Origin of the sequence: Streptomyces sp. CC224B (genome assembly GCF_030010595.1) — a bacterium.
Taxonomy (GTDB): Bacteria; Actinomycetota; Actinomycetes; order Streptomycetales; family Streptomycetaceae; genus Streptomyces; species Streptomyces longispororuber.
Map to the genome: position 1 here is coordinate 1 of NZ_JASCXL010000019.1, position 57,671 is coordinate 57,671.

Genomic DNA, 57,671 nt, shown 5'->3' on the forward strand with positions numbered 1-57,671 from the left:
GCTCGGTGACGGAGGGCGCTTCCGTGGTCGTGGGCGGGCCGGGCGGGGGCGTGCGCGCTGGCCGCCGGGCTCGGCGTGGTCGCCGTGGCGGAGTACGCCCGGATGGCCGGGCTGGCGCGCGGGGAGCGGGCGGTGCTGTGGCTGGCGGCGCTCGCGCTCCCCGTGGCGGCCTGGCGCGCCCCGGCCGCGCTGGACCTGCGCGCGCTCGCGGCCCTCCTGGTCATGTCGGCCCTGCCCGCCCTCCTGACGGGTGACGCCGCGCGTGGCTTCACCCGCACGTGCCGGACCCTCTTCGGCGTGCTGTGGATCCCGGCCTCCCTCACCGGCCTGGTCCTGCTGGACGGCACGGCGGTGGCGGTGGGCGTGGCGGTGGCCTTCGGGGACGTGGGCGCGTGGTGCGGCGGCACGGCCCTGGGCCGCCGCGGCGCCCTGGCCCGCCCCCTCTCCCCCTTGTCCCCGCGCAAGACGTGGGCCGGAGTCCTGGGAGCGGCGGCGGCAACGGCCCTGGCCCTGGCGGCCGTCGGCGCCTTCACCCCCCTCCTGTGGGCGGCGGTCCTCACCGGCTGCGTCCTGGGCGACCTCCTGGAATCGCTGGTCAAGCGCGAAACCGGGGTGAAGGACGCGGGCACCTGGCTCCCCGGCTTCGGCGGCTTGCTGGACCGCGTCGACTCCCTGCTGCTGGCCCTCCTCCTGACGATGGCGGTGACGACATGAAGCCCGTCCGGCACCCGCAGCCCGCCCGACGAGGCCCCAGGGACGGCAGCGCCACATCCCAGCCCGTCCGGCGTTTGAGGACGAGGCCGAAGGCCGATGGAGCGGGGTCCAGGGGCGGCAGCCCCTGGTTCGGGAAGGGGCGGGCCTGGGGCGCCCCCGCGAGGGCAGCACAGTGGGACGCCTTCGCGCGAGCGGCCCTGTGGCGCACCGCCCTCACCCTCACAGGAGGCCTCACCCGCCAAGGCGCCCTGCCAGAAAAAGGCTGTGTCGTCGTGGCCAACCACACCTCCCACGCCGACACCGCCGCCCTGCTCGCCGCCCTGGACCCCCGCCGCTCCCCCACCATCGCCGCGGCGGCCGACTACTGGTTCGCCTCCCCCTTCCGGCGCCGGATCTGCTCGCGCCTGGCCGCGGGTTTCCCCGTACGCCGGACCGGCGGCGGCACCGAGGACCTCCTGGCCAAGGCGGACGCCCTGCGCCGGGGCCACGCGGTGGTGCTGTTCCCGGAGGGCACCCGGTCCCGGGCGGGCGGCCCGGGCGAGGTGGGCGCGTTCCACGCGGGCGCCCTGGTCCTGGCCAGGCACGCCGACGTGCCCGTCGTCCCCGTGGGCATCGCGGGCACCGGCCGCCTCCTGCCGAAGCACGGCCGCCTCCGCCCGTCCCTGGTACGCGTGCGGATCGGCGCCCCGCTGCCGCCGACGGTGACGGCCGAGGAGGCCCGCGCGGCCGTGGCGGAGCTCCACCGCCGCACCGCAGCGGAACCCCTCCCCGACTCCCGCGTCCGCAAGCGCGTGGCGGCGGCGGCCGGCTCCCGGTGGGGCGTGCCGCTGGTGTTCGCGTGGGCGTGCGCGGAGGCGCTGAGCTGGCCCCTGCTGCCGGAGCTGCTCCTCGCGGCGGTCTGCGTGGCGCTGCCGCGCGCGGCACTGAAGCTGTCCTGCGCGGCCCTGGCGGGGAGCCTGGCGGGGGGCGTGCTCGCGCTGCACCTGGCGGCGTCCGGCGTCCAGTTGCCGCATCCGCTCACCACCGACCGGATGCGTGCGGAAGTACGCCAGGAGCTGGCGGCACAGGGCGCGGCGGCGGTCCGCCACCAGCCGTGGAACGGCATCCCGTTCAAGGTGTACGCGGCCGAGGCGGGCCGTGCGGGGGTCGGGGCCGGCGACTGGCTGGCCGAGTCGGCGGCCTCGCGCGGCTCCCGCACCCTCACCGTGGGCCTGGGCTGCGGCGCCTTCGGCTTCCTCGCGCACCGGCTCCGCCGCCGCTACGGGGCGTACCTGGCCCTGCTCGGCACGGGCTGCGCGGCGGGCCTCGGTGCCATCGTGGCCAACTGGAGCTGAGGCGGGCCGGGTTCGGCGCCGGGGGCGCGGGCGCGCGGGAGCGAGAACATTGGTCCGCACCATGGCGCGCCCCGCTCCCCCGCCCCAGAATCGGAGCATGCCTGATACCGAACAGCACAAGCCGGAGACCGGACACCCCGCCGAGCGCTGGACCCCCGTCCACGGGCAGCCGTACCGCTCGGTGCCGTACCGCCCCGCGCGGATGCCCGCCGACGAATCCCTGGCGCGGGCGGCCGAGTTGGCACAGCGGATGCGGCAGCGGCGTACCGTGCGGCAGTTCTCGCCGGACCCGGTGCCGCCGCAGGTCGTACGGGACGCCATCGCGTGCGCGGCGACGGCGCCGTCGGGCGCGCACCAGCAGCCGTGGACGTTCGTCCTGGTCCAGGACCCCGAGGTGCGGCGGCGGATACGGGAGGCGGCGGAGCACGAGGAGCGGATCTCGTACGACGGGCGGCTCGGCGAGGAGTGGCTGGCGGCGCTGCGCCCGCTCGGCACGGACGAGGTCAAGCCGCACCTGACGGACGCGCCCGCGCTGATCGTGGTGTTCCAGCAGCGGTACTGGCTGGGTGAGGACGGCACCAAGCACAAGCACTACTACGTCGACGAGTCGGTCGGCATCGCCGTCGGCATGCTGCTCTCGGCGCTGCACCTGTCGGGGCTCGCCGCGCTCGTGCACACGCCGAGCCCGATGCGGTTCCTGTCGGAGGTGCTGGGGCGGCCGGAGAACGAGAAGGCGTTCGCGGTGATCCCCGTCGGCTACCCGGCGCCGGACTGCGAGGTTCCCGACCTGGTGCGCAAGTCCCTGGATCAGGTGCTCGTGGAGGTCTGAAGCTCCCGGTCGCCGAGGGCCGGGTAGTCGGTGTAGCCCTCGGGCCCGTGCGTGTACAGGTGCGCCGCGTCGAGGGCGTTCGGCGGCGCGCCCACGGCGAAGCGGTGCGGCAGGTCGGGCGTGGTCAGGAAGGCCCTGCCGTACGAGACGAGGTCGGCGCGGCCGCCCGCGAGGACGGCCTCGCCCGCCTCCCGCGTGGTCGGGTCGCCGTTCTCGCCGACGTTGGCGATGAGCGTGCCGTGCCAGCGGGGGCGCAGGTCCTCCAGGGCCGGGTAGACGTCGTTGTCCGTGAGGTGGAGGTAGGCGAGCCCGAGGCCGTCGAGCTCGTCGAGCAGCGCGCGGTAGACCGGGCCCGGGTCGGCCTCCACCATGCCGAACTGCGGGTTGCCCGGGGACAGCCGCAGCCCGAGCCGCCCGGCGCCGACGGCGTCGGCGACCGCGCGCACGACCTCCACCGCGAACCGGATGCGGTTCTCCACCGACCCGCGGCCGTACGCGTCGTCGCGGAGGTTGGTGTTGTCCGCGAGGAACTGGTGGATCAAGTAGCTGTTGGCGCCGTGCAGTTCGACGCCGTCGAAACCGGCGGCGAGGGCGTTGAGGGCGGCGGCGACGTGGTCGTCCACGGCGGTGCGGATGTCGTCGAGGGTCATCACGCGCGGCGTGACCGGCTCGGCCTTGCCGCCGTCCCGTAGGTGCACCAGCTCGGGCGAGACCACGGCGGACGGGGCCGCGGGGGCGTCGCCGTCGATGCGGGACAGCGGGTGGCCGTGGCGCCCGCCGTGCATGAGCTGGGCGAAGATCCGCCCGCCCGCGGCGTGTACGGCCTCGGTGACGCGCCGCCAGCCCGCGACGTGCGCGGCCGTCTCCAGGCCGGGGATGCGCCAGCCGCTCTGGCCCCGGCTGCTGGGCCAGATGCCCTCGGTGACGATGAGCCCGGCGCTCGCGCGCTGGGCGTAGTAGTCGGCGACGATCGGCAGCGGGGTGCCGTCCTCGTGGCCGCGGAAGCGGGTCATGGGGGCCATGACCATGCGGTTGGGGAGGTGGCCGAAGGGGGCGGAGTACGGGGTGAGGAGCCTGTTCTCGGTCGTCATGCGGGAACCGTAGAAGCTGACACAGGTGTCAGTTTCAAGTCCTCTCCCGCCCACCCGCCCCTCCCTTGCCGCTGCGCGGCTCGTCCTCAAACGCCGGACGGGCTGGATTTCCCGCCCAGGTAACCATTGAAAAGCCATTGACCGGTTAGAGGTGCGCGTGGTCGACTGGCGCCACGCCAACCACCAAAAGACCTATGAAGGGTTAGAAGCATGCGCACCCAGGTCCACCACCGCACCGCCACCGTCCGCGGGCACGAGGTCTTCTACCGCGAGGCGGGGCCCGCCGACGCGCCCGTGCTGCTCCTGCTGCACGGCTTCCCGTCCAGCTCGCACATGTTCCGCGACCTCCTCCCGCGCCTCGCGCACCGGTACCGCGTCATCGCGCCCGACCACCTCGGCTTCGGCCGCTCGGCGGCGCCCTCCGCCGACGCGTTCCCGTACACCTTCGCCGAACTGGCCGACGTGACGTACGAGTTCACCGAACGGCTCGGCCTGACCCGGTTCGCGCTCTACGTCCACGACTACGGCGCCCCGATCGGGCTGCGCCTCGCGCTCGACCACCCGGAGCGGGTCACCGCGATCGTCACGCAGAACGGCAACGCGTACGAGGAGGGGTTCGGCAAGGAGGCCTGGGCGCCGGTGTTCGCGTACATCGAGAACCCGAGCGAGGAGACGGCCGGGCCGGTGCGTGCGATCCGCTCCCTGGAGGGCGTCACCTGGCAGTACACGCACGGCGTGCCCGAGCGGCTGCGCAGCCTGCTCAGCCCCGACGCCTGGCACCACGACGCGGAGCGGATGGCCCGCCCGGGCCAGGACCCGGTCCAGCTCGGCCTCATCGGGGACTACGGCAGCAACATCGCGCTGTACCCGCGGTTCCAGGCCTACTTCCGCGAGAGCCAGGTGCCCCTGCTCGCGGTCTGGGGCGCCCACGACGAGATCTTCGTCCCGGCCGGAGCCCTGGCCTTCCACCGCGACCTGCCGGAGGCGGAGGTGCACCTCCTGCCCACGGGCCACTTCGCCCTGGAGACGCACGCCGCGCAGATCGCCGGCCTCATGGACGACTTCCTCGCCCGGGCCCTGTGAACAGCACACCGCCCCCGGCCGGGGTGGGGCCCGGGCCGGGGGCGGAGCTGTGAGGGGCTACGACGTCAGCCCATGTGCGGGTACGTGTAGTCGGTCGGCGGGACCAGGGTCTCCTTGATGGCGCGGGTCAGGGTCCAGCGCATCAGGTTCTGGGGGGCGCCGGCCTTGTCGTTGGTGCCGGAGGCGCGGCCGCCGCCGAAGGGCTGCTGGCCGACGACGGCGCCGGTCGACTTGTCGTTGATGTAGAAGTTGCCCGCGGCGTAGCGGAGCTTCTCCATCGTGTACGCGGCGGCGGCGCGGTCGTTGGCGATGACCGAGCCGGTGAGCGCGTAGGCCGACACCGACTCCATCTGGGCCAGCATCTCGTCGTACTTCTCGTCCTCGTACACGTGCACCGCGAGGAACGGGCCGAAGTACTCGGTCGTGAAGACCTCGTTGGCCGGGTCCGTGCACTCCACGACGGTCGGGCGCACGAAGTAGCCGACCGAGTCGTCGTAGGTGCCGCCCGCGACGATCGTGCAGGTCTCGTCCGCCTTGGCGCGGTCGATGGCGGCCTTGTTCTTGGCGAAGGCGCGCTCGTCGATGACGGCGCCGATGAAGTTCGACAGGTCGGTGACGTCGCCCATCGTGATGCCGTCGACCTCGGCCGCGAACTCCTCCTTGAAGCCCGAGTTCCAGATCGAGGCGGGGATGTAGGCGCGGGAGGTCGCCGAGCACTTCTGGCCCTGGTACTCGAAGGCACCGCGGGTCAGGGCGGTCTTCAGGATGGCGCGGTCGGCGCTCGGGTGGGCGACGACGAAGTCCTTGCCGCCGGTCTCGCCGACCAGGCGCGGGTACGAGCGGTACTTCTCGATGTTGTTGCCGACGGTCTTCCACAGGTACTGGAAGGTCTTCGTCGAGCCCGTGAAGTGGATGCCCGCGAGGTCCGGGTGCTCGAGGGCGACCTCGGAGACCGCGATGCCGTCGCCGGTGACGAGGTTGATGACGCCCTTGGGCAGACCGGCCTCCTCCAGAAGCTGCATGAGCAGCACGGCGGCGTGCGTCTGCGTCGGGGACGGCTTCCACACCACGACGTTGCCCATCAGCGCCGGGGCCGTCGGCAGGTTGCCGGCGATCGCGGTGAAGTTGAACGGCGTGATCGCGTAGACGAAGCCCTCCAGCGGGCGGTGGTCCAGGCGGTTCCACACGCCGGTGGAGTTCGCCGGCGGCTGCTCGGCGAGCAGGTCGCGGGCGTACTTCACGTTGAAGCGCCAGAAGTCGACGAGCTCGCAGGGCGTGTCGATCTCGGCCTGCTGGGCGGTCTTCGACTGGCCCAGCATCGTGGAGGCGGCCAGCGTCTCGCGCCACGTCGTGGACAGCAGCTCGGCGGCGCGCAGGATGATCGCGGCGCGGTCGTCGAAGGACATCGCGCGCCAGGCCGGGGCGGCGGCGAGCGCGGCGTCGATGGCGTCCTGCGCGTCCTGCTGCGTGGCGGCGCGGCCGGTGCCGATGACGGCCTTGTGGTTGTGCGGCTGGACGACCTCGAAGGGCTCGCCGCCGCCGAGGCGCTTCTCGCCGCCGATGGTCATCGGCAGCTCGATCGGGTTCTCGGACAGCACCTTGAGCTTGGCCTCGAGCCGGGCGCGCTCCGGGGAGCCCGGGGCGTAGCCGTGTACCGGCTCGTTGACCGGGGCGGGGACCTGGGTCACAGCGTCCATGAGTTCCTTGGCTCCTTCTGTGCGGGGGGCTCTGTGCGGGAGGGGCGGGCGGCTCAGCCCTTGGTGAGGATGGAACGGCCGAAGAACAGCAGGTTCGCCGGCTTCTCCGCGAGACGGCGCATGAAGTAGCCGTACCAGTCGGTGCCGTAGGCGGTGTACACGCGCATCCGGTGGCCCTCGGCGGCGAGCCGGAGGTGCTCCTCGCTGCGGATGCCGTACAGCATCTGGAACTCGTACTCGTCCAGCTTGCGGCCGGCGCGCCGCGCGAGCTCCTGGGTGATGGCGATCAGCCGCGGGTCGTGGGACCCGATCATCGGGTAGCCCTTGCCGTCCATCAGGATCTTCAGGATGCGGACGTACGCCTTGTCGATCTCCGCCTTGTCCTGGTACGCGACGGAGGCGGGCTCCTTGTAGGCGCCCTTCACCAGGCGCACCCGGCTGCCGGCGGCGGCCAGGCGGCGGGCGTCGTCCTCGGTCCGGAAGAGGTAGGACTGGATGACGCAGCCCGTCTGCGGGAAGTCCTTCCGCAGCTCGTCGTGGATGGCGAACATCGAGTCGAGGGTGGTGTGGTCCTCGGCGTCCAGGGTGACCGTGGTGCCGATGGCGGCGGCGGCCTCGACGACCGGCCGGACGTTGGCCAGGGCGAGCTCGTGGCCGTTCTCCAGCGCCTGGCCGAACATCGACAGCTTCACGGACATCTCGGCCTTCTCGCCGTGGCCGAGGTCCTTGAGGCGGTCGATGAGCTCCAGGTAGGCGTCGCGCGCGGCGTAGGACTGCTCGACGGCGGTGATGTCCTCACCGACGACGTCCAGGGTGACCTCCAGGCCCTTGCCGACGGAGTCCTCGACGATCGGGACGACCTGGTCGACGGTCTCACCGGCGATGAACCGGTCGACGACCTGCTTGGTGCCCGGCGCCGCCGACACGAAACGGCGCATCTTGTCACTGCGCGACGCGGCAAGGATCACGGGTCCCAGCACGGGGCACCTCCACGGGAGTACGAACGACGGCCGCGCCGGCGTCAATTTTGCGACAAAACCGGTACGGCACGGAGAACCACCGTGAAACCTAAGGATCCCTCCGATCCTGAGCCATCGACACCTGTCACGCATCCGTGGGCTGGATCTCAGACAGATGTCTGAGACCGGCCCCCGTCTGCGCGAGAATGGCTCTCCGGACCCTGGACGGGACCGGGACGCGGCGCGAGCAGAGCGGAAGTGGAGCAGGAGTGAAGGGCGACTACCAGGAACTGGTCGACGAGATCTCGGCCCTGCTCGGCGCGCCCGCGACCCTGGAGAACCGCGACTTCGAGCTGATCGCCTTCGGCGCGCACGACGGCGGCGACGGCGACGCCCCGGAGCTCGACCCGGTCCGGACCCGCTCGATCCTCACCCGCCGCTCCACGGCGGCGGTCCGCGCCTGGTTCGAGAGCTACGGCATCACCCGCGCCACGAGCCCCGTCCGCATCCCGGCCACCCCCGAGGCGGGCGTGCACCGCGGCCGCATCTGCCTGCCGGTACGTCACCGGGGGTACGCCCTCGGCTACGTCTGGCTGCTCGACGTCGAGCCCGGCCCCACGGACGCGCAGCTCGCCGCCGCCATGGAGGTCGCCGCGCGCATCGGGGCGCTGCTCGCCGACGAGGCGAAGGCGGGAGCCGACCTGACCCGGGAGTTCCGCGCCGTCCTGACGGCGGAGCGCGGCTGGCAGCGGGACATGGCCGTGGCGGCGCTGCGCGCGCAGCTCGGGGCGCGCGGCGAGGGCCTGCACGCGGTGGTGTGCGTGGCGCCCTGGCCGGCGGCGGGCCCGGAGGACGCGCCCGCGCTGCGCACCGTGCCGGGGGCGACGGCCCTGTGCACGGTGCCCTGGGTCACCGCGGGCGCCGTGGCGCAGTCGCTCGCGGTGCTGGCGCGGCTGCGCTCGGCGGACGCCGTGACGCCCGCGCTCACCACGGCCTCGCGCCTGGTGGAGACGGCGGGCCGAGGTGCCGCGGCCGGCGTCGCCGAGGCCCGCTCGGGCCTGGAGGACCTGGGGGCGGCCTGGGGCGAGGCGTCGGCGGCGGCGCGCGCGGCCCTCGCCGAGCCCCGCCTCGGACCGCTCGCCCGCTTCTCGGACATCGGGCCCTACCGCCTGCTCACGGCGCTGCCCCCGGAGACCGCCCAGGACGCGGTGGCGCGCGCCCTGCTGGCCCCGGCCCACCGTGAACTCGCCCGCACCGCGGAGGTCTTCCTGGACCGGGCGGGCCAGGCGGGCCGCGCCGCGGCGGAGTTGGGCATCCACCGCCAGACCCTCTACTACCGCCTGTCGCGCGTGGAGCAGCTCACCAAGCTGGACCTGGACGAGGGCGAGGACCGGCTGCTGCTGCACATGGTCCTGAAGGCGTCACGGCTGCGCTAGCCGCGCAACAGCCGAGGGCAAGAAGGGCACCCTGTGCTCCGACGGCAAGCCGTTCCCCCTGAAACACCTCCGCCCGCCCCGGTCAGGGGCGGGCGTTTGAGGACAAGGCCGCAAGGCCGAGGGTTCCAAGCCCGTCCGGCGCTTGAGGACAAGGCCGAAGGCCGAGGGTTTCAAGCCCGTCCGGCGCTTGAAGACGAGGCCGCAAGGCCGAGCACCCCGCCCAAGGCCAAGCGGCCACCAGCTAGCTCGACAGGTTCACCGACCGCGCCGACGTGGCCCCGATCTCCTCCGCCAGCTCCGCGAGCACCCCGGCCGGCACGGTGTCGTCCACCGTGAGGACGGCCAGGGCCTCGCCGCCGACGTCGGCCCGGGCCACCTGCATCCCGGCGATGTTGATCCCGGCCTCGCCGAGGACGCGCCCGACGGTGCCCACGACGCCCGGCCGGTCCGCGTACCGCAGCACGACCATGTGGTCGGCGAGCGCGAGGTCGACGTCGTAGTCCCCGACCGCCACGATCTTCTGGTGGTGCTTGGGTCCGGCGAGCGTGCCGGACACGGCGATCTCCTCGCCGTCGCCGAGCGTGCCCCGCACGGTGACCACGTTGCGGTGGTCCGGCGACTCGGAGGACGTGGTGAGGCGCACCTCGACACCCCGCTCCTGCGCGAACAGCGGGGCGTTGACGTACGAGACCGTCTCGTCCACCACGTCCTCGAACACGCCCTTCAGGGCGGACAGTTCGAGCACCTTCACGTCGTGCTGGGTGATCTCGCCGTACACCTCGACGTCGAGCCGCACCGCGACCTCGCCCGCGAGGGCGGTGAAGATCCGGCCGAGCTTCTCGGCGAGCGGCAGGCCCGGGCGGACGTCCTCGGCGATGACGCCGCCCTGGACGTTCACCGCGTCCGGGACCAGCTCGCCGGCGAGGGCGAGGCGGACGGACTTGGCGACCGAGATGCCCGCCTTCTCCTGCGCCTCGTCGGTGGAGGCGCCGAGGTGCGGGGTGCACACGACCTGGTCGAGCTCGAAGAGCGGCGAGTCGGTGCACGGCTCCTTGGCGTACACGTCGAGGCCCGCGCCCGCGACGCGGCCCTCCTTGAGCGCCGAGTACAGCGCCTCCTCGTCGACGATGCCGCCGCGCGCGGCGTTGACGATGCGCACGGACGGCTTGACCTTGTGCAGGGCCTCGTCGCCGATGAGCCCCACGGTCTCGGGCGTCTTCGGCAGGTGCACGGTGATGAAGTCGGAGACCTCGAGGAGCTCGTCCAGGGAGAGCACCTTGACGCCCATCTGCGCGGCGCGCGCGGGCTGCACGTAGGGGTCGTAGGCGACGACCTTCATCCCGAACGCGGACATCCGCTGGGCGACGAGCGCGCCGATGCGGCCGAGGCCGACGACGCCGAGGGTCTTCTCGGCCAGCTCGACGCCGGTGTACTTGGAGCGCTTCCACTCGCCGTTCTTCAGCGCGGTGTTGGCCTGCGGGATGTTGCGCGCGGAGCACAGGATCAGGCCGCAGGCGAGCTCGGCGGCCGTGACGATGTTGGAGGTGGGGGCGTTCACCACCATGACGCCGGCCTTGGTGGCGGCGGAGACGTCGACGTTGTCCAGGCCGACGCCTGCGCGGGCGACGACCTTCAGCTTGCGGGCGGCGGCGATGGCCTCGGCGTCGACCTTGGTCGCCGAGCGGACCAGGACGGCGTCGACGCCGGCGATGGCGGGCAGCAGCTCGGCGCGGTCCGCGCCGTTGCAGTGCCGGATCTCGAAGTCCGGGCCCAGGGCGTCGACGGTCGCGGGCGACAGCTCTTCAGCGATGAGTACGACCGGTTTGCCGTTGGCAGCAGTGCTCACGTGAGTCCTCACAAGTCCAATGCGGACGGCCGTCCCGACGGCCGCAGGCGGTGGAGGGTGCTAGCCGCGTGGAAGACGCACGACGCTGTGGGCCTGACGCGAATGTGATGTGCAGTGTAGTAGCGCGACCAGGCGCCTTTTCCCCCGGAGCGGGAGGATCACCCGCACGGGGAAGGCGGCCGTACGTTCCCGTCCCTCCGGCGTACGCGGAGCGGGGTCCGGGGCGGAGCCCCGCGGCGCGAGCCCCGGCCGGGCGGGGGCGGTGGCGGCGCCGGGCACCCCCGCGCGCCGCCACCGCCCGGTGTCTCACGCCTCGTCGTCGTTGACCCAGCTCATGAGCTTGCGCAGCTCCTTGCCGGTGGTCTCCAGGAGGTGGTCCTGGTCCTGCTGCTTGTACTCGTTGTACTTCTTCAGGCCGCCGTGGTACTCGTCCATCCACTGCTGGGCGAACGTGCCGTCCTGGATCTCGGCGAGGACCTTCTTCATCTCGGCCTTGGTGGCGTCGGTGATGATGCGCGGGCCGGTGACGTAGTCGCCCCACTCGGCGGTCTCGGAGACCGACCAGCGCATCTTCTCCAGGCCGCCCTCGTACATCAGGTCGACGATGAGCTTCAGCTCGTGCAGGCACTCGAAGTAGGCGATCTCCGGCTGGTAGCCGGCCTCGACGAGGGTCTCGAAGCCCGCCTTCACCAGCGCGGCGGTGCCGCCGCAGAGCACGGCCTGCTCGCCGAACAGGTCGGTCTCGGTCTCCTCGGTGAAGGTCGTCTTGATGACGCCCGCGCGGGTGCCGCCGATGCCCTTGGCGTACGACAGGGCGAGCTCGAAGGCCTTGCCGGTGGCGTCCTGCTCGACGGCCGCGATGCACGGCACGCCGCGGCCCTCCTCGTACTGGCGGCGGACCAGGTGGCCCGGGCCCTTGGGGGCGACCATGCAGACGTCGACGCCGGCCGGGGGCTTGATGAAGCCGAAGCGGATGTTGAGGCCGTGGCCGAAGAACAGCGCGTCGCCGTCCTTGAGGTTGTCCTTGACCGACTCCTCGTAGACCTGCGCCTGGATGGGGTCCGGGACCAGGATCATGATGACGTCGGCCTCGGCGGCGGCCTCCGCCGGGGTGACCACGCGCAGGCCCTGCTCCTCGGCCTTGGCCTTCGACTTCGAGCCCTCGTGCAGGCCGACCCGGACGTCCACGCCGGAGTCGCGCAGCGAAAGGGCGTGGGCGTGACCCTGGCTGCCGTAACCGATGACCGCGACCTTGCGGCCCTGGATGATGGACAGGTCGGCGTCGGCGTCGTAGAACAGCTCGGCCACTGGGAAACTCCTCTGTGTGCTGGTGTTGCGTCCCACCGTACGGCGGGCACGGTCGAGTAAGGGTCGGGTTCCGGTATGCGGAACGTCAGGCGGTGCGGTCCAGGGAGCGCAGGCTGCGGTCCGTGATGGAGCGGGAGCCGCGGCCGATCGCGATCGTGCCGGACTGCACGAGCTCCTTGATGCCGAAGGGCTCGAGCATCTTGAGCATGGCCTCCAGCTTGTCGCTCGACCCGGTGGCCTCGATGGTCACGGCCTCGGGCGAGACGTCCACGGTCTTGGCGCGGAAGAGCTGGACGATCTCGACGATCTGGGAGCGGGTCTCGTTGTCGGCGCGCACCTTCACGAGGACGAGCTCGCGCTGGACGGCGGCGCCCGGCTCCAGTTCGACGATCTTCAGGACGTTCACCAGCTTGTTGAGCTGCTTCGTGACCTGTTCGAGCGGGAGTTCCTCGACGTTCACGACGATGGTGATGCGTGAGATGTCGGGGTGCTCGGTGACGCCGACGGCGAGCGAGTCGATGTTGAAGCCGCGGCGGGAGAAGAGCGCGGCGATCCTGGCCAGGATGCCGGGGGTGTTCTCGACGAGGACCGAGAGCGTGTGCTTCGACATGGGGGTCATGGCGGTCAAACCTCTTCCTGGTGCTCTCGGTGCTGTCAGTCGTCCGCGCTGTCGCCGAAGTCCGGGCGCACGTCCCGGGCGGCCAGGATCTCGTCGTTGGAGGTGCCCGCGGCGACCATGGGCCAGACCTGGGCGTCCTCGTGGACGATGAAGTCGATCACGACGGGGCGGTCGTTGACCGCGTTGGCCTCTTCGATGACCTTGTCGAGGTCGGCGGGGTCCTCGCAGCGGATGGCGTGGCAGCCCATCGCCTCGGACAGCTTGACGAAGTCCGGCACGCGGGTGCCGGCGCTCGGCTGCTTGCCGTCGGCGTCGGGGCCGGAGTGCAGGACGGTGTTGGAGTAGCGCTGGTTGTAGAACAGCGCCTGCCACTGGCGGACCATCCCCAGGGCGCCGTTGTTGATGATGGCGACCTTGACCGGGATGTTGTTCAGGGCGCAGGTGGTCAGCTCCTGATTGGTCATCTGGAAGCAGCCGTCGCCGTCGATGGCCCACACGGTCCGGTCGGGCATGCCGGCCTTGGCGCCCATCGCGGCCGGGACCGCGTAGCCCATCGTCCCGGCCCCGCCGGAGTTGAGCCAGGTCGCGGGGTGGTCGTACTGGATGAAGTGCGCGGCCCACATCTGGTGCTGGCCGACGCCCGCCGCGAAGATCGTGCCCTCCGGGGCGAGCCGGCCGATGCGCTCGATGACCTGCTGCGGCGAGAGCTGGCCGTTGTCGGGGTGGTCGTAGCCGAGCGGGTACGTCTCGCGCCAGCGGTTGAGGTCGGCCCACCAGGCCGCGTAGTTCGTCCGGGCGGCCTCGCCGGTGCGGTCCGCGGTGTGCTCGGCCTGGATGGCCTGGACGAGGTCGGCGATGACCTCGCGGGCGTCGCCGACGATGGGCACGTCCGCGGCGCGGTTCTTGCCGATCTCGGCCGGGTCGATGTCGGCGTGCACGACCTTCGCGTACGGCGCGAAGCTGTCCAGCTTGCCGGTGACCCGGTCGTCGAAGCGGGCGCCGAGGGCGACGATCAGGTCGGCCTTCTGCAGCGCGGTGACGGCGGTGACGCTGCCGTGCATGCCCGGCATGCCCACGTGCAGCGGGTGGCTGTCGGGGAACGCGCCGAGCGCCATCAGGGTGGTGGTGACGGGCGCGCCGGTCAGCTCGGCGAGGACCTTCAGCTCGGCGGTGGCGCGGGCCTTGATGACACCGCCGCCGACGTACAGGACGGGGCGCTTGGCGGCGGTGATGAGCTTCGCGGCCTCGCGGATCTGCTTGGCGTGCGGCTTGGTCACCGGCCGGTAGCCGGGCAGCTCCTGCTGCGGCGGCCAGGAGAACGTGGTGCGGGCCTGGAGGGCGTCCTTGGCGATGTCGACCAGGACGGGGCCGGGGCGCCCCGTGGCAGCGATGTGGAAGGCCTCGGCGATGGTGCGCGGGATGTCCTCGGCCTTGGTGACCAGGAAGTTGTGCTTGGTGATCGGCATCGTGATGCCGACGATGTCCGCCTCCTGGAAGGCGTCGGTGCCGATGGCCTTGGAGGAGACCTGGCCCGTGATGGCGACCAGCGGCACCGAGTCCATGTGGGCGTCCGCGATGGGCGTGACGAGGTTGGTGGCGCCGGGCCCCGAGGTGGCCATGCAGACGCCGACCTTGCCGGTGGCCTGGGCGTACCCGGTGGCCGCGTGGCCCGCGCCCTGCTCGTGGCGGACCAGGATGTGGCGGACGCGCGTGGAGTCCATCATCGGGTCGTACGCCGGCAGGATGGCGCCGCCGGGGATGCCGAACACCGTGTCCGCCCCGACTTCCTCGAGCGAGCGGATCAGGGACTGCGCGCCCGTGACGTGCTCGACGGGCGCGGACTGCTGCTGTCCAGAGGTTCGGGGCCGCGGCTGCGGCTGGCCGGCCCCGGTGGCCTGCTCGGTCATCGGCATTCTCTTCTCGAAGCTGAGGGTTGTCGCTGAGGTCTGGCGGAGAACTCTGGGGTGACGCTGCGGGGTCGTGCGGGTGTGGCGTGGGTGCTTTGCCTGGGTTTGGAGGGCACTGGTGCAACAAAAAACCCCTCGTGCCGTGAGGCAAGCGAGGGGAGCGCGCCGGGTGCGGTCGCTGGGTGTGTCTCCGGTGGCCCGGATCGCTTCCCAGCTTCAGCCGACGCGCTTTCCAAGTACGAGAATTCGGGTGCGCATGGCCAAGACCCTCCCTCCGGCGCGCTCCACCTGTCAAGTAGGTGGGACGGGCGTCTCATTATGTGAGCGGCCCAGCGGAACGGTCCCGGCCGCGTACGCCGCGCCCATGCCGCCGAACGCGTCCGGCGCCGCGCCGAAGGCGTCCGGGTCCGCCGGGCCGCCCACGCACACCGGCTCCACCGGGCCGCGCGGGACGGGGTACTCCCCCAGCGCGAGGGCCCGGCGCAGGCGGTACTCGTCCAGCGGGCCGGAGAACGCCATGCCCTGCCCGTGCGTGCAGCCCATGGCGCGCAGCGCCACCACCTGCTCGGGGTGGTCGACGCCGTCGGCGACGGAGTCCACACCGAGGTCGGTGGCGATCCTCAGGAGACCAGACGTGATTTTGTGGAGGCGAGCGGACTCCACCACTCCTTCGACGAGCCCCCGGTCCAGCTTGAGGATGTCGAGCGGCAGCCGGCGCAGCGCGGTGATGCCCGCGCCGCCGCCGAAGCCGTCGAGCGCCACGCGCACCCCGAGCCGCCGCAGCGACGTCAGGCGCCGCTCCAGCTCGTCGAACCCGACCCGGGCGTCGGTGTCCGCCAGCTCGATGACGAGCGCGCCGGAGGGCAGGCCGTGCCGGGTGAGCAGCGCCTCCAGGGAGCCGAGCGGCAGCGAGCGGTCCACCAGGCGGCGCGCGCCGACCCGCACGGTGACGGGCACCGCGTGCCCGGCGCGGCCGCGCTCGGCGGCCTGCTCGACGGCCTCCTGGAGCAGCCAGCGGCCCAGCTCGGCGGCCTTGTCGCCGCCCTCGGCGGCGCGCAGGAACTCGGCGGGCGTGAACAGCACGCCGTGGGCCGAGCGCCAGCGCGCCTGGGCGGCGACCGAGGTGATCCGGCCGCTGCCGAGGGCCACCACGGGCTGGTGCAGCAGCGTGAACTCGCCCTCGTGCAGGGCGCTGCGCAGCCGGGTGGCCAGCTCGGCCTTGCGGGCGACGTCGGCCTGCATCTGGGGCGCGTACAGCTCGACGCGGTCCTTGCCGCCGGCCTTCGCGCGGTACATCGCGAGGTCGGCGTTGCGCAGCAGCTCGCCGGCGCCGACGCCCGGCTCGGCGAAGGCGACGCCGATGGACGCGGCGACCCGGACATCGTTGCCGTCGATGTCGTACGGCTGGGAGAGTCTCAGCCGCAGGCGGTCGGCGAGCTCCAGGATGTGCTTCTCGCGGGCCTTCTGGTCGCGGGTGCCGTCGCCGACGATGAGGGCCGCGAACTCGTCGCCGCCGAGGCGCGCCGCGGTGTCCGAGGCGCGGACGGCCTCCTGGAGCCGCTGGGCGGCCTGGACGAGGAGCTCGTCGCCGGCCTGGTGGCCGATGGTGTCGTTGACGGCCTTGAAGCCGTCGAGGTCGATGAAGAGCACGGCCGTGCCCCGGTCGGTGACTCTTCGACCGCCGAGCGCTTGCGCGACCCGGCGGGTGAAGAGTGCCCTGTTGGGCAGGTCGGTGAGGGGGTCGTGCTCGGCGTTGTGCTGCAACTGCGCCTGCAGGCGCACCCGTTCGGTGACGTCGCGGCTGTTGAAGATCAGTCCGCCGTGGTGGCGGTTGACGGTGGACTCGACGTTGAGCCACTCGCCGCTGCCGGACTTGAAGCGGCACTCGATGCGTGTGGTGGGCTCGTCCACGGGGTTGGCGGCGAGGAAGCGGCGCACCTCGTGGACCACGCGGCCGAGGTCCTCCGGGTGCATGAGCGAGGCGAGTTCGGAGCCGACGAGTTCGTCGGCCTCGCGGCCGTAGACCCCGGCGGCGGCCGGGCTGACGTACCGCAGGACGCCGCTCGGCGCGGCGATCATGATGACGTCGCTGGAGCCCTGCACCAGGGAGCGGAAGTGGTTCTCCTTCTGGGCCAGCTCCTGGGTCAGCGTGATGTTGTCGAGCAGCATGATGCCCTGCCGCACGACGAGCGCGAGGACGACCGTGCCCGCGGTGAACAGGACGACTTCGTCGACGCTGCGGCCGTTCAGGACGTTGTAGAGGATGCCGAGCGTGCAGACCGCGGCGGCCAGGTAGGGCGTGAGCGCGGCGAGCGAGCCCGCGATGGGACGGGTCGTCGCATAGCGCCCGTCGTCGGCCCACTCGGCGGGGACGCAGCGCACGTCCGAGCCGCGCGCCCGGCCGTAGGGCCGCTCGCCGCCGGGCGCGGGCTCGGCCTCGGCGCGCCGGGGCGTCGCCCACGGGGCGTACGCGAGGAGCAGCGACCCGGCGAACCAGCCGGCGTCGAGGAGCTGGCCGGAGCGGTAACTGGCGTGCAGCAGCGGCGAGGTGAACAGCGCGTCGCACATCACGGTCAGCGCGAGGGCGCCGATCGCGGTGTTCACCGCCGTGCGGTTGGCCGACGACCGTCTGAAGTGCAGGGCCAGGACCATGCTGACGAGCGCGATGTCCAGGAGCGGGTACGCGAGCGACAGCGCGGCGTGCGCGACGCCGGGGCCGTCGAACTGCGCGGTGTGCGCGAGGGCGAGGCTCCAGGAGAGCGTGAGCAGCGAGCCGCCGATGAGCCACGCGTCGAGCCCGAGGCAGACCCAGCCGGCCCGGGTCACCGGGCGCTTGGCGAGCACCAGGAGCCCGATGATGGCGGGCGGCGCGAAGCACAGGAAGAACAGGTCCGCGAAGCCCCGCTCGGGCACGGGCTCGCGCAGGACGACCTCGTGCCATCCCCACACGCCGTTGCCGCAGGCCGCCATCGCGGAGGAGAGCGCGAACAGCAGCCATGCGGGTCGAAAGCGGCTGCGCCGGGTGCGGGAGTAGAGGAAGCAGGAGACGGCGGCGGCCGCGGCGGCGGCGCTGAGGCCGAAGTCCCCCATGATGAGCGCGAGCCGGTCGGAGCCCCAGCCGAGGGCGGAGCCGGTGGCGTACCCTCCGCAGACGAGCAGCAGGAGTACCTGGGAGAGCAGGCACGTGCCGGTGGGGGCCGGGCGCCGGGCCGCGGGTCCGCCCGGTGCGGGCAGGGGCGCGCCGAGCCCGCCGTCAAGCACGGACGCGGAGGCCGTCTGCCCGCTCACCGCGCGGCCCCGCTCCGGGTGGCGGTGCTCCGGGTGGCGGCGCCACGGTCCGGGCCACCACCGTGCCCACGGGTCGCGCGGTGCGCCGGGCCCGCGCCCGGGGGACCCGCCGCCGTGGGGCGGGGTCCGCCCGGCGCCGGGCCGGTGCGGCGGAGGAGTCCCGTCGAGCGGAGGAGTCCCGTCGACCAGACGCGGCGGAGTCCCGTCGACAAGACAGGGCCGTCCCGCCGGGCCCGCCGGCGGCCGGCGCGGGGTCCCGGGCCTGGGGAGCGGCGGGCGCTCGCCCGCCTGGACGGCTGCCATGGGCCCGCCTCCGGCGGGTGCGGCCGGCGCCGGGCGGCGCGGCGCGGGTCCCTGCGCCGGACGCGGTACCTGCCGCCGCGGGCCGGTGTACGCGAGAGTCGCGGGCGGTGGTCCCGCCGCGTCGGATCGTTCGCCCATTGGCCGTGCATCGCCCGTCGCCCCCCTCGCAGTGCCGTTACTCATCCCCTGGCGCCGATACGGTGCGCGGCGCATCCCCTGTCGGGGACGATACACCAGGCTCGTCACTCAGGGACAGGTCCGCTCTACGCAGTGTGACCGCGCTCGTCAATGTGGACACGCGGCGCACATGAGTGAGTGCGGAGCGTGCAGAGATGGGACGGCGTCGGTTCCAGGCGGTCACCCGGCGCCGGATATCGACCGTTCCTGACCGGCTTACGGGCGCTTCGCAGGTGGGAGAAAAAGGGCGTCACACTCGTACGGCGCACATCGCGACCGAGCTAGGACGTCGTGAGAACGACGTTGTCCAGAGGCGCTCCGCTCGCGTATCGCCGCAGCTGGGCGGCCAGCAGGCGGCGGGCGCGCGGCAGGTACGCGGACGAGGAGCCGCCCACGTGCGGACTGATCAGCACGCCGGGCGCCTGCCACAGCGGGTGACCGGCGGGCAGCGGCTCCGGGTCGGTGACGTCGAGGGCCGCCGTGAGCCGGCCGCTCTCCAGCTCGGCGAGCAGCGCCTTGGTGTCGACCACCGGGCCGCGGGCGACGTTCACCAGAAGTGCGCCGTCCCTCATCCGCGCCAGGAAACCGGCGTTGACCAGGCCACGCGTGGCGTCGGTGAGGGGCGTGCAAAGCACTACCACGTCCGCTTCGGGCAGCAGTCGAGGCAGAGCGTCCAGCGCGTGCACCGTTCCGCGCTCCGTGGTGCGCTCGGAGCGCGCGACGCGCGCCACCCGCGCGCATTCGAAGGGGGCGAGCCGGTCCTCGATCGCCGCGCCGATGGCCCCGTACCCCACGATCAGGACGGACCTGTCGGCGAGGGCCGGGTAGAACCCGGAGTGCCACCGCTCGGTGCGCTGCCCTTCCACGAACCGCGGCACGCCCCGCAGCGAGGCGAGGATCAGCGTCAGCGCGAGCTCGGCGGTGCTGGCGTCGTGCACGCCGCGCGCGTTGCACACCTGGACACCGGGCGGCAGCAGCGCCAGGGCCGGTTCGAGGAAGTCGACGCCCGCCGTCAGCGTCTGTACCACCCGCAGCGACGCCATGGCGGCCAGCGGCGGCAGCACCACGTCCGCGCTCTTCATGTACGGCACCACGTACAGCGCGCAGTCGGCCGGATCGGCGGGCAGGTCCGGGCCGCCGTCCCAGAAGCGGTACGTGAGACCCGCCTCGGCCGCGGCGGGCAGACCGTCGACCTCGGTCTCTTCGAACGGCATCCACACGTCGGTCGTCATGGTCAGGAGGCTAGTGCGAACAGGCCGCACGCGGCGGTCCGGGGAGCAGAGGTTACGTTGGGTGCCGCCCGGACCGAAGATCGCGGGACAGCCGGACAATCGCAGCACAGACGCGGGGACAGCGGGAGGGTTCGACCAGGTGGAGCGCAGGACGATCGGCGCCGGAGCGCTCGGGGTGGGCGCCGTCGGACTCGGCTGCATGCCGATGAGCTGGGCGTACTCCCGCTCCCGGCAGCGCGGGGAGGCCTCGCTGCGGACCGTGCACGCGGCGCTCGACCAGGGCACGACGCTCCTCGACACGGCGGACATGTACGGCCCGTTCACCAATGAGCTCCTGGTCGGCCGGGTGCTCAGGGAGCGGCGCGGGGAGGCCTTCGTGTCGACGAAGTGCGGGCTGCTCGTGGGCGATCAGCACATCGTCGCCAACGGCCGCCCCGGCTACGTCAGACGGGCGTGCGACGCCTCGCTGCGGCGGCTGCAGACCGACACCATCGACCTCTACCAGTTGCACCGCGCGGATCCGGAGGTGCCGATCGAGGAGACCTGGGGCGCGATGGCCGACCTGGTGACGGCCGGGAAGGTGCGGGCGCTCGGCCTGTGTGCGGTGGGGGCGCGGGCGCGGCGGCGGGTCGGCGGCGGTCTGCACGACACCACGATCCGCCAGTTGGAGCGGGTCCAGCAGGTGTTCCCGGTGACGGCGGTGGAGGCCGAGCTGTCCGTGTGGTCGCCCGAGGCGCTGGAGGCGCTGCTGCCCTGGTGCGCGGCGCGCGGCGTGGGCTTCCTGGCCGCGATGCCGCTGGGGAACGGTTTCCTCACCGGCACGCTGACGCCGGGGCAGGGCTTCGAGCCGGACGACCTGCGGGCCCGGCATCCCCGGTTCACCGCCGAGATGATGGCGGCCAACCAGCCCCTGGTCGTGGGGCTGCGGCGGGTCGCCGCCCGGCACGGGGCGACGCCCGCGCAGGTCGCGCTGGCCTGGGTGCTCGCGCAGGGGCCGCAGGTGGTGCCGATCCCCGGGGCCAAGCGGGAGCGGTGGGCGCGGGAGAACGCCGGGGCGGCCGGGGTGCGGCTGTCCGCGCGGGACCTGGCGGAGATAGCGGCGCTGCCCCCGGCACAGGGGTCGTGGGACTGAGCCGCGGGGGCGTGCGCGGTGTATGAACGGGGGAAGCGCCACGTCGAAGGGATCCTGACCGTGCTGAGTGCTCAACGTTCCGCGGTGGCGGCCGCCTTGGCGGCCCTCACCCTGCTCACGGCGACCGCGTGCTCGTCGGACGACGGCGGCGACGGCCCGTTCGACGGCGGGAGCCCCCGCTCCAGCGCCGCCGGACCCAGCGCCTCGCCGTCCGGCAAGGGCGCCGAGCCGCCTCCGGAGAAGGGCTCCGCCAAGGTCGTCAGAACGCTCGCCACCGGCCTGAAGTCGCCGTGGGGCCTCGCCGCGCTTCCCGGCGGCGACCTCCTGGTGTCGTCCCGCGACGAGGGCTCGATCACCCGGGTCGACGGCTCCACCGGCGAGAAGACCGAGGTCGGCACGGTGCCCGGGGCCGACCCCGACGGCGAGGGCGGCCTGATGGGCCTCGCGCTGTCCCCCGCGTACGCCTCGGACCACATGGTGTACGCGTACGTAACGACGGAGTCGGACAACCGCGTGGTGCGGATGCTGTACGACGAGAGGAAGCCGTCCGGTCAGCAGTTGGGCGCCCCGGACACGGTCCTCAAGGGCATCCCCAAGGGCGTGATCCACAACGGCGGCCGGATCGCCTTCGGCCCCGACAAGCTGCTGTACGTGGGCACGGGCGAGACCGGCGAGACCGGCCTCGCCCAGGACGAGAAGTCCCTCGGCGGCAAGATCCTCCGCCTCACCCCGGACGGCGAACCCGCCCCGGGCAACCCGTTCGAGGGCTCACCGGTGTTCTCGTACGGCCACCGGAACGTGCAGGGGCTCGCCTGGGACGAGCGGAAGCGCCTGTGGGCCTCGGAGTTCGGCCAGGACACCTGGGACGAGCTGAACGAGATCGAGGCGGGTGACAACTACGGCTGGCCGGAGGCCGAGGGCAAGGGCAACGAGGGCGGTTTCCACGACCCGGTGGCCCAGTGGAAGACGTCCGAGGCCTCCCCGAGCGGCATCGCCTACGCCAGGGGCTCGGTGTGGATGGCGGGCCTGCGCGGGGAGCGCCTGTGGCGGATCCCCGTGCGGGGTGTGGACGGCGAGCCGCGGACGGAGGCGTTCCTGAAGGAGGAGCACGGCAGGCTGCGCACGGTGCTCGCGGCGGGCGGCGGCAGGCTGTGGCTGGTGACGAGCGAGACGGACTCGCGCGGGACCCCGAAGAAGGGCGACGACAAGATCCTGGAGGTGGAGGTGGAGTAGCCGGGGCGGTCAGGCCGGGGGCGGTGCCGTGTCGGACGGGGCCTTCGGGCGCGGGGCCCGGGCGGGGACGGCCGCCGCGTCGGGCGGGGCGTCGTCGGGCAGGGCCTGGGCGGGGGCGGCCGCGTCCGGCGGGGCCTCGGCAGGCGGGGCGTGGTCGGCGGCGGCCGCGTCCGGCGGGGCTTCCCGGTGGGGCGGCAGGGTGTCGTCGGGCTGCTGGGGGAGACGGACCACGACCTTGCCGGAGGAGAGGTCTATCGGGCCGTGGCCGGGGTCGCCGTCGTTGATGTCGACGCGGGTCAGCTCCAGCCGCTTCTTCTCGTCGTCCGTGTGTTTGCGCCCGGGGGCGAAGAGCTGCTCGAACACGTTGAACACGGTGCCTCCCCGAGGCTGACGACGGTCCGGCTGTCCAGGGTAGGCGAGCGCGCGCGGAACGGGCCGGGACGGACGGGGCGGACTCGGCGGGCGCGGGTCACCCGGCGGCGCGCACCTCCTCCTCGGCGGCGGGGAACAGCCGCAGCCGGTGGGCGAGGGCGGCCGCCTCGCCGCGGCCCGCCACGCCCAGCTTGGCCAGGATGTTCGAGACGTGGACGCTCGCCGTCTTCGGGGAGATGAACAGCTCCTCGGCGATCTGCCGGTTGCTGCGGCCCGCCGCGACCAGGCGCAGGACGTCGCGCTCGCGGGTGGTCAGGCCGAGCGCCTCGGCGGGGTCGGCAGGGGCGGGGGCCGCCGCGCCGGTCAGGGACAGGCGGCCCCGCTGGGCGAGCCGGTCGACGGCGTCGGTGAGCGCCCGGGCGCCCAGGTGCGCGGCGACCGCGCCCGCCTGGCGGAGCAGCTCGGCGGCCCGGTCCCGGTCGGCGTCGCCGACGGCCGGGCGCCCGGTGGCGGTCCGGCACGCGAGCAGCGCCTCCGCGAGGCGGTGGCGGACGCGGGCGAGGTCGTAGGGCCGCTCCAGGGGCGCGACGGCGGTGACGACGGCCAGCCAGTCGTCGGCCGTGGCGCGGCCCTCGGCCCGGGCGAGTTCCGCGCGCAGCCACAGCTCGTACGCCGTCCAGACCGGTACGCGGGTGGGTAGGGCCTTGGCGGTGGTGCGGATGGTCCGCAGCACCTCCGCGCGGCCGGGGCCGGCGACGGCGAGGCCGCGGGCGTCGGCCTCGGCGGTGGCGGCGGCGAGCAGCAGCGGCCAGCCGTAGCGCTGGGTGCCGGGCGGGAAGCCGGTGGCGACGGCCTGCTCCAGTTCGGCGCGGGCGTCGAGGAGGCGGCCCTCGGCCGCGGCGACGCCGAGGGTGACGCGGTGCAGCGGCAGCGCGTCCTGCGGCATGGAGTCGTGGGTGCCGAACTGCTTGCGGGCGACGGCGAGCTGGCGCCCGGCCTCGGCGGTGTCGCCGCGGGCGAGGGCGATGTGGGCCAGGCGCAGGGCGGCACCGCCGCGCGGCTTGGCGCTCAGGCCGGCGCGGTGGGCGGACTCGGTGGCCTCCTCCCAGCGGCCGAGGGCGTACAGGGACTCGGAGCGGTTGGCCCACATCCACGCCTCGGACTCGCGCAGGCCGTACCGCCGGGCGAGGGCGATGCCCTCGTCGAGCATCTCCACGGCCTCGCGGGAGCGGCCGGTGCCTTCGAGCATGGAGGGGATGTTGATGTGGGTGCGGCCCACGAGGCCGACGGTGCCGTCGGCGAGGACGCGCTCCCTGATGGCGTACAGCTCGGCGAACCCGGCCTCGATGTCGCCCGCGTCGATCGTCAGGCCGCCGAGGGTGAGCCGGGCGGTCAGCTCGATCTCGCAGGCGCCGACCATCCGGGCGTAGTCCACGGCCTGTTCGGCGGCGGCGAGGCTCTCGGGGCCGGGGTGGTGCAGCATCTGCCAGCCCGCGACGACGGCGAACACCTCGGCGTGCACCTCCGACGGCGGGCGGCCGCGCACCAGGTCCTGGGCGGTGGCGAGCTCCTGCCAGCCGTCGCCGCGGGCGAGGCTGCGTACCAGGTGGGAGCGCTGCACCCAGAACCAGGCGGCGCGCAGCGGGTCGTGGCCGTCGTCCAGGAGGCGCAGGGCGCGCTTGGTGATCTTCAGGGCGCGTTCGCGCGCGCCGCACAGGCGGCCCGCGACGGCGGCCTCGGCCATGAGGTCCAGGTAGTGCAGCGGGGTGGTGGCGGGGTCGCAGCCGCAGGGCGGGTAGACCTCGGTGTAGTCGGCGGGGCGCAGCGCGGCGCGGATGTCGTCGGGGACGTCGTCCCACAGCTCCATCGCCCGCTCCAGGAGCCGCAGTTGCTCGGCGTAGGCGTGGCGGAGCCGGGCCTCGACGGAGGCGTTGAGCACGGCGGGCAGGGCCTTCGCGGCGTCGTGGGCGTGGTACCAGTAGCTGGCCAGGCGGGTGGTGCGCTGGTCGGCGGCGACCAGCGCGGGGTCGGCCTCCAGGGCGGTGGCGAAGCGCCGGTTGATGCGGGAGCGCTCGCCGGGCAGCAGGTCGTCGCCGACGGCCTCGCGGACCAGGGAGTGCCGGAAGCGGTAGCCGTCGCCGCTCGGCGAGGGCAGCAGGATGTTGGCGCCGACGGCGGCCCGCAACGCGTCGATCAGCTCGTCCTCCCCGAGCCCGGCGACCCCGGCGAGCAGCGCGTACTCGACGGTGGAGCCGCCCTCGGCGACGATCCGGGCGACGCGCTGCGCGTCCTCGGGCAGCTCCTCCACGCGGACGAGGAGCAGGTCGCGCAGCGAGTCGGAGAGCGCCGCGCAGCTGTTGCCGTGGGAGGCGACGGCGAGTTCCTCGACGAAGAAGGCGTTGCCGTCGGAGCGTTCGAAGACGTCGTCGACGAGCTTGGGGTCGGGTTCGGCGGCGAGGATCCCGGCCATCTGCCGCGCGACCTCGTCGCGGGTGAAGCGGCGCACCTCGACGCGGTGGACCGTGCGCAGCCGGTCGAGTTCGGCGAGCAGGGGGCGCAGCGGGTGGCGGCGGTGGATGTCGTCGGCGCGGAAGGTGGCGAGGACGACGAGGCGGCCGCTGCGCAGCGTCCGGACGAGGTAGGAGAGCAGGTGGCGGGTGGAGGTGTCGGCCCAGTGCAGGTCCTCCAGGACGAGGACGACGGTGCGGTTGGCGGCGACGCGCTCCAGGAGGCGGGCGGTGAGCTCGAACAGCCGCGCCATCGCCTCCTCGCCGGGGCGGCCGCCGGTGGTCCGCGGGCGCCGGTCCGCGTCGCACAGCTCCGGGAGCAGGCGCGCGAGCTCCTCCTCCTGGCCCGCGGCCGCCGCCGCGAACTCGGCGGGCAGCTGCTCGCGCAGGGTGCGCAGGGCGGCGGAGAACGGCGCGAAGGGAAGGCCGTCGGCGCCGATCTCCACGCAGCCGCCGACGGCGACGACCGCGCCCCGGGCGGTGGCCGCGGCCGCGAACTCCTCCAGGAGGCGGGTCTTGCCGACGCCGGCCTCCCCGCCGAGCAGCAGGGCCTGCGGCTCACCGGCGGGCGGCGCGGCGGCGCGGGCGAGCGCGTCGTTCAGTACGCGCAGTTCGTCGGCGCGGCCGACGAAGACGGGGCTGACGGACCTGGTCTCCACAGCGGTGAGCATCGCACAGAGCTGCGGTTTCGTGGGAGCGGGTTTCGTGGAAGCGGCTTTCGTGGGAGCGGCTTTCGCTGTGCGCGGCACGGCGCGGCCTGCCCGGCCGCTCAGGCCGCGCGTGTGAAGCGGTCGGCCGGTGCCGGGCCGGTGCCGGGGCGGGCGCCCGGCGCGGTGCGGGCCGCCGCCATCCGCGCCTCGGCACCGTCCCGGCCGAACACCCGGCGGGCCTTGCGGGCCTTGCGGGCCTCTCGCGCCTCCCGTACGAGGCGCTGGTGCGCGGCCTGTTCGGCGAGCTCGGCGGCGCGGAACTGGTGGAGCTGGTACTCGAACATCGTGTCCCCCTGGGTGGTGGTGTCCCGCGTTCTGCGAGGACTCCACTTTCGTTTCCCAGGGGGGTGCGGCACATCGGGAAGGTTCCGCATCTTGGGAGGGCGGGGGGCCTTAGGTGTGCGGGGGTGCCTTAGGCGTGTCCGCCCGCGGCCCGGCCGCCTAACTCGTCGACGGCAGGCCGAGGATCAGGTCCGTGTACTTCGCCGCCGCCAGGGCCAGGCCGATGACGCCCAGGGCGGCGCCCGCCCACGCCACGGACCTGACCCAGGGCGCCTGCACGCGTGCGGGGTCGCCGAAGGCGGGGCGCAGGAGCACGGCCACGGCCGTGACCAGGGCCGCCACCGCGAAGGCGCCCGCGACCAGGGCGGTCGTCCTCCAGGAGTCGCCGTAGACCTCCTGCACCTGGCGGGCCACGCTCGCGCTCCGGGACGTCCTGAGCTGCCCGATCAGCGACTCGCGCGCGGAGGCGACCGTGCCGGTCCAGCCACCCGAGAGACCCACCAGGCCGAGCGCCACGGCGACGACGGCCGCCGCGCCCTGCCCGATGCCGTCGGGCTTGGCGACGGCTGCGGCTTCGGCATCGGCCTCCGCTGCGGCTGCGGCTTCGGCATCGGCCTCCGCTGCGGCGGTGGCTTCGGCTGCGGCGGCGTCCTCCGACACCACCTCGGTGGAATCCCGCGCCTCGTCGGTCGCCACTGCCTCGTCCGTCGCCACCGTCTCGACCGCGCTCTTCGTCCTCTTCGTGCCCATGCTCCGCACCGTACGGACGGAGTCTGAGAGGGGCCTTAGGGAGTCTGAGAGGGGCCTTAAGGCGTCTGGGCCGCCTGGCGTTCCTCGCGGGCCTTGCGCCACTCCGGGGCGAGGACCGACCAGACCTCCATGTCGTGGCGGATCCCCTGCCAGGGGAAGCTCTCCCGCAGGACGCCGTCGCGTACGAAGCCCAGGCGCGCGGCGGCGGCCTTGCTGCGGTCGTTGCGGGAGGACACCACCCACTCCACGCGGTGCATGCCGCGCCGGTCGACGGCCCAGTCGACCATGACGCGGACGGCGTTGGTGACCAGGCCCCGCCCCGTGGCGGAGGGTTCGAGCCAGACACCGACCTCGCAGGTGTCCGTGCCGGTGTCGAAGATACGGAAGAGCGTGCCGCCGACGAGCCTGCCGTCGAGCCAGACGCCGTAGAGGCGGCCGGTGTCCGCGGCCTGCCTGTCCGCGTACCGCTGGAGGGTGGCGCGGGCGGACTCCAGGTCCTTGGTGAGTACGGTCATCGGCACCCAGGGACCGGCAAACTCCCGCGCCCGGTCGACGTGTTCCAGGAACTCCTCGGCGTTCCAGGGCTCCAGGGGGCGCAGTTCGGCCCCCTCCCCCACGGATATCGCGAACATCCGGCTCTCCTCAGCGTTCTCGGCGTACACCAGCGTTGTCGGCCCCGCGCCGACAGCGCTCTCGCTTCGGCGCCGTCAGCGGTGGTCGAGCCCCGCGTACGTGACCTCGTCCTCGTCGTGCCCGCGGCGCCCCGGGATCTTCGCACGTGTCCGGCTCTCGGGCACCTCGATACTGATGCGCGGCAGCCAGCGGTCCAGGCGCCGGGGCAGCCACCAGTTGGCGCTGCCGAGCAGGTGCATGAGGGCGGGTACGAGCAGGGTGCGCAGGACGAAGGCGTCGAGCGCGACGGCCGCGGCGAGAGCGATGCCGAACATCGCGATCACCCGGTCGCCGCTGAGGACGAACGCCAGGAACACCGAGATCATGATGACGGCCGCGGAGTTGATGACGCGGCTGGTCTCGGCGAGGCCGACGCGGACGGCCACGCGGTTGTCGCCGGTCTCCAGCCACTCCTCGTACATCCTGCTGACCAGGAAGACCTGGTAGTCCATGGAGAGGCCGAAGAGGACCGAGACCATGATCACGGGGAGGAAGGGCTCGACGGGGCCCGCGCGTCCCAGGCCGAGGAGTTCGCTGCCCCAGCCCCACTGGAAGATCGCGACCACGACGCCGAACGCGGCCGCGACCGCCGCGACGTTCATGACGGCGGCCTTCAGCGGTATGCCGACCGAGCGGAAGGCGAGCAGCAGCAGGACGCAGCCGAGGCCGATGACGACGCCCACGAAGAGCGGCAGCTTGCCGACGATGATCTCGGCGAAGTCGTCGTAGCCCGCGGTCACGCCGCCGACGCGCAGGTCCAGCGAGGTGCCCGCCTCGGCGCGCGGCAGGACGTCGTCCCGCAGCCGGTCGACGAGGTCGCTGGTGGCCTGCGACTGGGGCGGGGAGTCCGGTACGACGGTGAGGAAGGCCGTGCTGCCGTCCTCGGCGTACGTCACCGGGCTCACGGTCGCGACGCCCGGCGTGGACCCCAGGGTGGTGTCCAGGGTGTCGAGGGCGAGCCGGTCGGCGGCGCCCCGGACGTCCGTGACGAGGGTGAGCGGACCGTTCACGCCGGGCCCGAAGCCGTCGGCGAGCAGGTCGTAGGCCTGGCGCGTGGTGGCCGTCGCGGGGTTGTTGCCCTGGTCGGAGGTGCCGAGGCGGAGGAAGAGGGTGGGCAGGGCGAGCACCGCGATCACCAGGACCGCGAGGGCGCCGAGCACCTTCGGGTGGCGCTCCACGAACGCCGACCAGCGGGCGGCGAGCCCCGTCGGCACCTCCGGCTCGGGCCCGCGCTCGGCGAGGCGGCGCCGCTCGCGGCGGCTGAGGGCGCGCGGCCCGAGGAAGGCGAGGAAGGCGGGCAGCAGCGTCACGGAGGCGGCGACGGTGAGGGCCACGGTGAGTGACGCGGCGATGGCGACGCCGTTGAGGAAGCTCAGGCGCAGGATGAGCATGCCGAGGAGCGCGATGCACACGGTGGCGCCGGCGAAGACCACGGCGCGGCCGGTGGTGGCGACGGCGCGCTCGGCGGCCTCGGCGACGGGCAGGCCGCGTTTGAGGCCCTTGCGGTGGCGGGTGACGATGAACAGGGCGTAGTCGATGCCGACGCCGAGGCCGATCAGGGTGCCGAGCATCGGCGCGAAGTCGGCCACCGTCATGACGTGCCCGAGCAGCACGGTGCCCGCGTACGCCGTGCCGACGGAGACGACGGCCGTGGCGATGGGCAGGGCCGCGGCGGCGAGCGAGCCGAAGGCGAGGAACAGCACGACGGCGGCGACGGCGACGCCGACGATCTCGGCGGTCTTGGCGCTCTTGGCCTCGGTGAGGCCGACGGCGCCGCCGCCGAGGGCCACGTCCAGCTCCCCCGCCGCGGCGGTCTCGGCGGCCTCGGCGGCCTGGACGACGGCGCGCGCCTGGCCCGGCTCGACGGAGTCGAGCTGCTCGCGGAAGGTGACCGTGGCGTAGGCGGTGCGGCTGTCCTCGCTGATCTGCGCGTCGCCGCGGTCGGTGTAGGGGCTGGTGACGGAGGCCACGCCGGGCAGCTCGGCAATCTTGTCGAGCGTCGCGGTCATGGTCCGCTCGACGGCGGCGGAGCGGACGCTGCCGTCCTTGCCGGTGTGCCAGACGACGGTGTTCGCGTCGCCGCCGAGGTCCGGGAAGCCGTCCTCCAGGAGCTGGCTGGCGCGGTGGGACTCGGTGCCGGGGACCTCGTAGTCGTTGGAGTACGCCGATCCGGCGGCGGCCGCGGCGGCCGCGGTGCCGCCGAGGGCGAGGAGCCAGACCAGTACGGCGACGAGGCGGTGCCGGACGCACCACCGGGCGAGTGCTGCCACGAACTGGCTCCCTGAGTGTGTCGTGGATCCTCGTCGGGACAGCCGGGAAGCGTCGGAGATGACCCGAAAAGAACACGTCTGCTGCTTGAACGGCTTGGACTGCGTGCGCCACGTCGCGCTGCTGCGCAGTGCGGCGCACGGACCGCATGGACCACACGGACCACACGGACCACCGCATGATCGACATGCACCGATAAGGATCACGTCGTCGCATGTGGGTGACATGACCGAGATGGGCCATGCGCAGCCACTCTGACAGCCACCGGAGATCCATAGTCCGTTTCGTGTCCAGCCTCACAGCGGCACCGGGCCCCCGGGCGCGGCAGAGAACACGCAAGGGCGCACGGGTCACACCCGTGCGCCCCTGCGCCTCCCGTGTCCGGCCGGTGATCAGCCCGACACGCTGGCGCGACCGTTCTCGATGTGCCCCATCAGGCGCCGCCGGAAGCCCTCGTCGCCCGCCGCCGTCACCTCCACGTCGTACCAGCCGTGCTCGTCGGCCGTGTGCCAGGCGAGGGTGCGGCTGCTGCCCGGCCTGACGCGGACGGTCCGGGTTCGCCGCCGGACGTCGTCCTCGTCGACGTAGCCGAGCGGCCGGACCGTGAAGACGAGCTGCCCCTTGCCCCGGTTGGCCAGCGTGAGGTGGAGGTCGCGCCGGGTGACCGCCGAGGTGAGGGCCGCCGTCCCGGCGGCGCGTCCGGCGAACTCGCGGCGGAAGCCGTTCGGCCCGGTCACCGTGAACCGGTAGGAGCCGCCGGGCAGCGGCACGGACCAGTGGCCCTCGTGCCGGACGTCCTGGTGCTGCGGTGCCGGGAACTCGCCCGCGTACGGGTACAGCGCGAAGTGCGCGCTGCGCCGGCCGCCGTTGCGCAGCCGCACCGTGAGCGCCCCGTCCCTGACGGGCCGGGCGTCGGCGTCCGGCTGGTACGGCAGCGGGCGCGCCCGGCTGACGCCCGGCTCCTGCCGGGGCATCGACTGCTCGGCGGGCGGCTTCGGCTGCCAGCGGCCGCTGAAGGGCGGGATCGCGCCGGGCCGCTCCACCTCCGGTATCCGGTGGCCGCGGTCGAAGTCGAAGGCCCCGGTGAGGTCGCCGGCGACCTGGCGGCGCCAGGAGCCGATGTTCGGCTCGCGCACGCCGGTCCACCGCTCCAGGAAGCGCACCACGGAGGTGTGGTCGAAGACCTCCGAGCACACGTACCCGCCGACCGTCCACGGCGACACGACCAGCATCGGCACGCGGACGCCGAGCCCGGTCGGCAGGCCCTGCCACCGCTCCTCCGCGACGTCCGGGCCGGGCACGGGCGGCGGCACGTGGTCGAAGAAGCCGTCGTTCTCGTCGTAGTTGATGAACACGGCGGTGCGCCGCCACACCTTCGGGTGCGAGGCGAGGGCGTCCAGGACCTTGTAGACGATGGTGGCGCTGTGGACGGGCGAGGAGACCGAGGGGTGCTCGGAGTCCACCGCGGACGGCACCAGGTAGCTGACCTTGGGCAGGGTGCCGTCCGCGACGTCCTTGGCGAACTCCTCGGCGAGCTTTCCGGTGGGCACCCGCCGCAGGCCCCGCTCGAACAGCGACCGCTCCCGCCGGCTCAGCGTCGCGACGCCCTGCTCCAGGGCGGCGAGCAGCCTGCCGCGCTCGGCCTCGTCCCGGGCGTCGCGGACCTTGGCGTAGAAGGCCTCCAGATACGTGAGCCCGGTGCCGGCCAGGACCTTGCGGGCGATGGCCTTGAAGGTGGTGAAGAACTCGAGCTGGTTGTCGGTGAAGTTCTCCCACTCCGTGTACGTCCGCCAGCTCACGCCCGCCTTCTCCAGGCGCTCGGCGTACGTGCCCCAGTCGTACCCGGGGTGGGTGCCCTCGGCATAGGCGTCGTTGTCGACGGCGCGGGTGCCGTCGGCCTCGAAGCCGGTCTTCCCGCTCCACAGGTGGTTGCGGTTGGGGCTGGTGGAGGTGTGGATGGAGGAGTGGTAGGCGTCGCAGACGGTGAAGGTGTCGGCGAGTTCGTAGTGCAACGGGATGTCCCGGCGCGTGTAGTACGCCATCGTGGCCGCGGTCTTGGCCGAGACCCAGCCGTCCATCCAGCCGTCGTGCCAGGCCTTGGCGCCGCCCTTCCAGGAGTGGTCCAGGGCCCCGATGTACTGGAGGTCCTTCTGCTGCGCGGCGGCGGCCTCGCGGACGGGGAACGGCAGGACGGTGCGCAGCGGCCCCGGCTGCTCGAACACGCTGGTGCCGCCGGGCAGTTGGATGGCGTTGCGGTCGGAGAAGCCGCGCACGCCGCGCAGGGCGCCGAAGTAGTGGTCGAAGGACCGGTTCTCCTGCATCAGGATCACCACGTGCTCGATGGCGTCGAGGCCGCCCCGCGGGGGCTCCTTCGCGAGCGCCTCCTGGAGCGACGGCGGCAGGAAGGACCCTGCCGCGGCGGCGCCGAGGGCGCCACCGCCGACCGCCATCAGCCGCCTGCGCGATATCTCCGCCACGCCCAACCTCCTGTCGGTGACCAATGGTTGTCCGGTGACCCATTGGTCTGCTGAGCTGGGACGGTAGTGATTCCCGATGGCCCGGGGAAGACAGCGGACCGAAGTCGGGGTGAACGTGCCGGACATCCGCAGACGTACGGAAGGGGGCGCCGCCCCCCGGGGGGGGGGGGCCCCCGCGCCGTTCGCGTACGTACTGCGTCAGCCCTTGACGACGACCGTGCTGCACACCTTGTCGGCGAACGTCTGCTTCTTGTCGTCCCACAGGGGCCACAGCCAGCCCAGGTAGCAGGGGACGCTGTCGAGGAAGTGCGCGAGCTGGCGCACGAAGGCCATGCCGAAGCCGAGCACCTGGCCGTCGGCCTCGCGCAGGGTGCGGATGCCGACGATCTTCTTGCCGATCGTCTGGCCCGTCTTGCCCTCCTTGTAGATCTGGAAGAAGAACATGAAGACGGTGTAGGCGAACGCCACCAGCGAGAGCAGGAGCACGGGGGTGCTCGGGTCCTCCTCCTCGCCGCTGATGCCGACGCTGAGGCCCACGATGAGGTACAGCGGGCCGAAGTTGATCAGGAGGTTGAGCAGGAAGCTTCCCGCCCGCAGCCCCCAGTGCGCCAGCTCCGGCCGCGCGTCGTAGCCCCCCGTGCCGTACCCCGCCTGCTGCGGGTACGCGCCGTACGGGGCCTGACCGGGCTGGGGCTGGGGGTACGGGACGTAGTTCTGGCCCGGGTAGGCGCCCTGCGGGGGCTGCTGCGGGTAGCCGTAGCCGGGGCCGTGACCCGGCTGCTGGGGCTGCTGGGGTGGCTGCCCGTAAGGGTTGCTCATGGTGGGGGCTTCCTCCGTCGGGGAGTGCGGGGACGTCGCGGCGTACACGCGCGGAGGAACGTTCACAGATGCGTCGGTCCCCCCGACACCGGCCGCGGCACTGCGCCGCTTATCGTTCTTCAGCGCCTGCTCGTTTGTCCAGCCGCGTTTCCCGCGCTTTGTGCGACTGCAACTATCAGGCGGGCGGGGCGGCGCTCGCGCGCCCCTGATTGGTACGGGGGCGGGCTCATCCGGGAGGATGGGGCCATGACCGCCCAGATTCTCGATGGCAAGGCCACCGCAGCAGCGATCAAGTCCGAACTGACCGCCCGCGTGGCGGCCCTCAAGGAAAAGGGCGTCACGCCCGGCCTCGGCACCGTCCTGGTCGGCGACGACCCCGGCAGCCAGAAGTACGTCGCGGGCAAGCACCGCGACTGCGCGCAGGTCGGCATCGCCTCCATCCAGCGTGAACTGCCCGCGACCGCCTCGCAGGAGGAGATCGAGGCCGTGGTGCGGGAGCTGAACGAGGACCCCGCCTGCACCGGTTACATCGTGCAGCTCCCGCTGCCCCGGGGCATCGACGAGAACCGCGTCCTGGAGCTGATGGACCCGGCCAAGGACGCGGACGGCCTGCACCCCACGAACCTGGGCCGCCTCGTCCTGAACGAGCCCGCGCCGCTGCCGTGCACGCCGTACGGGATCATCCGCCTGCTCCGCCGGTACGACGTGGAGCTCAAGAGCGCGGAGGTCGTGGTCGTCGGCCGGGGCGTGACCATCGGGCGCCCGATGCCGCTGCTGCTCACCCGCAAGTCGGAGAACGCGACCGTCACGCAGTGCCACACCGGCACCCGGGACCTCGCCGCGCACCTGCGCCGGGCCGACATCATCGTGGCCGCGGCGGGCGTGCCGCACCTGGTCAAGCCGGAGGACGTGAAGCCGGGCGCGGCCGTGCTCGACGTCGGCGTGTCCCGCGACGAGAGCGGGAAGATCGTCGGCGACGTGCACCCGGGCGTGGCCGAGGTCGCCGGCTGGCTGTCCCCGAACCCCGGGGGCGTGGGGCCGATGACGCGCGCGCAGCTCCTGGTGAACGTGGTGGAGGCCGCCGAGCGCGGCGCCGCCGGCTGAGCCGGGGGTGACCACGATGAGCGCTGACGCCAGGAGCGGGGAGGCGTCGTCCGCCGGGCCGGAGCGGCCCGAGGAGCCCACGGCCAAGGGCGCCGTCAGCGCGCCCGGCCCCGACGGCGAACCCCGGAAGGTGTCGCGGCGCTTCCCGCTCTTCACGCGGGACACCGCGCGCCCCGAGGGCGGCGGGCGGGCCGCGCCGGGGGACGCGCCGGCGCCCGCGCGGCAGTGGCCGCTGCTCACGGTCGTGTCGGTGGTCGCGGTCGGGCTGCTCCTGACCGCGTTCGACGTGTTCCGGATGGGGACGATCCTGGTCGGCCTCGCGCTGCTGGCGGCCGCCGTGATGCGCTGGACGCTGCCGGGCGTCGGCATGCTGGCCGTGCGCTCGCGGTTCACGGACATGGTGACGTACGGCTCGCTGGGCCTGGTGATCGTGCTGCTCGCGATGATGGCGCAGCCGAAGCCGTGGCTGGAGATCCCGTTCCTGGACGACACGCTGCACTTCACGATCAGCAGCTAGCCGGCCGGCGCCCGGGGGTGGCAGGTACCCCGGGCGGTGGACGTGCCGACGGCCCGTACTCGCCAGGTGAGTACGGGCCGTCGGGTGTGGGGCGGGTGGTGCTCGGTCGGCCGCGGGCCCGTTTTTCCCCCGTGCGCCCCCTGCACGGGGCCGCGGCCTCAGTGGTCTCGTGGCGCGGCGCCTGGTCGCGCCGCGCGTGCCGTTCCGGTGTCCGTGCCGCCGTACCGGTCCGGCGTGTTCGCTCTCGCTGTCTCGGGCCTGCTGTGTCGTCGGTCCTGCGGTCTTCTTCGCCCTGCTGTGTTCTTCGTCCTGCGGTCTTCTTCGTCGTGCGGGTTTTTTGGGGCGCGGACCCGGTTCCCCCCGTGCTTCCCCCGTTCTCGGGTCCGCGCCCCCTTCCCCCGTGCGCGCCGTTCTGGTGGCGACGCGGGCGGTGGTGCTGAGCCAAGAAACTATGCGGCGGGGGCACCCGGCGTCGTCACGTGTCGGGTTGATGTTCGGCTACCGCGCCGGGCGTACGCGCCCGTCAGCTACAACTCCCGTAGTAGGCCGGGCGTTTGACGTTGACCCGCCGGTAGGCGCGTTACGCTGCGGCGATGCGACTCCGGCCGTGCACCGTCGACGCGCTGCTCGCCCTCGGGCAGGTGGTACTGCTGGCGTTGATCGGGCGGGGCGCGTACAACCTCGGATACCCCCCGCTCGACGTGCGCGGCTATCTGCTGGGGCTCCTCGTGATCCTGCCCACCCTGGTCCGCTCCCGGGCCCCGGTCGCCGTCTGCCTGGTGACGTACAGCACCTGGATGCTGTACATCCTCGCGGGCTACTGGCCGGTGGTGACGTGCTTCGGGCCCATGCTGTGCCTGTACACCGTCGCGGTGCTGCGTCCCACCCGCACCTCCGGCTACCTCGCGGTGCTGCTGTCCGCCATCTGGACGGTCGGCGGCGTCGGCCACGACGCCCGCTTCCTCGTGCCCGTCGCGGCGCAGTCGGTCTGTCTCAACGCCCTGACCTGGCGCATGGGTTACCTGGCGCGCCGCTCCGCCGAACTGGCCCGCAGGACGCGCGAGGAGCACCAGGAGAAGGCCCGCAGGGCGGTGGCGGAGGAGCGCGGGCGCATAGCGCGGGAGCTGCACGACGTGGTCGCCCACCACATGGCGGTGATCTCCGTGCAGGCGGGCCTGGCGAAGTTCGTCTTCGACTCCGACGCGCAGACCGCGCGCGGCGCGCTCGACACCATCGCCGGCACCAGCACCGAAGCCCTCGAGGAGATGCGGCGCATGCTGCGGGTGCTGCGCGCCCAGGAGGACGACGGGGTGGCGCCGGACGCCCCGATGCCGGGCCTCGCCCGCCTGGAGGAGATGGTGGACCGGGTCAGGGCGGGCGGTGTGCCCGTGGAGTTCCGGGTGGTCGGCACGCCCCGGCCGGTCGCGTCCGGCGTGGAGCTGTGCGCGTACCGCGTGGTGCAGGAGGCCCTCACCAACGTCCTCAAGCACGCGCGGCAGGCCAGCGCGACCGTCGAACTGCGCTACCACCGCGACCACATCGAGGTTTCGGTCACCGACGACGGCGAGGGGGTGATTCCGGACAGAGTGGAGCGGGGGCGGGGACACGGCTTGATTGGCATGCGGGAGCGGGCCAAGCTCTACGGCGGGACGATCAGCATCGGACCGCGCGGCACCGGGGGGTTCGCCGTCAGGCTGACACTCCCCACGTCGGCGCGGGCCGCACCGCCGGGAGACGACGCCATCGCATGAGCCCACACATCAGGGTGCTAGTCGCGGACGACCAGTTCCTCATCAGGGCCGGGCTCGTCGGCGTCCTGCGGGCCGCGCCCGGCATCGAGGTGGTGGGCGAGGCGGGCGACGGCGCCGAGGCCGTGGAACTGGCCGCGAGCACCCGGCCCGACGTGATCCTCATGGACATCCGCATGCCCGGCATGAACGGCATCACGGCCACCGAGCGCATCCTGGCCGCCGCCCCCGACCCGCCGCCGCGCGTCCTCGTCCTGACCACCTTCGACCTCGACGAGTACGTGTACGGGGCGCTGCGCGCGGGCGCGGCCGGGTTCCTGCTCAAGGACTCGGGGCCGGAGCGGCTGCTCGCCGCGGTGGCGGCGATCGGCAACGGCGACGCGCTGTTCGCGCCGAGCGTCACGCGCCGCCTGGTGGAGGCGTTCGCGCTGCGGGCCGGGGTGCCGCTGTCCGGGTACGCGCCGCCGCCCGCCCTGGACACGTTGACGGGGCGGGAGCTGGAGGTCCTGAAGCTGGCCGCGCGGGGCCTGTCCAACACCGAGATCGCCGACCGCCTCTACATCAGCGAGGCGACCGTCAAGACGCACCTGAACCGCGCGATGAACAAGCTGAACCTCGACACCCGGGCCCAGGCCGTGGTGCTCGCGTACGAGTCGGGCCTGGTGACGCCGGGCGGCTCGGACCTGTGACGCGCGGCGGCCCGCCCTCTCCCCCGAGCAGGGCGGACCGCCGTCGCGCTGCCGTACCCCCGAGGTCTCAGCAGGTCACGGTCTTGTCGTAGGAGCCGAGGGGCCAGCTGTGCCGCGCCCAGGCGCGGTGCTTCAGGGTGTGGCAGCGCGAGTCGGGCCCGCGCTTGACGACGACCTTCACCCGTACGGTGCGGCCGCACTTGTTGGTGACGGTGGCGGAGCGCCCGCTGACGGACCGCTGCACGCAGGCGGGCGCCGTGCCGAGCGGCCCGGCCTGCTCCGACGCGGCCCGGTCGGCACCGCCCTGCGGTGCCGGGGCGGCCACGGCCGGGGTGAGGGCGACGCCGCCGCTCAGCACGGCGGCGGCCAGGCAGAGGGCGGCTCTCCGGACGGCCCGGCCCCGCGGCCGTGACCCGGCCCCGCGGCCCCAGCCCGTGTCCCCCGCACCGGCGGGGCCCGTGGTGCGCGTATCGATGGATGTGGTGCTCGACATGGATGTTCTCCCCCGTGGACGTGATGGTGCCGGGTGGTACGCCCTCGACTGTGCCGAGCCGAATCGGTCAACAGCCAGAGCGGCTGGTCCTGTTGGGTCCCCCTGGGATGTCCCACGCGCTGACCTGCGAAGAAGCGGTCGCGGTGGGTGCGGGCGTGGGACGTGGGACGCGGCGTGAGTGGCCGGATCGATCGCGTGGGACGGCCCCCCGGGAACCGGAATTGGTGCATCCGGCATCTATGGGGCACACGGGGCCGTACGCCTCGGGGACCTTGCGACGCGTCGGGGGAGAGACATGCCGCGTTGGAAAGAACTGCCCGCGCGACTGGGGGAGCAGGAGCGTCAACTCCTGGTCCAGTTGCGCCGGATGAAGGACCACAGTGGACTCAGCCTGGCGTCGCTCGGCGCCAAGACCTCGTACAGCCGCTCCTCGTGGGAGCGGTATCTGAACGGCAAGAAGCCCGTGCCGCGCGCCGCCGTGGAGGAGCTGGCGCAGGTGTGCGGCGCCGACCCCACCCGCCTGCTCGTGCTGCACGAGGTTGCGCAGGTGGCGGGCGGCGGCGAGGCGCCGCGCGAGGACGCCGCCGCCGTCGCGGAACCGGCGGCCGACGCGCGGCCGGTGACACGTGAGAACGCCGCCGTGAGCGGCGCCGCACGCGCCGGTGACCCCGCGCCCCGGCAGGCGGCCCCGGCCCGCGAGGGCGCCGCCCCGCAGGAGGGCGCCACGCGACCCGAAGGCGCGGCCCCCGCCCGCGGTGGCGCGCCACGGGCGGGGGAGGGGCTTTCCGGAGCCGGAGCCGGAGCCGGAGCGGGAGCCGGTGCCGGTACCCCGCCGGGCGGGAGCGGCGGAACGGATTCCGCGACGGCGGCGGCCGGGCCCCGCACCGTGCGCCTGCGCACCGCGCTCGCCGCGCTCGCCCTGGCCGTGGCCGTCGCCTTCACCGGCGGTCTGCTCACCGGCCAGGCGGTGTGGGGGGACGGTGAGAAGGACGGCCGGGGCGCGTTCGCGTACGACAAGGGGCGGACGTACGAGTGCGAGAAGGAGCGCGCGAACGGCGTGCGGCAGGCCGGGTACTCCAGGACCATCCACGTGCTCCTGGACCGCGGCAGCACCGGCTGGGAGGTCGTCGAGGCCCAGTGCCTGCTGGCGCTGCACGGCTTCGGCTCCGGCGCGGTCGACGGCGCCTACGGCGACTCCACGAAGGCGGCCGCCAAGCGCTTCCAGCGGGCGCGCGACCTGGTGGCCGACGGGGTCGTCGGCCCCGACACCTGGCGGGAGCTGCGCAAGTGAGGCGGTGCGGGGCGTCGGAGCCGGGCGCGGGCGGGGGCGGGGCCGGGCCGGCCGCGGCGCCGCCCGCGTGCCTGCCCCTGGCCGGGGCCCTGCGGGAGCTGCGCGAGCGCACCGGCCTGAGCCTGGAGGCCCTCGGCCGCCGGACCGCGTACAGCAGGTCCTCCTGGGAGCGGTACCTCAACGGCAAGCAGCCCGTGCCGCGCAAGGCGGTCCTCGCGCTGTGCGCCCTCGCCGAGGAGCCGCCGGGCCGGCTGCTCGCCCTGTGGGAGCTGGCGGACGCCGCGTGGAGCGGGCGTTCGGCGCGCGGGGACAGCCGGGCCGTCGGCGCCCCCGGCGCGGGCGCCCGGACCCCGGACACCGCGGGGCCCTCTGCGGACGGCCCGGCGACGGACCTCGGCCCGGTCCCGCCGGGCCCTGCCGCCGGGCCGGACGAGGGCGGCCCCCGGCACCGCTGGACGACGGCGGCCCTCGGGGCCGCCGCCGTGGTGGTGGCCGTCGGCGGTGTGACGGCCGGGCTCGCCCTCACCGGCGGCGACGGCGGGCGGGACCAGGTGCGGACCGGGTCCACGGCGGGGCCCTACGAGCCGCGCTGCACCGGCGCGGCGTGCGAGGGCGAGCAGCCGCAGCGGATGGGCTGCGGCGGCCCGGGGCAGGTGGTGTCGCTCGTCACCCGCGGCTACGCCCCGGCGCGCCGCGTCGAGCTGCGCCTCGGCAAGGCGTGCGAGGCGGTGTGGGCGCGGGCGACCGGGCTGCTGCCCGGGGACCGGGTGGTGCTCACGCTGCCCGGGGCGAAGGCCAAGGAGGTGCGGGCCGAGAACGCGGGGGACACCCGTCGGTATCTGGCCACGCGCATGACGGCCCTGAAGGGCCGGGACCCTGGGGCCGCGCGGGTGTGCGTGACGCTCGCGGGCTCGGCGGCCGAGAAGTGCTTCTCGGTCTGACCGCCACCGAACCCGCAGGCGGGACGGGGGCGGCCGCACGGGACGGCGCCCGTCCTCTCCCCCGTGGGAGGACGGGCGCCGCCGCTGCACCGGGAGCGGGATGCGCGCTCACCGTGTGCGTTAAGCGTCATGGACGCGCCACATCGGCAGCAAGGGCGGCCGGTTCCCTGTGGCACGGAAGTGACCATTCCGCAACGCTGTTCCGGGCCCGCTACGGCTGCGCGACGACCTTGATCGACATGCCCGCCGGGCCGGTACGCACGTGAGCGCGTGACAGCCGCCGCCGGTGCCGCTCGGACCGTACGCGGGCACAGGGCGCTGCACGGGCACCGATGTGCCGACATCGGCGGGGGCGGCGCTGACGGGGACATCAGCGGGACACCAACGGGGACACCGGCAGGGACAACGGGGGCAACGGGGGTAACGGGGACAGCAGGGGGACACCGGTGGTCGTCGGGTGCGGGCCGCGGAGCGTACGACGGGGCGTATCCGGCCCAAATGCTCCCGTGCGCCCCTAAATTGGGAACTGCCATCCTGGCCCGGTGCATCTCTCTGGGTAGTCCAGAACCGGAGCGTTCGGGGGTCCGAGGGGCGCCGGTCCGGGGAGCACGACGCGTGGGGGACAAGCACGCACGGGGGGATAGGGGAAGCGATGCCTCGTTGGAAAGCGCTGCCGGACGATCTCGACCCACAGGTCAGGGAGTTCGCGAACCAACTGCGCGGGCTCGTCGACCGCAGCGGCCTCAGCGTCGCCGCCGTGGCGGACCGCACCGGCTACAGCAAGACGTCCTGGGAGCGCTATCTGAACGGGCGGCTGCTCGCTCCCAAGGGCGCCGTCGTCGCCCTCGCCGAGGTCACCGGCACGCCCGCCGTGCACCTCGTGACCATGTGGGAGCTGGCGGAGCGCGCCTGGAGCCGCTCCGAGATGCGGCACGACATGACGATGCAGGCGATCCGCATCTCCCAGGCCCGCGCGGCCCTCGGCCAACTCGCCGCGCCCGACCCGCCCAAGGCGAAGGGTGGCCGCCCGGGCAGGGCCCGCGGCGGTGTCGGCGCGGTGACCGGCGTGGCGGGCCCGGCGGGCGTCTCCCCGGTCGTGCCGCCGCGCCAGGAGGGCGTGCGGCACGGGGCGCCGGTGGCCGGAGGTGCCGGGGTGGGGCCGGCCGTCCAGGGCGCGGCGGCCCCGGGAGCGGTGCCGCCGCCCGCCGGCTCCTCGCTCTCCACGGCCTCCTCCGCGCCGTCCTCCCCCTCGTACGACGCCTCGGCGACGCCGCCCACGGCCGCGGCCTCCGCGCACGCCTCGGCCGCCACGGCGTACGGCGGCGGGGCCGGGAGCGTGCCCGTGGTGTCCGTGGGGCCCGACGGGAAGTCGCCCGACGGGCAGCGGCGCAAGCGGAAGCTGACGATGTTCCTCGCGGGGGTCGGGGGTGCGCTCGCCGTCATCGCGGCGGCGGTGTTCCTCACCGGCGTCGGCGACGACGGGGACGACGGCAGGGCAAAGCGGTCCGCCGCGCCCACGAGGTCCACGGCGGACCTGCCGCCGGGGGTGGAGTGCGGCGGGGCCGCGTGCGCGGGCAAGGACCCGGAGGACATGGGCTGCGGGGGCGAGTTCGCCCGTACGACGGCACGGGTGACGGTCGGCGCGAAGACGCTCGTCGAGGTGCGCCACAGCAAGGCCTGCGGGGCCGCGTGGGCGCGCATAACGCAGGCGCGGCCCGGGGACACGGTGCGGATCACCGGGGCGGGCCGGGGCGCGGGGAGCCGGCAGAGCGGGACGGTGGACGGGGACGCGGACGCGTACACGCCGATGGTGGCGGTCACCTCCCCCACCCAGGCCAAGGCCTGCGCAACCCTGACCACAGGCCAACGGGCCTGCACGAAGTGACAAAAAAGGGAAAGCGCGGGCGCCGGACCCGGCCGGGCGAAAGCCGGGGAGCCACGGGTGGGCGGGCGGGAAAGAGAACCCAAAAAACCGCCGAGGCCCCCGCATGACCCGCCCCCCACGGGGCAAGCGCCCCCTACCCCCACGGGAGTGGTCACACCCCCAAGGCGGCCGCCACTCCCCCCTCCTCAGGTGGCGGCCGCCAGGCGGGTCAGGTGGCGGCCGCCAGGCGGGCCCCCGCCCGGCAGGGCTGCGCCACCCCCTGCGGCCCCCGGCCGGACCAGGCGGTAGCCTGACCGCGGATCTCTCTTGATGCCAAGAGATCGATCATCGAAAAGCGATCGAGGCGGCGTCGGCGAGGATCCAGCACATGGGGCAGGGGCCCCGACCGCCGAGCTCTTACGGAGATCGCCATGACCCGCACTCCCGTGAATGTCACCGTCACCGGCGCGGCCGGCCAGATCGGCTACGCGCTGCTCTTCCGCATCGCGTCGGGCCACCTGCTCGGCGCCGACGTGCCGGTCAACCTGCGCCTGCTGGAGATCACCCCGGCGCTGAAGGCCGCCGAGGGCACCGCGATGGAGCTCGACGACTGCGCCTTCCCGCTGCTGCGCGGCATCGAGATCACCGACGACCCGAACGTGGCCTTCGACGGCGCCAACGTCGCCCTCCTCGTCGGCGCCCGCCCGCGCACCAAGGGCATGGAGCGCGGCGACCTCCTGGAGGCCAACGGCGGCATCTTCAAGCCGCAGGGCAAGGCCATCAACGACCACGCCGCGGACGACGTGAAGGTCCTGGTCGTGGGCAACCCGGCCAACACCAACGCGCTCATCGCGCAGGCCGCCGCCCCGGACGTACCGGCGGAGCGCTTCACCGCGATGACCCGCCTCGACCACAACCGCGCGATCTCGCAGCTCGCGAAGAAGACCGGCACCCCGGTCTCGGACATCAAGCGGCTCACCATCTGGGGCAACCACTCGGCGACCCAGTACCCGGACGTCTTCCACGCCCAGATCGCGGGCAAGAACGCCGCCGAGGTCGTCAACGACGAGCAGTGGCTGGCCGACACCTTCATCCCGACCGTCGCCAAGCGCGGCGCCGCGATCATCGAGGCCCGCGGCGCGTCCTCGGCCGCGTCGGCCGCGAACGCCGCGATCGACCACGTCCACACCTGGGTGAACGGCACCGCCGAGGGCGACTGGACGTCCATGGGCATCCCGTCGGACGGCTCGTACGGCGTCCCGGAGGGCCTGATCTCGTCCTTCCCGGTCACCACCAAGAACGGCACGTACGAGATCGTGCAGGGCCTGGAGATCAACGAGTTCTCCCGCGCCCGCATCGACGCCTCCGTCAAGGAGCTGGAGGAGGAGCGCGAGGCGGTCCGCTCCCTCGGCCTCATCTGAGCGACGTAGGCACCACGGGACGCGGACGGGCCGCACCCCGTACCCGCGTCCAGACGCGCCTGGACGCATCCGGGCGCGTCCGCACGCAGCGGACCGCGCCCGGACGCACCGCGGACGCGCGCACACGAGACGCCCCTGGTGGCCGTTCCCACGGCCACCAGGGGCGTTCGCCGTTCTCCCCGCGACCGCCCCGGCACACCCGCCCCGCCCGCCTCGCCGGTCCGGAGGACAGCAGCCGGATTCCGCGTACGGGGCCGCCGCCGCGCCGCTACGGTGCCCGCCATGCGAGGCGACTCACCGCGCGACTACGCGCACACCGAGGCGACGCGGCTGCTGTGCGCCGGGGCGCGGACGAACGCGGACTTCCGCAGACGGGTCATCGGCGAACTCGTCGGCCACGCCGAGCGCCCGGTCGCGCCGCCGTTCGGCGCGGACGTGCTGCCGGTGCTCGCGCACGCGCTGCGCGCCCGGCGCGAGGAACTGGTCAGCGCGCTGCTGCTGCTCGCGGTGTGGGCGGGGTTCCTCGCCACCGACGCGGTGATGGCCTGGGACGCCGCGAACGACCGCGCCGGCGGCGACGCGGGCCTGTCCTTCGGGGACGTGCTCCGGCTGCCCGTCGACGGGGGCGGCGACGGCGGCCCCGGGGGCGAGACCGGCGCCGTGCTGCCCGGCGGCTGGGCCCTCTGGTACGCGGCGGTCGTCCTGCTCCTGTGGTGCGGGCGGATCGTCTCCGGCCGCGACACCGGCACCGGGGCGCCGCTGCGGCCGGTGGCGCTGCCCGCGGTGCTGGCCTGGCTGCGGCGGCGGTTCGGGTGGCTGGTGACGTTCCAGGCCTGGGTGTTCGCCGTCGCGTACGGGGTCGCGGCGCTCGACGGCATCGCCGACACGCCGTACCCGGTGATCTTCCCGCTGCTTGTGGCGGCGGTCGTCTGGCGCCACCGGTTCCGCGCCGAGCGGGCGCTGCGGACGCAGCTCGGCCGGCAGGTGTTCGCCGAGACCGAGCAGCCCCTCCTGCCCGCGCGGTACGCGGGCATCGCCGCGCGCGTGCGCCGCGAACAGGCCGCCCCGCTCACCCTCTACGACGTCAACCGCCCCTTCGTCGGCGCCGGGACGCCCCGCAAGCCGTGGTCCGTGGTCCTGGAGCTGAAGCGCGACGACACGAGGGACACGGCGGGGGGCCTGCCGGGGCAGGGCGCCCGCGTCCCGCTCTCCGCCCGTGACGTCCTCACCATGATCGAGCCCCGGCTGCGGGCCCTGCGCAGCTCGGCGGGGGCCACGAGCAAGGACCGGCTGCGGCACCTGGAGATCGACGAGTTCGTGTACCTGCCGGCGGGCGCGGGCCGCGACGAGCGGCTGTACACGGGCGACGGCGACGAGACCGCGCTCGTGTACGACGCCGAGCAGGCGCGGCGGCACCTCGCCGGCGCGGTGGGCGAGGGCGGGGAGGCCCGGCGCCACTTCCTGCGGCTGCGGGTCGGCTCCTGGAACGAGCAGGTCGTGGTCTCGCTCCTGGTCCGGGTGCACACCCAGGGCGGCATGCTGGTGCTCGAAGTGGTGCCGCACGTGCTCGGCCCCGTCCTGCCCGAGTTCCGCGAGGTCGACGCGGTCGCGGCGAGCGAGCCCGCGGGGCCGCTGCGGGACGCCGTACGGGCGTGCGTGGCCGGGCCCGCGTTCGGGGTGGCGCTCGGCATCGGCGCGCTGCGGGCGCTGCCGTCGCTGGGCGACGCGATCCGGCTGTGGTGCGCGGCCGGGGACGCCACGGAAACGGACGCGGAGCCACGGCGACCGGACGCGGGCGGTGCGCCCGACAAGCCCGGCCTGACGCAGCGGTTGACCAAGTCCGGCGCGGCGGAAGCGCACCACGGCGTCAAGGGTGTCGCCCCCGCGCGCCCGCTGCCTCCCGCCGTGCGCGCACTGCGGGCCCTCGGCGCCCGCGCCCTGCCCGCGCGCACCGCGCCCCCCGACGCCCCGCTGGTCTCGCTGCGCCAGCTCGCGGCCACGGACGAGCTGTCCCTGTTCCAGGAGATGGACGTCGCCCGGTACACGAAGACCCTCCAGGACCGCATCGGCGAGGGCGTGCGCGACGCGCTGCGGCGCAGCGGCTACCGCACGGACCGCCTGGAGCAGAACATCACGCAGATCAACAACAGCGGCGTGTACATCAACGAGATGTCCGGCGGCGCCCTCGCCACGGGCACCCACGGCCAGGCCACCCACACGGAGAAGAGCACGGTATGAGCGACGACGCGCACGACGGCACCGACGGCCACACAGCAGGGAACGGCGGCGGGAACCGGGGCGGCGGCACCGGTGCGAGCGGCACCGGTGGGAGCGGGAGCGGGGCCGGGAGCGGCGGGACGACGGTCACCATCAACGCCATCAACGGCGGCTCCCAGGCCTTCGGCGAGCACGGCACGGCGGAGTCCACCAACTACACCACCGTCGTGGCCCGGCCGGAGTACGCGGACCTGCTCACGGCGGTACGCCGCCTGCGCCGGGACCTCGCGGGCGGGGCACGCGCGGCCGGGGACGAGGACCTCGACGCCGAACTCGCCGCCGTGGAGGGCGAGATCACGCGGACGGGGCGCAGCGGTCCGGGGCCGGTCGCGCGGGTGTGCGCGCACCTCGCGGCGTACGCGCCCGCCGCCGCGACGGCCGCGTCCGTGACGGCCGTCCTCCAGGCCCTCGCCCAGCTCCCGCAGCTCCCGGGCTGAGCCGGTGCGTGTCTTCGACGAGGACCGGCAGGAGTGGGTCGGTCACGACCGGGAGCGGGAGATCGCCGCGCTGCACGCCCGGGACGCGCTGCGCCAGCAGGCCGCGCTGCGCGGGGTGGTCGCGGCCCTCGCGGCCTGCGGGGTCGCCTTCGGCGCCTGGGCGCTGGGCTGGAAGGACGAGCCGGAGCCGACGGCGTACCTCCTCGGGCCGCAGTCCGTGGCCGGCGAGCAGGGCGACCGGAGCGAGCAGGGCGACCAGGGCGGCGGGGCCTCGCCGTCGCCGGCGGACGGCGCGCCCTCCACGGCGGCGGTCCCGCCGCGCGGCTACGAGACCGTGACCGACCCCGAGGGGTTCCGGGTGGCCGTGCCGATCGGCTGGAGCCGCACCGCGGTGGAGTCGCTGCACGGCGGCATGTCCGTCGTCAACTTCCGTGACTACGGCGCCAACCGGCGGCTCCAGGTGTACGAGGTGAGCGAGCCGTCGCCGCAGGCGTCGTTCCGGGACTTCCTCGACGACACGAAGGTGCCGAAGTCCCCGGCGTTCCGGAAGCTGTCGCTCAGGACCCTCGGGGACGGCACGCGGCCCGCGGCGCGGCTCACGTACGTGACGGGCCGCATCGACGGCGAGCCGGACGTCGGCACCTGGTACGTCGTGGACCACCGCTTCGAGGCGGCGGACGGCAAGCGGTACGCGCTCGTGGGCTACGGGGCGCGGGCCGCGGGCCTGGACGAGGTCAAGACCCTGGTGACCACCGCCCTGACCTGGTTCTGCCCGCCGAACACCGTGTGCCCCGACCCCGGGACCGGCTGACCCGCGCCCGGGGGCGCGCCGTAGGCTCGGCCGGTACCCGCCGTCCGGCGCAGCCTTCGTGAGGAGGGGTGACGCGTGCCGCGATCCGGTGAGCCGGGGCCCGCGCCCCGCCCCGACGTCGACCTGAACCTGCTGCTCGCCCTCGACGCTCTGCTCGACGAGGGCAGCGTGCGTGGCGCGGCCCGGCGCCTGCACCTGTCCGAGCCCGCGATGAGCCGGACGCTCGGCCGCATCCGCAAGGCGCTCGGCGACCCGGTCCTGGTGCGGGCGGGCCACGCCATGGTGCCCACGCCGTACGCGCTGGCGGTGCGCGCGGAGGTCGGGGCGGTGGTGGAGCGGGCCCGCGCGGTGTTCGCCGGGCCCGGGGCGCAGGACCTGCGGACCGTCGAGCGGACGCTCACCGTCGTGGGCCAGGACTCGCTGGCCGCCGCGTTCGCCCCGGCGCTGTTCGCCCGGGCGGCCGAGGAGGCGCCCGGGGTGCGGCTGCGCTTCCTGCCGGAGAGCCGGCTCGACGCGCCCCTGCTGCGCGAGGGCGCCGCGGACCTGGAGGTCGGCGTCATCGACACGGTCGCGCCCGAGCTGCGGGTCGAGCGCTTCCGCGAGGACGTCATGGTCGGCGTCGTACGGCCCGGACACCCGCTCCTGGAGGGGCGGATGACGCCGCGCCGGTTCGCGGCCGCGGACCATCTGACGGTGTCCCGCAAGGGCCGCATGACCGGGCCGCTCGACGCGGCGCTCGCCGAACGGGGCCTTCAACGGCGGGTGGTGGGCACCGTGGCCACGTACCCGGCGTCGCTGTTCATCCTGTTGCGCACCGACCTGGTGGGCCTGGACACCTCCTGGTCGCGGCCGCTGACCGACGCCCTGGGCCTGGTCACCTTCCCGGTCCCGCTGGAGCTGCCGCCGCTGGCCCTCGCCATGGCCTGGCACCCGCGCCACGACGCGGACCCGGCGCACGCCTGGCTGCGGGGGTGCGTACGGGACGTGGTGCGCCAGGGCCCGGAGTCCGTCAGGCCAGGGTGAAGGCCGCGGCCGCCGGGGTGCTGTGAATGCTGGGCCTGTTGCGCCTGCTGTTGGATGACGCCGCGCGAGGGCGAGCTGTTGCTGTCACGCTGCCGAATGTAGTACTTCTTATACATGAGCGAGCAGGTCCACAACAGGCTGGCCGTGGTGCGCGCCGAGCGAAAGGTGTCGCGCCAGAGCCTGGCCGAGGCCGTGGGGGTCCACTACCAGACCATCGGCTACATCGAGCGGGGGCAGTACAACCCGAGCCTCGACCTCGCCCTGAAGATCGCGCGGTACTTCGGGCTCCCCGTCGAGGCGCTGTTCTCCTTGGAGCCGTTCCGCCCGCTCACGGACGAGCTGTACGGGAAGGACCACCAGACATGGCGCAGCAGCAGATGACCTCGTACGACCGGCGGATGCACGCCCTGATGAACCGGGCCGATGCCGGGTCCTTCCGCCGCTCCGCCGCCCGGCGCCGCGCCGTGGTGTGCGCGCACATCGCCCTGACGGCGGGGGCCGTCGCGGCCTGGCTGGCCACCGTGGTCGGCGAGTCGACGTGGGGGGTGCTGGTGATGTTCGGCCTGCTGGTGCCCTGGTGCGTGGCCACCGGGATCATCAACGGCACCACCCGCGGCCTGCTGGAGCTGCGGCCGCGCGCCCTCGACGAGCGCCAGCGCGCCGAGAGGGACCGGGTGCGGGCCCGCGCCCAGCAGATCATGCTGTGGCTGCTGCTTGCCGCCGTGGCCGGCACGGGCGTCGCCGGGTTCTCCGGGGTGGAGGTCAAGGCGCTGGTGTTCCAGGTGATGTTCTGCGCCCTCGTCACGCACTGGCTGATGCCGATGTGGGTGGCGGCCCTGTCCGTACGGGACGAGCCCGCCGACGAGCCCGCCGACGGCCTGGCCTGACCCCGCCCGCCCCCCAGCCCCCCGCGGCCCCGCCCGCCCCGTGGCCTCACGGCTGCCGCAGCCGCTCCTGCAGCTTGGCGATGTCCACCGACTCCTTCGCCGCGGGCGTCCTGACCGGGACCGGCTCGTCGTAGTCCGAGAACGTCGTCGTCCGGTCGGAGTCGCCGTCCTTCTCCGTGGCGCGGATCGGGTACGGCTTCCCCTCCGACGCCACGTACAGGGCCTTGTCCGTGCCGTCCTCGGTCGCCGTCAGCGGGATGACCCGCGTGCCGGCGACCGTCGTCCCGCCGCCCTTCCTCAGGCCCTTGCTCTCCTCGGCGTCGTCGTCGACGCCGCTGCGGAGCTCCTTGAGGTCGCAGATCTCGGAGAGGTCCCTGAGCATCTCGTCGCGCGTGCTGCCGTGGAGGTAGCGGCCCTCGAACAGCTCGGCCGCCGCCGCGCCACGGCCGCGCGGCAGCTGGCTCCTCCAGAACGCGTCGTCCGGCTTCAGCCAGACCTTCTCGCCCCGCTTCACCAGCTCGGCCCGGCCCCCGCCGCGGGCGAAGCCGATGGTTCCGGCGCAGTTGCCGTCCCGGTCGAGGGCGAGGTCCATGTGCGCCGGGTCGTCCTTCTCGCCGTCCGTGCTCCGGTCCTCCACCTTGATGTGCACGGACTTGGCGCCGAGCAGCGCCCGCTTCGCCCTGTCGGAGATCTCCCGGGCGCTCAGCGCCGCGGTGCCCCGGTCCCCCTGGCCCGCCTTGCCGCCCCTCTTGCCCTTGCCGTCGCCGTCGCCGCCACCGTCGTCGTCCGACGAACACGCGGGCACCAGCAGCGCCAGCGCCGCCGTCACGCAGACCGCGCTCGCGGCGCGCCCCCGCGTCCGAGACATTCGTGCCATAACGCCACCTCCAGTGACAGAACGTGCTTCCCGCGTACGTTTCACCCCGTCTACCCAGGCAGGCAGTGACACAGCGCACTTTCGGCCACTGATTCGGCATGGAATTTCCCCGGTCAGGGGAGGTGCACCCGGCCACCACAGGTGACCAGGTGGGGCATGAGGTGAGAAAGTGCCAGGAACGGAAGGCAACAGGGACGTGTCCGCACAGAAGACCATCCACGTCGGCGGCGCTTGGCGCGCGGCGGCATCCGGCGCCACGCGCGAGATCGTCGACCCGGCGGACGGAAAGCCCTTCGCGCTGATCGCCGAGGGCGGCGCCGAGGACGCGGACGCCGCGATCGCGGCCGCCCGGCAGGCCTTCGACGAGGGCCCCTGGCCGGACACGCCCGTCGCCGAGCGCGCCGCGCTGCTGCGCCGCGTCGCCGACCTGCTGGTCCGCGACCGCGAGGAGATCGGCCTGCTGGAGAGCCGGGACGCGGGCAAGACCCTGGAGGAGGGCCGCGTCGACGTCGACTGCGTGGCCGACGCCTTCCGGTACTTCGCCGACCTCGTGGTCGGCGAGGGCGCGGGCCGCGTGGTGGACGCCGGGTCCGACGACGTCCACAGCGTCGTCGTGCACGAGCCCGTCGGCGTCTGCGCGATGATCACGCCCTGGAACTACCCCCTGCTCCAGGCCAGTTGGAAGATCGCCCCCGCGCTCGCGGCCGGGAACACCTTCGTCGTCAAGCCCAGCGAGGTCACGCCGCTCACCACGGTCGCGCTCGTCGAGCTGCTCGTCGAGGCGGGCCTGCCCGAGGGCGTCGCCAACGTCGTCACCGGCCCCGGCCACACCGTCGGCGCCCGGTTCGCCGAGCACCCCGACGTGGACCTGGTGTCGTTCACCGGCGGCCTCGTCTCCGGCACCAAGGTCGCCCAGGCCGCCGCGCTCGGCGTGAAGAAGGTGGCCCTGGAGCTCGGCGGCAAGAACCCGAACGTCGTCTTCGCCGACGCCTGCGCCACCGACGAGGGCTTCGACACGGCCGTCGACCAGGCCCTCAACGCCGCCTTCATCCACAGCGGCCAGGTCTGCTCCGCCGGCGGGCGCCTCATCATCGAGGAGTCGGTGCGCGAGCGCTTCGTCGCCGAACTCGCCCGCCGCGCCGAGCGGATCAGGCTCGGCCGGGGCACCGAGGACGGCGTCGAGGTCGGCCCGATGGTCTCCAAGGAGCAGCGCGAGAAGACCGAGGCGTACGTGGCCTCCGCCCTGCGGGAGGGCGCGGTGCTCCGCTGCGGCGGCAAGCGCCCCGAGCCGAGCGACGTCCGCCCCGCCACCGGCTACTTCTACGAGCCGACCGTCCTGGACGGCTGCCACCGCGGGATGAAGGTCGTCCGCGAGGAGGTCTTCGGCCCGGTCCTGACCGTGGAGACCTTCCGCACCGAGGACGAGGCCCTGGCCCTCGCCAACGACACCGAGTACGGGCTCGCGGGCGCCGTGTGGACCACCGACTCCGGCCGCGCCCGCCGCATGGCCCGCCGGATGCGCCACGGCACGATCTGGATCAACGACTTCCACCCCTACCTGCCGCAGGCGGAGTGGGGCGGCTTCGGCAAGAGCGGCGTCGGCCGCGAGCTGGGCCCGGCAGGACTCGCCGAGTACCGCGAGGCCAAGCACGTCTACGAGAACCTGGCGCCCGCCCCGGTGCGCTGGTTCAAGGGCTGAGCCCCGAGGGCCCACCGCGGGGCCGCACCCGGGCGCACCCGCCCCGAGGAGCCCGCGGTGGGCCGGCCGCTCAGCCGCCCGCCCAGCCACCCGCCACGGGGCCCGCGAGCCCCCGCGGCCTCCCCGGCCCCTTTCACCACGGAGGGTTCACCGCCGAGCCCTCCCGCGGTTCAATGCCGGTCCCCGGACCGGCGCGGCGCCGATCCCGCGACAGGCCCGGCGCCCGGCCCCCGCACCCCCCCTTACGCACACCTCCCTTCTACGCACACCCCGCACACCCCCTTACGCGCAAGCACCTTGGCAGCGACGAGGAGCAGTACCGCCATGACTGAAACGTCCGACCACCCGCAGGCCCCCACCGAGTTCGACTACGTGATCGTCGGCGGCGGCACCGCCGGATCGGTGATCGCCTCACGCCTGACCGAGAACCCCGGCGTCACCGTCGCGGTGATCGAGGGCGGCCCGAGCGACATCGACCGCGAGGACGTCCTGACGCTGCGCAAGTGGCTCGGCCTCCTCGGCGGCGAGCTCGACTACGAGTACACGACCACCGAACAGCCCCGGGGCAACTCGCACATCCTGCACAGCCGCGCCAAGGTGCTCGGCGGCTGCTCCTCGCACAACACGCTGATCTCCTTCAAGCCGCTGCCGTCCGACTGGGACGAGTGGGAGGCGGCCGGTGCCACCGGCTGGAACGCGAAGGCGATGGACCCCTACTTCGGCAAGCTGCGCAACAACATCGTGCGCGTGGCCAAGAAGGACCAGAACCAGATAGCCACCGACTGGATCGAGGCCGTCAAGGAGGCCCTGGACGTCCCCGAGGTCGTCGGCTTCAACGACCGGCCGTTCGACGAGGGCGTCGGCTTCTTCGACCTCGCCTACCACCCGGAGAACAACAAGCGCTCCTCGGCGTCCGTGGCCTACCTCCACCCGCACATGGAGGCCGGTGACCGCCCCAACCTCCACCTGTTCCTGGAGACGTGGGCGTACAAGCTCCAGCTCGACGGCAGGAGGGCGCGCGGCGTGCACGTCCGCGCCAAGGACGGCGCGGAGCGGCTGCTGTCCGCCCGCCGCGAGGTCCTGGTCTGCGCCGGCGCCGTCGACACCCCGCGGCTGCTGCTGCACTCCGGCATCGGCCCGCGGAAGGACCTCGAAGCGCTCGGCATCCCCGTCGTCCACGACCTGCCGGGCGTCGGCGAGAACCTCATCGACCACCCGGAGTCGGTCATCGTCTGGGAGACGAACGGGCCGATCCCCGGCAACTCCGCGATGGACTCCGACGCGGGCCTGTTCGTGAAGCGGGACCCGGAGCACAAGGGCCCCGACCTGATGTTCCACTTCTACCAGATCCCGTTCACCGACAACCCGGAGCGCCTCGGCTACGAACGCCCCGAGCACGGCGTGTCGATGACCCCGAACATCCCCAAGTCCCGCTCCCGCGGCCGCCTCTACCTCACCTCCGCCGACCCCGAGGTCAAGCCCGCCCTGGACTTCCGGTACTTCGAGGACGAGGACGACTACGACGGGCGTACCCTCGTGGACGGGATCAAGCTGGCCCGCAAGGTCGCCGAGGCCGAGCCGTTCAGGAAGTGGCTCAAGCGCGAGGTCTTTCCCGGCCCGCACGTCACCGACGACGCCGAGATCGGCGAGCTGGTCCGCAAGGCCGCGCACACCGTCTACCACCCGGCGGGCACCTGCCGAATGGGCGCCTCCACTGATGAACTCGCCGTCGTGGACCCGGAGCTGAGGATCAGGGGCCTCGAAGGAATCCGTATCGCGGACGCATCCGTCTTCCCGACGATGCCCGCCGTGAACCCGATGATCGGAGTGCTCATGGTCGGGGAGAAATGTGCCGAGATCCTGGGGGGTGACGGCCGATGAACGCAGCCGCCACCACCCCCCGCACCGGCTCCGCCCAGGAGTCCGCCCCCGCGGCGGCCCCCGTCTTCACGGTCCGGAACCTGTGGAAGGTCTTCGGTCCGAAGGCCGAACGCGTCCCCGGCGACCCGGAGTTGACCGCTCTCACCCCCACCGGGCTGCGCGAGCGCACCGGCTGCACCGCCGCCGTACGGGACGTGTCCTTCGACGTGCACAAGGGCGAGGTCTTCGTCGTCATGGGCCTGTCGGGCTCCGGCAAGTCCACCCTGGTCCGCTGCCTGACCCGGCTCATCGAGCCGACGTCCGGGTCCGTCGCCATCGACGGCGAGGACGTCCTCGCGATGGACAAGAACCGGCTGCGCGAGCTGCGCCGCCACCGCGCGTCCATGGTCTTCCAGCACTTCGGCCTGCTCCCGCACCGCTCGGTCCTCGACAACGTGGCGTACGGCCTGGAGATCCAGGGCGTCGGCAAGGCCGAGCGGCGCGAGAGGGCCGCCGAGGTCGTCGCCAAGGTGGGCCTCGAGGGCCTGGAGGCGCGCAGGCCCGGGCAGCTCTCCGGCGGCCAGCAGCAGCGCGTCGGCCTGGCCCGCGCCCTCGCCGCCGACCCCGAGGTCCTGCTCTTCGACGAGCCGTTCAGCGCGCTCGACCCGCTGATCCGCCGCGACATGCAGGAGGAGGTCGTGCGCCTGCACCGCGAGGAGGGCCGCACGATGGTCTTCATCACGCACGACCTCAGCGAGGCCCTCAAGCTCGGCGACCGCATCGCCCTGATGCGCGACGGCCGCGTCGTCCAGCTCGGCACGCCCGAGGAGATCGTCGGCTCCCCGGCCGACGACTACGTCCGCGACTTCGTCCGGGACGTGCCGCGCGAGCACGTCATGACGGTCCGCCGCGCCATGCGCCCGCTCGACCCCGCCTGCGCCGACGACGGCCGCGGCCCGGCCGTCGCGCCCGACGCCACCGTCTCCGAGGCCATCGAGGCCGTCGCCCGCTCCGGCTTCCCCGCCCGCGTGATGGACGAGGGCCGCTGCCTGGGCGTGGTCGACCAGGAGCGGCTGCTCGGCGTGGTCGCGGGCGTGGACCCGGCCCCGGCCGCGCCCGCCGTGCCCACCGGTTCCGCCGCCCCCTCCGCCCCGGTCCGGCAGGCCGCGCCCACCAGGCAGCCCCCGGCGGCAGGGGAGGCCGGGCAGCCCCCAGCGGCCGGGAAGGCCGCGGACATACCCGGTGAGGTGACCGCCTGATGGCCTCCGCCACCGCGTCAACCTCCGTACGCGGCACCGGGCTCGGGGCCCTGCTCCGCCACCGCGCCGTGCACAAGCTCCTGCTGCTCGCCCTCGCGGCAGCGATCACCGTGCCGATCGTGAACGCCAAGTGGGCCTCCGGCGCCTGGCCGGACGCGCTCACCGTCGACCTGTCCGAGCCGCTCGGCAGGGCCAGCGACTGGATCATCGACAACCGCGACAGCCACCCGCTGTTCCTGTACTTCTTCGGCCACGTCTCCAACGCCGTGGTCCTCGCCGTGCGCGGCGTCTACCTGCTCCTGCTCGCCGCGGGCTGGGCGGGCGTCACCGCCGCCGCCGGACTGATCGCCTGGCGCGTCGCGGGCGTGAGGCTCGCCGTGACGGCCGCCGCCGCGTTCGGCGTCTGCGGGCTGCTCGGCATGTGGGTGCCGACCATGCAGACGCTGGCCCTGATGACCGTGGCCGTCCTCGCGTCCGTGGTCCTCGGCCTGCTGCTCGGCCTCGCGGGCGGCCTCAACGACCGGGTGTTCCGCATGATGCGGCCGGTCCTCGACACCATGCAGGTGCTGCCCGCCTTCGCCTACCTGCTGCCCGTCGTCCTCGTCTTCGGCATCGGCGTGCCCGCCGCCGTCCTCGCGACCGTCGTGTACGCGGCCCCGCCGATGGCCCGCCTGACGGCGCTCGGCCTGCGCGGCGCCGACGGCGGCGTGATGGAGGCCGTCGCCTCGCTCGGCGCGACCGCCCGCCAGCGCCTGCTGTCCGCACGCCTGCCGCTGGCCCGCAAGGAACTCCTCCTCGGCCTCAACCAGACCATCATGATGGCCCTGTCCATGGCCGTCATCGCCTCCGTGATCGGCGCGGGCGGCCTCGGCGACCGCGTCTACCAGGCCCTCGCCTCGGTCGACGTCGGCCAGGCCCTCGCCGCCGGCATCCCGATCGTGCTGCTCGCCGTCGTCCTGGACCGCGTCACCGGCGCGGCGGGTGAACGCCTGGGCGCCGACCGGCCCGAGGACACCTCGCCGCTGCGCGGCTGGCGCGGCTGGTCCGTGGCCGCCGCCGCGACCCTGGCCGCGGCGCTCGCCGCCCGGTTCGCCGGCCGCCTGGAGTGGCCGACGAGCTGGGTCGTGGCGATCGCCGAGCCGGTGAACACCGCCAAGGACTGGATGGTCGACCACCTCTACACCGGCGTCCCGGTCGTGGGCGGCACCGCCGACTGGGCCGCGCACTTTACCACGTACGTCCTGGACCCGCTGCGCGACGGCCTCCAGGGGCTGCCCTGGTGGTCGGTGCTCCTGATCGTCGCGGCGCTCGCCTGGGTGATCGGCACCTGGCAGACGGCGCTCACCGCGGTCCTCGCCATGGCGGCGATCGGCGTCCTCGGCGTCTGGAACGACTCCCTGGACACCCTCTCCCAGGTCATCGCGGGCGTGGCGGTCACCCTCGTCCTCGGCTTCGCGATCGGCGTCGCCGCCTCGCGCAGCAAGCGCCTGGAGAGCGTCCTGCGCCCCGTCCTGGACGTCTTCCAGACGATGCCGCAGTTCGTGTACCTGATCCCGGTGGTCGCGCTGTTCGGCGTGGGCCGCGCCCCGGCGGTCGCCGCCGCCGTGGTGTACGCGCTGCCCGCCGTCGTCCGCATCACCACGCAGGGCCTGCGCCAGGTCAGCCCCGGCGCGATGGAGTCCGCGAAGTCCCTCGGCGCCACGGACTGGCAGGTGCTGCGCCAGGTCCAGCTGCCGCTGGCCCGCCCGGCGCTGCTGCTCGCCGTCAACCAGGGCGTCGTCCTCGTCCTCGCGGTCGTCGTCATCGGCGGCCTCGTCGGCGGCGGCGCGCTCGGCTACAGCGTCGTCTTCGGCCTGGCCCAGGGCGACCTCGCGACCGGCCTGGTCGCGGGTGCCGCGATCGTCTGCCTCGGCCTGATGCTCGACCGGGTGACCCAGCCGACGGAACGCCGCGCGAAGAAGGGAGCGTGACATGCGTACACGCAAGCGAGTCGCCGCCGCCGTCGCGGCGTCCACGGCCCTGCTGACGCTGTCCGCCTGCGGCGCCGCCGACATGACCAAGCAGTCGTCCCCGTACGCCAACGCGGCGGGCGCGAAGACCGTGACCCTGTCCGTGCAGTCCTGGGTCGGCGCCCAGGCGGACGTCGCCGTGGCCAAGCGCATCCTGGAGAAGGAGCTGGGCTACCGCGTCGACACCGTCCAGATCGACGAGGTCCCCGCCTGGGACGCGCTCAGCCAGGGCCGCGTCGACGCCATCATGGAGGACTGGGGCCACCCCGAGCAGGAGCAGCGGTACGTCAAGGACAAGAAGACGATCGTCCCCGGCGGCGACGTCGGCGTCACCGGCCACATCGGCTGGTACGTCCCCACGTACTTCGCGAAGAAGCACCCCGACGTCACCGACTGGAAGAACCTCAACAAGTACGCGAAGGACTTCCGCACCCCGGAGTCCGGCGGCAAGGGCCAGCTGATGGACGGCTCCCCGTCCTACGTCACCAACGACAAGGCCCTCGTGAAGAACCTCGGCCTGGACTACAAGGTCGTCTTCGCGGGCTCCGAGGCGGCCCAGATCACCCAGATCGAACAGTTCGCCAAGCAGAAGAAGCCGTTCCTCACGTACTGGTACAAGCCCCAGTGGCTGTTTGAGAAGGTCCCCATGACGGAGGTCGAGCTCCCCGCCTACAAGGAGGGCTGCGACGCGGACCCCGCCGAGATCAGGTGCGCGTACCCGCACACGCCGCTCCAGAAGTACCTCAACGCGGACTTCGCGGAGAACGGCGGGAAGGCGGCGGAGTTCCTGAAGAACTTCAGGTGGTCGGAGTCCGACCAGAACGAGGTGTCCCTGATGATCGCCGACAAGAAGATGTCCCCCGAGGACGCGGCGGAACGATGGCTCTCCGCCAACGAGCCCAAGTGGAAGGCCTGGCTGCCTAGTTAAGCCCAGCGAACCAGGGGGCTCCGCCCCTGGACCCCCGCGATCGCGCTGCGCGCTCGGCGGAGAGTTCCAGCCCGTCCGGCGTTTGAGGACGAGGCCGGAGGCCGATAAGGCGGGGTCCAGGGGCGGCAGCCCATGGTTTCGGGAAGGGGCGGGCTCGGGGAGCCCCCGGCAGGGTCAGCCCAGCCCCGCCGCGATCTCCCGCAGGGCCTCCATGGCCCGCCGCTGCAACCCCGGCCCGAAGGTCACCCGGGAGGCACCGAGCTTCCCGAGTTCCGTGGGGGAGGGCCCACCCGGCACGCAGATCGCGTTCAGCGGAGCGTCCACCCGCTCGCGCAGAGCGGGCAGCACCTCCACCGGCGCCATGATGACGTAGACGCAGTCCGCCCCGGCCTCCACGTACAGCCGGGCCCGCGCCACCGTCTCCTCCAGGTCCGCGACCCCCCGCACATACGTGTCGACGCGCGCGTTGACGAACAGCTCCCGCCCCGCGG

At 73.8% G+C, this 57,671-nt stretch carries 45 protein-coding genes and 1 pseudogene (1 of these 46 running past the window's edge); 26 read left to right on the plus strand and 20 right to left on the minus strand.

The genetic code is table 11. The features are described 5' to 3' along the window. Positions 1-42 precede the first annotated feature (42 nt). The 3 genes and pseudogenes from QK440_RS10040 to QK440_RS10050 all read left to right on the plus strand — a co-directional run. A pseudogene (locus tag QK440_RS10040) lies at positions 43-714 on the plus strand (phosphatidate cytidylyltransferase); the annotation flags it as partial. Continuing rightward, positions 711-2,048, plus strand: coding sequence for a lysophospholipid acyltransferase family protein (locus QK440_RS10045; protein WP_282792672.1), 1,338 nt, complete (start codon positions 711-713; stop codon positions 2,046-2,048). The pseudogene QK440_RS10040 and the gene QK440_RS10045, both read left to right, overlap by 4 nt. Before the next feature lie 97 nt (positions 2,049-2,145). Beyond that, on the plus strand, positions 2,146-2,877 hold the full coding sequence (locus QK440_RS10050; protein WP_282792673.1) for a nitroreductase family protein: 732 nt from the start codon (positions 2,146-2,148) through the stop codon (positions 2,875-2,877). Here QK440_RS10050 and QK440_RS10055 read toward each other — a convergent pair. Then, positions 2,856-3,968, minus strand: a complete 1,113-nt coding sequence (locus QK440_RS10055) for an alkene reductase (protein WP_282792674.1) — start codon at positions 3,966-3,968, stop codon at positions 2,856-2,858. The genes QK440_RS10050 and QK440_RS10055 overlap by 22 nt on opposite strands. Before the next feature lie 210 nt (positions 3,969-4,178). On the opposite strand from QK440_RS10055, the gene QK440_RS10060 reads away from it, so the two are divergent. Further along, entirely contained in the window at positions 4,179-5,051 is an 873-nt protein-coding gene (locus QK440_RS10060) for an alpha/beta hydrolase (RefSeq protein ID WP_282792675.1), read from the plus strand. 65 nt (positions 5,052-5,116) lie between these two features. On the opposite strand, the gene pruA is transcribed toward QK440_RS10060, so the two are convergent. Both pruA and QK440_RS10070 read right to left on the minus strand, forming a co-directional pair. Next, complete coding sequence (pruA, locus tag QK440_RS10065; protein ID WP_282792676.1) at positions 5,117-6,748, minus strand: L-glutamate gamma-semialdehyde dehydrogenase; 1,632 nt, start codon at positions 6,746-6,748, stop codon at positions 5,117-5,119. Positions 6,749-6,801: 53 nt separating this feature from the next. Next, complete coding sequence (locus tag QK440_RS10070; RefSeq protein ID WP_282792677.1) at positions 6,802-7,728, minus strand: proline dehydrogenase family protein; 927 nt, start codon at positions 7,726-7,728, stop codon at positions 6,802-6,804. Positions 7,729-7,913: 185 nt separating this feature from the next. Between QK440_RS10070 and QK440_RS10075 the strand changes: the two genes are divergently transcribed. Then, positions 7,914-9,143: a helix-turn-helix domain-containing protein gene (locus QK440_RS10075; RefSeq protein ID WP_282792678.1), complete on the plus strand. Its 1,230-nt coding sequence runs from the start codon at positions 7,914-7,916 to the stop codon at positions 9,141-9,143. Positions 9,144-9,384: 241 nt separating this feature from the next. Here the strand turns inward: QK440_RS10075 and serA are convergent, their stop codons facing one another. From serA to QK440_RS10105, 6 genes are all read right to left on the minus strand, one after another. Next, positions 9,385-10,989: a phosphoglycerate dehydrogenase gene (gene serA, locus QK440_RS10080; protein ID WP_282792679.1), complete on the minus strand. Its 1,605-nt coding sequence runs from the start codon at positions 10,987-10,989 to the stop codon at positions 9,385-9,387. A 306-nt stretch (positions 10,990-11,295) separates the two neighbouring features. Then, positions 11,296-12,297, minus strand: a complete 1,002-nt coding sequence (ilvC, locus tag QK440_RS10085) for a ketol-acid reductoisomerase (protein ID WP_282792680.1) — start codon at positions 12,295-12,297, stop codon at positions 11,296-11,298. Between the two features lie 85 nt (positions 12,298-12,382). Then, positions 12,383-12,907 (minus strand): acetolactate synthase small subunit, encoded by a 525-nt coding sequence (ilvN, locus tag QK440_RS10090; protein WP_190139787.1) that lies wholly within the window; start codon positions 12,905-12,907, stop codon positions 12,383-12,385. 44 nt (positions 12,908-12,951) lie between these two features. Further along, entirely contained in the window at positions 12,952-14,829 is a 1,878-nt protein-coding gene (locus QK440_RS10095; RefSeq protein WP_282792681.1) for an acetolactate synthase large subunit, read from the minus strand. Between the two features lie 285 nt (positions 14,830-15,114). Continuing rightward, positions 15,115-18,057 (minus strand): EAL domain-containing protein, encoded by a 2,943-nt coding sequence (locus QK440_RS10100; RefSeq protein WP_282792739.1) that lies wholly within the window; start codon positions 18,055-18,057, stop codon positions 15,115-15,117. 815 nt (positions 18,058-18,872) lie between these two features. After that, positions 18,873-19,823 carry a 2-hydroxyacid dehydrogenase gene (locus QK440_RS10105; protein ID WP_282792682.1) on the minus strand — a complete coding sequence of 317 codons (951 nt, stop codon included), beginning with the start codon at positions 19,821-19,823 and terminating at the stop codon, positions 18,873-18,875. Between the two features lie 139 nt (positions 19,824-19,962). Between QK440_RS10105 and QK440_RS10110 the strand changes: the two genes are divergently transcribed. Next, positions 19,963-20,955, plus strand: coding sequence for an aldo/keto reductase (locus QK440_RS10110; RefSeq protein ID WP_282792683.1), 993 nt, complete (start codon positions 19,963-19,965; stop codon positions 20,953-20,955). An 84-nt stretch (positions 20,956-21,039) separates the two neighbouring features. Further along, positions 21,040-22,188, plus strand: coding sequence for a PQQ-dependent sugar dehydrogenase (locus QK440_RS10115; RefSeq protein ID WP_282792684.1), 1,149 nt, complete (start codon positions 21,040-21,042; stop codon positions 22,186-22,188). A 9-nt stretch (positions 22,189-22,197) separates the two neighbouring features. On the opposite strand, the gene QK440_RS10120 is transcribed toward QK440_RS10115, so the two are convergent. From QK440_RS10120 to QK440_RS10155, 8 genes are all read right to left on the minus strand, one after another. Further along, positions 22,198-22,560 carry a DUF6191 domain-containing protein gene (locus QK440_RS10120; RefSeq protein ID WP_282792685.1) on the minus strand — a complete coding sequence of 121 codons (363 nt, stop codon included), beginning with the start codon at positions 22,558-22,560 and terminating at the stop codon, positions 22,198-22,200. 97 nt (positions 22,561-22,657) lie between these two features. Further along, the gene (locus QK440_RS10125; protein WP_282792686.1) at positions 22,658-25,738 is read right to left on the minus strand and encodes a helix-turn-helix transcriptional regulator; all 3,081 of its coding nucleotides are present in this window, start codon (positions 25,736-25,738) and stop codon (positions 22,658-22,660) included. A 98-nt stretch (positions 25,739-25,836) separates the two neighbouring features. After that, a complete protein-coding gene (locus tag QK440_RS10130) occupies positions 25,837-26,061 on the minus strand; it encodes a hypothetical protein (RefSeq protein WP_282792687.1) in 225 nt (74 codons plus the stop codon). 157 nt (positions 26,062-26,218) lie between these two features. Next, positions 26,219-26,809, minus strand: coding sequence for a hypothetical protein (locus tag QK440_RS10135; RefSeq protein ID WP_282792688.1), 591 nt, complete (start codon positions 26,807-26,809; stop codon positions 26,219-26,221). A gap of 56 nt (positions 26,810-26,865) precedes the next feature. Continuing rightward, the gene (locus tag QK440_RS10140) at positions 26,866-27,441 is read right to left on the minus strand and encodes a GNAT family protein (RefSeq protein WP_282792689.1); all 576 of its coding nucleotides are present in this window, start codon (positions 27,439-27,441) and stop codon (positions 26,866-26,868) included. A gap of 75 nt (positions 27,442-27,516) precedes the next feature. Continuing rightward, positions 27,517-29,751, minus strand: coding sequence for an MMPL family transporter (locus QK440_RS10145; RefSeq protein ID WP_282792690.1), 2,235 nt, complete (start codon positions 29,749-29,751; stop codon positions 27,517-27,519). Positions 29,752-30,141: 390 nt separating this feature from the next. Next, positions 30,142-32,217 carry a phospholipase C, phosphocholine-specific gene (locus tag QK440_RS10150; protein ID WP_282792740.1) on the minus strand — a complete coding sequence of 692 codons (2,076 nt, stop codon included), beginning with the start codon at positions 32,215-32,217 and terminating at the stop codon, positions 30,142-30,144. Between the two features lie 207 nt (positions 32,218-32,424). Further along, on the minus strand, positions 32,425-33,045 hold the full coding sequence (locus QK440_RS10155) for an RDD family protein (protein ID WP_282792691.1): 621 nt from the start codon (positions 33,043-33,045) through the stop codon (positions 32,425-32,427). A 246-nt stretch (positions 33,046-33,291) separates the two neighbouring features. Between QK440_RS10155 and QK440_RS10160 the strand changes: the two genes are divergently transcribed. The 4 genes from QK440_RS10160 (at position 33,292) to QK440_RS10175 (ending at position 37,103) form a co-directional block, all read left to right on the plus strand. Then, a complete protein-coding gene (locus QK440_RS10160) occupies positions 33,292-34,149 on the plus strand; it encodes a bifunctional methylenetetrahydrofolate dehydrogenase/methenyltetrahydrofolate cyclohydrolase (RefSeq protein WP_282792692.1) in 858 nt (285 codons plus the stop codon). Between the two features lie 16 nt (positions 34,150-34,165). Next, positions 34,166-34,666, plus strand: a complete 501-nt coding sequence (locus tag QK440_RS10165) for a DUF3017 domain-containing protein (RefSeq protein ID WP_282792693.1) — start codon at positions 34,166-34,168, stop codon at positions 34,664-34,666. 593 nt (positions 34,667-35,259) lie between these two features. Beyond that, positions 35,260-36,417, plus strand: coding sequence for a sensor histidine kinase (locus QK440_RS10170; protein ID WP_282792694.1), 1,158 nt, complete (start codon positions 35,260-35,262; stop codon positions 36,415-36,417). Next, positions 36,414-37,103, plus strand: coding sequence for a response regulator transcription factor (locus tag QK440_RS10175; RefSeq protein WP_190139484.1), 690 nt, complete (start codon positions 36,414-36,416; stop codon positions 37,101-37,103). The genes QK440_RS10170 and QK440_RS10175 overlap by 4 nt, the downstream gene beginning before the upstream one ends. Positions 37,104-37,170: 67 nt before the next feature. Here QK440_RS10175 and QK440_RS10180 read toward each other — a convergent pair whose 3' ends face one another. Next, positions 37,171-37,596, minus strand: a complete 426-nt coding sequence (locus tag QK440_RS10180) for a hypothetical protein (protein WP_282792695.1) — start codon at positions 37,594-37,596, stop codon at positions 37,171-37,173. A gap of 295 nt (positions 37,597-37,891) precedes the next feature. Between QK440_RS10180 and QK440_RS10185 the strand changes: the two genes are divergently transcribed. The 10 genes from QK440_RS10185 to QK440_RS10230 all read left to right on the plus strand — a co-directional run bounded on the left by QK440_RS10185 (position 37,892) and on the right by QK440_RS10230 (position 48,548). Continuing rightward, complete coding sequence (locus QK440_RS10185) at positions 37,892-38,887, plus strand: helix-turn-helix domain-containing protein (RefSeq protein ID WP_282792696.1); 996 nt, start codon at positions 37,892-37,894, stop codon at positions 38,885-38,887. After that, positions 38,884-39,828: an XRE family transcriptional regulator gene (locus QK440_RS10190; RefSeq protein WP_282792697.1), complete on the plus strand. Its 945-nt coding sequence runs from the start codon at positions 38,884-38,886 to the stop codon at positions 39,826-39,828. Before QK440_RS10185 ends, QK440_RS10190 begins: the two co-directional genes overlap by 4 nt. 652 nt (positions 39,829-40,480) lie before the next feature. Next, on the plus strand, positions 40,481-41,713 hold the full coding sequence (locus QK440_RS10195; protein WP_282792698.1) for an XRE family transcriptional regulator: 1,233 nt from the start codon (positions 40,481-40,483) through the stop codon (positions 41,711-41,713). Positions 41,714-42,123: 410 nt separating this feature from the next. Further along, positions 42,124-43,113, plus strand: coding sequence for a malate dehydrogenase (locus QK440_RS10200; protein WP_282792699.1), 990 nt, complete (start codon positions 42,124-42,126; stop codon positions 43,111-43,113). 282 nt (positions 43,114-43,395) lie between these two features. Further along, positions 43,396-45,351: a hypothetical protein gene (locus tag QK440_RS10205; protein WP_282792700.1), complete on the plus strand. Its 1,956-nt coding sequence runs from the start codon at positions 43,396-43,398 to the stop codon at positions 45,349-45,351. Continuing rightward, the gene (locus QK440_RS10210; RefSeq protein WP_282792701.1) at positions 45,348-45,827 is read left to right on the plus strand and encodes a hypothetical protein; all 480 of its coding nucleotides are present in this window, start codon (positions 45,348-45,350) and stop codon (positions 45,825-45,827) included. Before QK440_RS10205 ends, QK440_RS10210 begins: the two co-directional genes overlap by 4 nt. A gap of 4 nt (positions 45,828-45,831) precedes the next feature. Continuing rightward, positions 45,832-46,638 carry a hypothetical protein gene (locus tag QK440_RS10215; protein ID WP_282792702.1) on the plus strand — a complete coding sequence of 269 codons (807 nt, stop codon included), beginning with the start codon at positions 45,832-45,834 and terminating at the stop codon, positions 46,636-46,638. A 75-nt stretch (positions 46,639-46,713) separates the two neighbouring features. Then, on the plus strand, positions 46,714-47,661 hold the full coding sequence (locus tag QK440_RS10220) for a LysR family transcriptional regulator (protein ID WP_282792703.1): 948 nt from the start codon (positions 46,714-46,716) through the stop codon (positions 47,659-47,661). 114 nt (positions 47,662-47,775) lie between these two features. Then, the gene (locus tag QK440_RS10225) at positions 47,776-48,042 is read left to right on the plus strand and encodes a helix-turn-helix transcriptional regulator (RefSeq protein WP_282792704.1); all 267 of its coding nucleotides are present in this window, start codon (positions 47,776-47,778) and stop codon (positions 48,040-48,042) included. Continuing rightward, on the plus strand, positions 48,024-48,548 hold the full coding sequence (locus QK440_RS10230; protein ID WP_282792705.1) for a hypothetical protein: 525 nt from the start codon (positions 48,024-48,026) through the stop codon (positions 48,546-48,548). The genes QK440_RS10225 and QK440_RS10230 overlap by 19 nt, the downstream gene beginning before the upstream one ends. 46 nt (positions 48,549-48,594) lie before the next feature. Here the strand turns inward: QK440_RS10230 and QK440_RS10235 are convergent, their stop codons facing one another. Then, complete coding sequence (locus QK440_RS10235) at positions 48,595-49,425, minus strand: hypothetical protein (RefSeq protein WP_282792706.1); 831 nt, start codon at positions 49,423-49,425, stop codon at positions 48,595-48,597. A 196-nt stretch (positions 49,426-49,621) separates the two neighbouring features. Here QK440_RS10235 and QK440_RS10240 point away from each other — a divergent pair, with 196 nt between their 5' ends. The 5 genes from QK440_RS10240 (at position 49,622) to QK440_RS10260 (ending at position 57,180) form a co-directional block, all read left to right on the plus strand. After that, positions 49,622-51,124 carry an aldehyde dehydrogenase family protein gene (locus QK440_RS10240; protein ID WP_282792707.1) on the plus strand — a complete coding sequence of 501 codons (1,503 nt, stop codon included), beginning with the start codon at positions 49,622-49,624 and terminating at the stop codon, positions 51,122-51,124. 324 nt (positions 51,125-51,448) lie between these two features. Beyond that, positions 51,449-53,005, plus strand: coding sequence for a GMC oxidoreductase (locus tag QK440_RS10245; protein ID WP_282792708.1), 1,557 nt, complete (start codon positions 51,449-51,451; stop codon positions 53,003-53,005). Next, entirely contained in the window at positions 53,002-54,243 is a 1,242-nt protein-coding gene (locus QK440_RS10250) for a glycine betaine/L-proline ABC transporter ATP-binding protein (RefSeq protein ID WP_282792709.1), read from the plus strand. The genes QK440_RS10245 and QK440_RS10250 overlap by 4 nt, the downstream gene beginning before the upstream one ends. Further along, positions 54,243-56,213 (plus strand): ABC transporter permease subunit, encoded by a 1,971-nt coding sequence (locus tag QK440_RS10255; RefSeq protein WP_282792710.1) that lies wholly within the window; start codon positions 54,243-54,245, stop codon positions 56,211-56,213. The genes QK440_RS10250 and QK440_RS10255 overlap by 1 nt, the downstream gene beginning before the upstream one ends. A 1-nt stretch (position 56,214) precedes the next feature. Continuing rightward, a complete protein-coding gene (locus QK440_RS10260) occupies positions 56,215-57,180 on the plus strand; it encodes an ABC transporter substrate-binding protein (protein ID WP_282792711.1) in 966 nt (321 codons plus the stop codon). A 174-nt stretch (positions 57,181-57,354) separates the two neighbouring features. On the opposite strand, the gene QK440_RS10265 is transcribed toward QK440_RS10260, so the two are convergent. Beyond that, positions 57,355-57,671: the 3' end of an isocitrate lyase/phosphoenolpyruvate mutase family protein gene (locus QK440_RS10265; RefSeq protein ID WP_282792712.1), read on the minus strand. It continues 487 nt past the right edge of the window; only the last 317 of its 804 coding nucleotides appear in the window; its start codon lies off the right edge, out of view — the gene reads right to left on this strand; its stop codon occupies positions 57,355-57,357.

Bases quoted from the DNA above. Each gene is read 5' to 3' on its own strand.
- QK440_RS10155 (WP_282792691.1), bottom strand. From the start codon at position 33,045: ATGAGCAACCCTTACGGGCAGCCACCCCAGCAGCCCCAGCAGCCGGGT.
- QK440_RS10060 (WP_282792675.1), top strand. From the start codon at position 4,179: ATGCGCACCCAGGTCCACCACCGCACCGCCACCGTCCGCGGGCACGAG.
- QK440_RS10050 (WP_282792673.1), top strand. From the start codon at position 2,146: ATGCCTGATACCGAACAGCACAAGCCGGAGACCGGACACCCCGCCGAG.
- QK440_RS10175 (WP_190139484.1), top strand. From the start codon at position 36,414: ATGAGCCCACACATCAGGGTGCTAGTCGCGGACGACCAGTTCCTCATC.
- QK440_RS10235 (WP_282792706.1), bottom strand. From the start codon at position 49,425: ATGGCACGAATGTCTCGGACGCGGGGGCGCGCCGCGAGCGCGGTCTGC.
- QK440_RS10095 (WP_282792681.1), bottom strand. From the start codon at position 14,829: ATGCCGATGACCGAGCAGGCCACCGGGGCCGGCCAGCCGCAGCCGCGG.
- QK440_RS10165 (WP_282792693.1), top strand. From the start codon at position 34,166: ATGAGCGCTGACGCCAGGAGCGGGGAGGCGTCGTCCGCCGGGCCGGAG.
- QK440_RS10255 (WP_282792710.1), top strand. From the start codon at position 54,243: ATGGCCTCCGCCACCGCGTCAACCTCCGTACGCGGCACCGGGCTCGGG.
- pruA (WP_282792676.1), bottom strand. From the start codon at position 6,748: ATGGACGCTGTGACCCAGGTCCCCGCCCCGGTCAACGAGCCGGTACAC.
- QK440_RS10055 (WP_282792674.1), bottom strand. From the start codon at position 3,968: ATGACGACCGAGAACAGGCTCCTCACCCCGTACTCCGCCCCCTTCGGC.
- QK440_RS10140 (WP_282792689.1), bottom strand. From the start codon at position 27,441: ATGTTCGCGATATCCGTGGGGGAGGGGGCCGAACTGCGCCCCCTGGAG.
- QK440_RS10135 (WP_282792688.1), bottom strand. From the start codon at position 26,809: ATGGGCACGAAGAGGACGAAGAGCGCGGTCGAGACGGTGGCGACGGAC.
- QK440_RS10210 (WP_282792701.1), top strand. From the start codon at position 45,348: ATGAGCGACGACGCGCACGACGGCACCGACGGCCACACAGCAGGGAAC.
- QK440_RS10230 (WP_282792705.1), top strand. From the start codon at position 48,024: ATGGCGCAGCAGCAGATGACCTCGTACGACCGGCGGATGCACGCCCTG.
- QK440_RS10170 (WP_282792694.1), top strand. From the start codon at position 35,260: ATGCGACTCCGGCCGTGCACCGTCGACGCGCTGCTCGCCCTCGGGCAG.
- QK440_RS10225 (WP_282792704.1), top strand. From the start codon at position 47,776: ATGAGCGAGCAGGTCCACAACAGGCTGGCCGTGGTGCGCGCCGAGCGA.
- QK440_RS10205 (WP_282792700.1), top strand. From the start codon at position 43,396: ATGCGAGGCGACTCACCGCGCGACTACGCGCACACCGAGGCGACGCGG.
- QK440_RS10260 (WP_282792711.1), top strand. From the start codon at position 56,215: ATGCGTACACGCAAGCGAGTCGCCGCCGCCGTCGCGGCGTCCACGGCC.
- QK440_RS10075 (WP_282792678.1), top strand. From the start codon at position 7,914: ATGGCTCTCCGGACCCTGGACGGGACCGGGACGCGGCGCGAGCAGAGC.
- QK440_RS10125 (WP_282792686.1), bottom strand. From the start codon at position 25,738: ATGCTCACCGCTGTGGAGACCAGGTCCGTCAGCCCCGTCTTCGTCGGC.
- ilvN (WP_190139787.1), bottom strand. From the start codon at position 12,907: ATGTCGAAGCACACGCTCTCGGTCCTCGTCGAGAACACCCCCGGCATC.
- QK440_RS10195 (WP_282792698.1), top strand. From the start codon at position 40,481: ATGCCTCGTTGGAAAGCGCTGCCGGACGATCTCGACCCACAGGTCAGG.
- QK440_RS10045 (WP_282792672.1), top strand. From the start codon at position 711: ATGAAGCCCGTCCGGCACCCGCAGCCCGCCCGACGAGGCCCCAGGGAC.
- QK440_RS10130 (WP_282792687.1), bottom strand. From the start codon at position 26,061: ATGTTCGAGTACCAGCTCCACCAGTTCCGCGCCGCCGAGCTCGCCGAA.
- QK440_RS10250 (WP_282792709.1), top strand. From the start codon at position 53,002: ATGAACGCAGCCGCCACCACCCCCCGCACCGGCTCCGCCCAGGAGTCC.
- QK440_RS10200 (WP_282792699.1), top strand. From the start codon at position 42,124: ATGACCCGCACTCCCGTGAATGTCACCGTCACCGGCGCGGCCGGCCAG.
- QK440_RS10185 (WP_282792696.1), top strand. From the start codon at position 37,892: ATGCCGCGTTGGAAAGAACTGCCCGCGCGACTGGGGGAGCAGGAGCGT.
- QK440_RS10160 (WP_282792692.1), top strand. From the start codon at position 33,292: ATGACCGCCCAGATTCTCGATGGCAAGGCCACCGCAGCAGCGATCAAG.
- QK440_RS10180 (WP_282792695.1), bottom strand. From the start codon at position 37,596: ATGTCGAGCACCACATCCATCGATACGCGCACCACGGGCCCCGCCGGT.
- QK440_RS10105 (WP_282792682.1), bottom strand. From the start codon at position 19,823: ATGACGACCGACGTGTGGATGCCGTTCGAAGAGACCGAGGTCGACGGT.
- QK440_RS10245 (WP_282792708.1), top strand. From the start codon at position 51,449: ATGACTGAAACGTCCGACCACCCGCAGGCCCCCACCGAGTTCGACTAC.